Here is a 55,244-nt window from a genome sequence, read left to right as displayed (position 1 = left end):
GGCGGGCGCAATTTCGGCCACCTCGCCTATCAGGTCGACGACATCTACGCCTTCTGCGCCGAGCTCAAGGACAAGGGCGTGACCATCAACCGTCCGCCCCGCGACGGCTACATGGCCTTCGTGAAGTCGCCGGACGGGATCTCCATCGAGATCCTGCAGAAGGGCTCGGCCAAGGAGCCGCAGGAGCCGTGGGCGTCGATGGAGAACACCGGCAGCTGGTAAAGACCCCGGCGCCCTTGACCCGGACGGCGGTGCGGGCCCATCTGCCTGCGGATCAGCCGGCCGGGCGGCCGCTCCGGACGCATCAGCGTCCGGGGAGGAAAGTCCGGGCTCCATGGAGAGACGGTGCCGGATAACGTCCGGCGGGGGCGACCCCAGGGACAGTGCCACAGAAAGCAGACCGCCCCGGATGCGTCCGGGGTCAGGGTGAAAGGGTGCGGTAAGAGCGCACCGCGGACGCGGCAACGCGGACGGCACGGCAAACCCCACCGGGAGCAAGACCGAATAGGGGCGGCGCGCCCTTCGCGAGAAGGGCAGGCCCGCTCTCCAGGCCAGTCGCCCGGGTTGGTTGCTCGAGGCGGTCGGCAACGACCGTCCCAGAGGAATGGCCGCCACGTCGGCGCGCGCGAGCGCTCCGGCCTTACAGAACCCGGCTTATAGGCCGGCTGATCCCACTGCCCCCGGAACCCCGCCGCGACGCGCGTGCCCGCGCTTTGCCGGGCGGCGCAAGGCGCGGATTTCGCGCGCGGCAAAAACCTTCGGTTAACCGTACCGGGGTCAGATCGGTCGGCTCGCCAGCGCCAGGCTCGCGCGTTGACGATCCTCCGAGGCCCATGATACCCGGCATCCTCCCGTCAACGGCGTGTATCGGATCGCCGGGCGTAACCTGCACTGGTGCAGGTCCCGTCCGTGCGCGGCGTTTCGCGCGCTCTGCATCCGGTGCCGTTCCCGTCACGCGCGCCGCGCTCGCGCGGCCCGGCACAGGGCACCATGAGACGCACGAGCCGCATCCGCGCCGGAATTCCCGGATCGCGTCGAAACACCGATTTTCCCGGCGCCGGCCCGGCGAGGCGCGCATGATTCGGCGCCGCCCCCCGGCCGAGATCGCGGCCGCCGCGCGCTGCGATGGCCCGGTCTCCACCCAGCCCCACGTGCCGGTGCTGCTCGACGAGGTCGTCGAGTCGCTCAAGCTCGACGGCGGCCTGGCCGTCGACGGCACCTTCGGGGCCGGCGGCTACACCCGTGCGCTGCTGGCCGCCGACCCGACGCTGCAGGTGATCGCCATCGACCGCGACCCGCAGGCGATCGCGAACGGCCAGACCCTGGTCGGCGAGGCGGGCGGGCGCCTGCGCCTCGTGCCCGGCCGGTTCGGCGACCTCGACGCGCTGCTCGGCGAGGCCGGCGAGGCCAAGGCCGACCGGGTCGTGCTCGATATCGGCGTCTCGTCGATGCAGCTCGACGCGCCGGAGCGCGGCTTCTCGTTCCGCAACGACGGCCCCCTCGACATGCGCATGGGCAATGACGGCCCGAGCGCCGCCGACATCGTCAACGAGGCCGACGAGACCGTGCTCGCCGACATCATCTACCATTACGGCGAGGAGCGGCGCTCGCGCGCCGTGGCCCGGACCATTCACGAGGCCCGCCGCCGCGGCCGGATCGAGACCACCGCCCAGCTCGCCGAGCTCGTGGCCAGCGTGGTCTGGAGCGAGCCCGGCAGCCACATCCACCCGGCGACCCGGACCTTCCAGGGCCTGCGGATCGCCGTCAACGACGAGCTCGGCGAGCTGGTGCGCGCGCTCCACGCCGCCGAGCGGGTCCTGGCGCCCGGCGGGCGGCTCGCCGTGGTGACGTTCCATTCGCTGGAAGACCGGATCGTCAAGCAGTTCTTCGCCGCCCGCAGCGGCCGCTCCGCCCAGGGCTCGCGCCACCTGCCGGGCGGCCAGACCGAGACGATCCGGAGCTTCCGGCTCGTCACCAAGGGGCCGGTCCTGCCGGGCGAGGCCGAGACCGCGCGCAACCCGCGCGCCCGCTCGGCCAAGCTCCGGGCCGCCGAACGCACCGAATCCGAGACGCCCGAACCGCTCGCCGCGCTCCACGCGCTGGCCAGCCTGCCCGAAGCCGCCCGCGGGGGCCATCGCCGATGATCCGCCTGCTGAACCTCCTGGCGGTCGCCGGCCTCGTGGCCTCGGCGATCTACGCCTACTCGATCAAGTACGATACGCTCTACCAGGGCGGTCAGGTCTCCAAGCTGCAGACGGCGCTCCACAAGGAGCGGCAGGCGATCGCGGTGCTGCGCGCGGAGTGGCAGCTCCTGACCCGGCCGGACCGGCTGCAGGCGGCGGTGGACAAGCACCTCGCCCTGGAGCCGATCGGGACCAGCCACCTGGCCCGCCTGTCGGACCTGCCCGCCCGCCCGGAGCGCGGCGACGAGATCGGCCGGCTGCTCGCCGCGACCGCGACGCCCAAGGACAAGGGCAGCATCGAGCCGCGCACCACCGGCTCGATCACCCGCACCGTCACCACGACCCGCACCCCGAATACCGCTTCGAGGTAATCACCCGTGTCCGAAGACGCCGACCAGATCAGACACGCGGCCGCCGAGGTGCAGATCTCGGAGCACGACGCACCGGCTCACGACGCGGCGCATTATGCCGTGTCCGAGCATGAGGCCGCCGCGCTCGAGGCCGCCGCCCGGGCCCTGACGCCGGACCTGCGCGCCGCCCGCGCCAAGGCGTTCGTGCGGAGCATGTTCCGGCTCGCCATCGAGCGCTCGCATATGCGCGTCGCCCTGGTCGGGCTGGTCTTCGTCATGGTGTTCGGGACGATCTCGGCCAAGCTCCTGATGATGGCCGTGTTCGGCGATCCGCCCAGCCAGGAGCACCGGGTCGCGGCCGCCTCCTCGACGGCGTTCCGGCCCGACATCGTCGACCGCAACGGCGAGATCCTGGCCACCGACATCCGCACCGTCTCGGTCTTCGCCGAGCCCGGCAACATCTACGACAAGGACGAGGCGGTAGAGCTGCTCACCGCGGTGCTGCCGGAGCTCAACGCCTCGGAGCTGCGCGCCAAACTGTCCTCCCGCAAGGACAAGAAGGGTGCCGGCTTCGTTTGGGTGAAGCGCGAGCTGACCCCGAAGCAGCAGGCCGAGGTCCACCGGCTCGGCATCCCGGGCATCGGCTTCCTGCCCGACCACAAGCGGGTCTATCCGAACGGCACCGCCGCCGCCCACATCCTGGGCGCGACCAACCTCGACGGCGTCGGCATCGCCGGCATCGAGAAGTACATCGATTCGACCGGGCTCCAGGCGCTCAACAGCTTCGGGCTGGTCAGCAAGCAGGCCGACCTCAAGCCGGTGCAGCTCTCCATCGACCTGCGCGCCCAGTTCGCGGTGCGCGACGAGCTGGCCTGGGGCATCGACCACTTCAAGGCCAAGGCCGGCGCCTCGATGATCCTCGACGTCAAGACCGGCGAGGTGATCGCCCTGGTCTCGATGCCGGACTTCGACCCGAACGACCCGAAGGACGCGCTGTCGCCCGACCGCATCAACCGCATGAATGTCGGCGTCTACGAGATGGGCTCGACCTTCAAGGCGATGACCCTCGCCATGGCGCTCGATTCCGGCAAGTACAACGTCAACTCGACCTTCGACACCCGCGGCGGCGTGCTGAACTGGGGCCGGCAGAAGATCCACGAGTATCACGGCACCAACCGGGTCATCACCATGCCGGAGGTGTTCACCCATTCCTCCAACATCGGCTCGGCCAAGATGGCGCTCGGCGTCGGCGTCGCCGGCCACAAGGCGTTCCTGAAGAAGATGGGCCTGCTCGACCGGCTGCGGACCGAGCTGCCCGAGAGCGCGGCCCCGATCGTCCCGTCCCGCTGGAGCGAGATCAACACGATCACCATCGCGTTCGGCCACGGCATCGCGGTGGCGCCGATCCAGGCAGCGGCCGCGGTGGCGGCGATCGCCAATGGCGGCGACCTGATCACCCCGACCTTCCTCAAGGCCGCGCCCGACGACAAGGCGCGCGCCACGCACGTCCTGTCCGGCCTGACCTCCGAGGCGATGCGCTACATCATGCGCCTGAATGCCGCCGAGGGCTCGGCCAAGAAGGCGTCGGTCCCGTACTACTTCGTCGGCGGCAAGACCGGCACGGCCGAGAAGGTGATCGGCGGCCGCTACATCCACAACCGCCTGTTCACCACCTTCATGGCGGCGGCGCCGATGAACGATCCGAAATACCTGTTCGTCACGATCATGGACGAGCCGCAGGGCCTGCCGGAATCGGGCGGCTACGCCACCGCGGCCTGGAACTCGGGCGTGGTGACCGGCAAGGTGATCGAGCGCGTGGCCCCGATCCTCGGCCTGCCGCCGCAATTCGAGCCGCCGGTGCGGCCCTTCCCCCAGATGGTCAAGCTCAACGCCTACCACGTCAACCAGCTGGGCGGCCCATGATGGTGCAGCGATGAGCGCCCGGCTCGCCGATCTCTTCCCGGAGGCTGCCGGCCCGGCCGCCGACCTGACGGTGTCGGCGCTGACCGCCGACAGCCGGAAGGTCGTGCCCGGCAGCGTGTTCGTCGCCGTGCCGGGCACGCAGGCCGACGGCCGGCTGTTCGCCGCCCAGGCCGCCGGACGCGGCGCCGTCGCGGTGGCCGGGGAGGGGGATCGTCCCGCCGACCTGCCCGAGGCGGTGGCGTGGATCGCGGTTCCGGATGCCCGCCGGGCGCTGGCGCTGGCCGCCGCACGGCTCGCGGGCGCGCAGCCCGGGACCGTGGTGGCGGTCACCGGCACGGCCGGAAAGAGTTCGGTCGCCGATTTCGTCCGCCAGATCCTGGCCCGGCTCGGCCGCGACGCCGCGAGCCTCGGCACTGTCGGGATCATCACCAATCGCGGCGCGGAATACGGCTCGCTCACCACCCCCGACCCGGTGACGCTGCACCAGACCCTGGCGCGTCTCGCCCGGGAGGGCGTCACGGAACTCGCCATGGAGGCGTCCTCGCACGGGATCGAGCAGCGGCGCCTCGACGGCGTGCGGCTCACGGCTGCGGGCTTCACCAATCTCGGCCGGGACCACCTCGACTACCACGCGAGCATCGAGGAGTACCTCACGGCCAAGCTGCGCCTGTTCACCGACCTTCTGCCGGACGGCTGCCCGGCGATCGTCAACGCCGACGGCGCCTTTGCCGACCGGGTGATCGCCGCGTCCGAGGGCGCCGGGCGGCCGGTGCGCACGGTCGGGCGCGGGGGCCGGCATATTCGCCTGGTCTCGGCGACGACGGAGGGCTTCGCCCAGGCCGTGACGCTCGCGCATGACGGCGCGACCCGGACGGTGCGCCTGCCCCTGGTCGGCGAGTTCCAGATCGAGAACGCCCTGGTGGCGGCGGCCCTGGTGCTCGCCACCCCGGCGGGGGCCGCCGATCCGGACGGCGTGTTCGCGGCCCTCGACCACCTCACCGGCGTGCCGGGCCGGATGGAGCGGGTCGGCGAGGCGCGTGGCGGCCTGTGCCTGGTCGATTACGCGCACAAGCCCGAGGCCCTGGAGAGCGTGCTGGGCGCGTTGCGGCCGTTCGCGTCCGGCCGCCTGATGGTGGTGTTCGGCTGCGGCGGCGACCGCGACCGGGGCAAGCGGCCGATCATGGGGGCGATCGCCGCGCGGCTGGCCGACGTCGTGATCGTCACCGACGACAACCCGCGCTCCGAAGATCCGTCGGCGATCCGCCGGGCGATCCGCGAAGCCGCTCCGAAGGCCGAGGAAATCGGCGACCGCGCCGCGGCGATTCACGACGCGGTGCGCCGCCTCGGACCCGGCGACGTGCTGGTCGTGGCCGGCAAAGGCCATGAAACCGGCCAGATCGTGGGAGATCGGACCCTGCCGTTCTCGGACCACGAGGTCCTGCGCGCCGCAATCGCCGAGGCCGCACGCTGATGGCGCGGCCGGATGGGGGACGGGGGCTGACCATGACTGCACTCTGGACCCGAGACGACCTCGAAGCCGCCACCGGCGGCCGGCTGATCGGCGAGGACCGCCCGATCGGCGGCGCGTCGATCGACACCCGCACGCTGGAGCCCGGCGACCTGTTCTTCGCCATCCGGGGCGAGGCGCGGGACGGCCACGACTTCGTCGCCGACGCGCTCAAGCGCGGAGCCGGCGCCGCGGTGGTCAGCGAGGCCCGCGCCGCCGACCTCTCGGCCCACGGCCCGGTGCTGGCGGTCCCGGATGCGGGCGCCGACCCGGTCCTGACCGCGATGACCCGCCTGGGCGAGGCCGCACGGGCGCGCACCGATGCCCAGGTGGTGGCGGTGACCGGCTCCGTCGGCAAGACCGGGACCAAGGAGGCCCTGCGCCACGTGCTGGCCGGGCAGGGCGAGACCCACGCCTCGGCGGCCTCCTACAACAACCATTGGGGCGTGCCCCTGACGCTCGCCCGGATGCCGCGCACCACCCGCTACGGCGTGTTCGAGATCGGCATGAACCACCCGGCCGAGATCGTGCCGCTGACCGCCCAGGTCCGGCCCGACATCGCGCTGATCACCACGGTGGAGCCGGTCCATATCGAGCATTTCGCCTCGGTCTCGGCGATCGCGGACGCCAAGGGCGAGATCTTTTCCGGGCTCGAGCCCGGGGGCGTGGCGATCATCAACCGCGACACCGCGACGTTCGAGCGGCTGCTCGCCCATGCGCGGGCGTCGCGCGCCGGCCGGGTGGTGAGCTTCGGCGAGCATCCGGAGGCGGATGTGCGCGCCCAGACGATCGTGCTCCGCCCCGACCTGTCGGTGGTCGACGCCGTCGTGATGGGCCAGCCGGTCACCTACAAGCTCGGCACCGCCGGACGGCACACGGCGCTGAACTCCCTCGGCGTGATGGCGGTCATCCACGCGCTCGGCGCCGACCTCGCCGAGGCGGCCCTGTCGCTCGCCGGGCTGGCCCCGCCGGTCGGGCGCGGCGAGCGCACCGCCCTCGAGATCGACGGCGGCACCGCCTACCTGGTCGACGAGAGCTACAACGCCAACCCGGCCTCGGTCCGGGCCGCGATCGCCACGCTCGCCGGCATCGAGACCGGGCCGCGCGGTCGCCGCATCGCGGTGCTGGGCGACATGCTGGAACTCGGCGCGGCCTCGCCCGACCTGCATCGCGGCCTCGCCGAGGCGATCGAGGCCGCCCGGATCGATCTGGTCTTCGCCTCCGGTCCGCTGATGCGCAACCTGTTCGAGGCGTTGCCGGTGAGCCGCCGCGGCGGCGTCGCCGACACCGCCGCCGACCTGATCGAGCCGCTGACCCGCAACCTCCGCTCCGGCGACGCCGTGATGGTCAAGGGATCGAACGGCAGCCGCATGGGGCGGATTGTCGAGGTCCTGAAAGCCCGCTACGCGGTCGACCCGGCCCGGCGCGGTCTCGCCGCCGCGCCGTGACCCACCCGATGATCGGCACGCCCGAGCGTTCGCGACGATCGGTGCCGCCCCCCGAAACCCGCGCCTGAACAAAAGGGGCCGAGCGCCCGGATGCTGTACCTTCTCTCGGAACTGAGCGGCACGTTCACGCCGTTCAACGTCTTCCGCTACATCACCTTCCGCACCGGCGGCGCGCTGTTCACGGCGGGCCTGTTCGTGTTCTGGTTCGGGCCGTGGATCATCTCCCTGCTGCGCCTGCGCCAGGGCAAGGGCCAGCCGATCCGCGAGGACGGGCCGCAGACCCATCTGCTGACCAAGCGGGGCACGCCGACCATGGGCGGCCTGATGATCCTGGCGGGCGCCGTCGTGGCGATCCTGCTCTGGGCCAATCCGCGCAATCACTACGTGTGGGTGACCCTGACCGTGACCCTCGGCTTCGGGGCGATCGGCTTCTACGACGACTATCTCAAGGTGACGAAGCAGTCGCACAAGGGCTTTTCCGGCAAGTTCCGGCTCTCGCTCGAGGCGCTGATCGCCATCGCGGCCTGCACGACCATCTCGATCTACTCGCCCGCCGCCCTCCAGAACCAGCTCGCCTTCCCGGTCTTCAAGGACGCGCTGCTGAACCTCGGCTGGTTCTACGCCCTGTTCGGGGCCTTCGTGATCGTCGGCGCCGGCAACGCCGTGAACATGACCGACGGCCTCGACGGCCTGGCGATCGTGCCGGTGATGATCGCCTGCGGCACCTTCGGGATCATCGCGTATCTCGTCGGCAACTCGTTCACCGCGAGCTACCTGCAGGTGAACTACGTCCGCGACACCGGCGAGCTCGCCGTCGTCTGCGGCGCGGTGATCGGAGCCGGCCTCGGCTTCCTCTGGTTCAACGCGCCGCCGGCGCAGATCTTCATGGGCGATACCGGCTCGCTGGCGCTGGGCGGCCTGCTCGGCGCGGTGGCGGTGGCGACCAAGCACGAGATCGTCCTGGCGATCGTCGGCGGCCTGTTCGTCCTCGAGATGATGTCGGTGATCATCCAGGTCGCGTCGTTCAAGCTCACCGGCAAGCGCGTCTTCCGGATGGCGCCGATCCACCACCATTTCGAGCAGAAGGGCTGGAAGGAGCCGCAGGTCGTGATCCGGTTCTGGATCATCGCGGTGATCCTGGCGCTCGCCGGCCTGGCGACCCTGAAGCTGCGCTGAGAAGATGTGTTAGAAGTATCCCACGAAGGCCGATCCCAACCAGGCCCTCTTCCTGAGGTGCGGCCGCGAAGGAGCCCTCCAGAAGGCCGCGTGATCCTGGGGGCCTCCTTCGAGGCCCGCTGGCGCGGGCACCTCAGGATGAGGAGGTTGGGTGGGATCGGCGATGTTGCCACGTTGAATTGAGTTTCCCATGACACCCGTCACCGTCTTCGCGGGCCAGAAGGTCGCCCTGTTCGGGCTCGGCGGCTCGGGGCTGGCCACCGCCAACGCGCTGAAGGCCGGCGGTGCCGAGGTGATCGCCTGGGACGACAATGCCGACAGCGTCGCGCGGGCGCGGGAAGCGGGGATCGGCACGCAGGATCTGCGCGAGGCCGACTGGTCCGGCTTCGCGGCCCTGGTGCTCAGCCCCGGCGTGCCCCTGACCCATCCCGAGCCGCACTGGACCGTCCGGCTGGCGCGCGAGGCCGGGATCGAGATCATCGGCGATATCGAGCTGTTCTGCCGGGAGCGCCGGGCGCGGGCGCCCGAGGCGCCGTTCGTGGCGATCACCGGCACCAACGGCAAGTCGACCACCACGGCGCTGATCGCCCACGTGCTGGCCCAGGCCGGGCGCGACGTGCAGATGGGCGGCAATATCGGCACCGCCATCCTGTCGCTGGAGCCGCCGGATGCGAGTCGCGTCCACGTGATCGAGATGTCCTCGTTCCAGATCGACCTGACCCCGGGCCTCGACCCCACGATCGGCGTGCTGATGAACATCACGCCGGATCATCTCGACCGCCACGGCACCATGGAGCAATACGCCGCCATCAAGGAGCGCCTGATCGCCGGCGCCGGCCTGGCGGTGGTCGGCATCGATGACGGCCCGAGCCGGGCGATCGCCGAGCGGCGCGCGGGCGGCCTCGTGCGGGTCCACGTGCCCACCGGCGACGCCCTCTGCACCGACGCCCTGACGGTGCGCGACGGCATCGTCCGCGATCCCGACGGCACGGCGCTCGCCGACGTCAACGGCATCGGCTCGCTGCGCGGGGCGCACAATTGGCAGAACGCCGCCGTCGCGGTGGCGGTGGCCCGGGCCCTCGGCCTCACCGGCGAGGCGATCCAGGCCGGCCTGTCCTCGTTCCCGGGGCTGCCGCACCGGATGGAGGAGGTCGGACGGCGCGGCGCCGTGCTGTTCGTCAACGATTCGAAGGCGACCAACGCAGATTCCACCGAGAAGGCGCTGACCGCCTTCCGGGACATCCACTGGATCCTCGGCGGCAAGGCCAAGGAGGGCGGGATCTTCCCGCTGGTGCCGTATTTCCAGCGGGTCGCCCATGCCTACCTGATCGGCGCGGCCTCGGACGCCTTCGCGGCGACCCTCGAAGGCGTCGTGCCCTACACCCGCTGCGAGACCCTCGAGGTCGCTGTCCCCAAGGCCGCCGAGAACGCCGCCGCTTCGGGCGCCCCGGAGCCGGTGGTGCTGCTCTCGCCGGCCTGCGCCTCCTACGACCAGTTCCGCAATTTCGAGATCCGCGGCGACCGGTTCCGGGAGCTGGTGCGGGCGCTGCCCTGAGGGGCGCCAAGGGCCGTCAGCGACGCCCGAACGCTGCCCGACATTCCAGGACGCCGTAGACGCGACCCGCATCCCAGAGCCGCCGACGGCGCAAGGTCCTGCTCGACCTATGTTTCCAGGGTCCGGGCTCCGCGTCGCGGCCCCGGCATGGCGGCGTGCTGGGTCCCGGCGTCACCGCAAGGACGAGCAATCACGCCATCGCGCAGCTTCGAAGACCATCGTCCAGCCTGCGATTGCCCTGAGACGGCGCCCCCGTCAGCGCGCCAGCACCTTGGCGGCGTCCCGGGTGGTGCCGACCGCCTCGGAGACGTCGGCCACCGCCTGCACGATCGCCCCGATATTGCCGGTGATCGCCGTGACCGCGCCGGCGGCGCTCTGCATGCTCTCGGCGAGGTCGCGGGTCACCGCGCTCTGCTCCTCGATCGCCGCCGCGGTGGTCACCACGGTCTCGCGCATCACCGAGACCGAGGTCCCGATCGAGCCGAGCGCCGAGACCACCTCCTGCGAGACCTGCTGCACGCTCGCGATCTCGCCGTTGATCTGCCCGGTGGCGCGGGCCGCCTGATCGGCGAGCGCCTTCACCTCGGAGGCGACCACCGCGAAGCCGCGGCCGGCCTCGCCGGCACGCGCCGCCTCGATGGTCGCGTTGAGCGCCAGCAGGTTGATCTGGCCGGCGATGCTCTGGATCAGGCCGACGATGCTCGACATCGCCGTCGCGCTGTCGGCGAGCCGCTTGGTGTGGCCGTCGGCGTCCCGCACGCAGGCATAGGCGGTATCGGTGGCACTCTGGGAGCGCACGATGCTCTGGGACATCTCGGCGACGGAGGCGGCCAGCTCCTCGGCCGCGGCCGCGACGGTCTGAACGTTGCCCGAGGTCGAATCCGCCGCCGAGGAGGCCAGCCGGGCGGCATCGGTGGAGTGCAGGACCGCGTGCTCGATCGCGCCGAAATTGGTGTCGATCAGCTTCCGGAGATCGGCGAGCAGGCGGACCTGCTCGGTGATGTCGGTGGCGAATTTCACCACCTTGTAGGGGCGGCCGGCGGCGTCGAGGATCGGGTTGTAGGAGGCCTGGATCCAGACCTCGCGCCCGTCCTTGCCGAGGCGCCGGAACTGTGCGGCCTGATAGGTGCCGTTCCGCAGCGCCGCCCAGAACACCCGGTAGGCTTCGCTGTCGCGATAGGCAGGCTCGACGAACAGGCTGTGGTGCCGGCCGACCACCTCGTCCCGCCCGTAGCCCATCGCGGCCAGGAAGTTGTCGTTGGCCTCGATCACCATCCCATCGAGGTCGAACGCGATCACCGCCTGGACCTTGTGGATCGCCGCGATCTGGCCGGCGCGGTCGGCCTCCTCGGTGCGCTGCCGGGTGATGTCGGTGGCGAACTTCACCACCTTGTAGGGCCGCCCCCGAGCGTCGAGCATCGGATTGTAGGACGCCTCGATCCAGATCGGCCGGCCGCCGCGGCCGACCCGCCGGAACTGGCCGGACTCGAAGCCGCCGGCACGCAGGCGATCCCAGAACGCCCGGTATTCCGCGGAATCCCGGTAATCCGGATCGACGAACAGGCTGTGGTGCTGGCCGACCACCTCCGGCAGGGTGTAGCCGACCGCGTCGAGGAAATTGGTATTCGCCGAGAGGATGCGGCCGTCGAGATCGAACTCGATCATCCCCTGCACGCGGTCGAGGGCGGCCAGCTTCGCGGACGTTTCACGAGCCTTCAGGGCAGCGAACATGGCGGACCGACTTCTGCTGTGGGGAGATTGGGCTTGGCGCGGCGGCGCGCGACGGGCCGCTTCCAGAACCTGATGGCGATGCACCTCAAGGTTGCGTGGTGAGGATTAACATTCGATGACATCGGCCACAGTACAGGGCGTTCAAATACGGTAGCTCCCCGCGGCAGCGGCAGCGCCGCCCGCCGCTGGGCCTCCCGGCCATAAGGCTCCGTTTACCATTCCCCCACAGGATCGGCCCGACCCACGCGGACCGGCCTCCGTGTGGCCTGGAGTCGTTGCCCGGCATGATCTCACGCGCGGAACGCACACCCCTCACCGACTGGTGGTGGACGGTGGACCGCGGGCTGCTCGCAGCGCTGTTCGCGCTGATGGTGGCCGGCCTGGTCTTCCTGATGGGCGGCGGCCCGCCGGTCGCCGAGCGCATCGGCCTGCCGACCTTCTACTTCCTCAACCGGCAGGCGCTCTACCTGGCGCCGACCATCCTGCTGATCTGCGCGGTGTCGTTCCTGTCCCTGCGCGGGGTCCGGCGGCTGGCGCTGGTCACCTGGATCTGCGGCGTCGCGCTCTGCCTGCTCGCCGGCAAGTTCGGCCCGGAGATCAAGGGCGCGCATCGCTGGATCCAGTTCGGGCCGATCGGCCTGCAGCCGTCGGAATTCGTCAAGCCGGCCTTCGTGGTCGTGGCCGCCTGGGCCTTCTCGGAGGGCGCGCAGCGCCGCGACATGCCGGGCGGCTTCCTGGCGATGCTGCTCCTGCCGGTCACCATCGTGCCGCTGCTGCTCCAGCCGGATTTCGGCCAGACCATGCTGATCACCATGGTGTGGTGCGCGCTGTTCTTCGTCGCCGGCCTGCACCTGATCTGGGTGGCGCTGCTCGGCATGCTCGGGCTCGGCGGCGTGTTCGCGGCCTACCTGTTCTTCCACCACGTCCGCGAGCGCTTCAACAAGTTCCTCGACCGCGATTCCGGCGGCGGCTTCCAGGATTTCTGGTCGCGGGAATCGTTCCGCTCCGGCGGCTGGTTCGGCACCGGCCCGGGGGAGGGGGTGGCCAAGCGGCACCTTCCGGACGCACATACCGACTTCATCTTCTCCGTCACCGGCGAGGAGTTCGGCGTGATCGTCTGCCTGTGCCTCGTGGCCCTGTTCGCCTTCATCGTGCTGCGCGGCCTCAAGCTGGCGCGGCGCACCGACGACACCTTCTCGCGCCTGGCGATCACCGGCCTGACCACCCTGTTCGGATTGCAGGCCTGCATCAACATGGCGGTGAACACGCAGCTGATGCCGGCCAAGGGCATGACCCTGCCGTTCGTCTCCTTCGGCGGCTCGTCGATGATCTCCCTGGCGCTGGGCACCGGCTTCCTGGTCGCCCTGACACGCAAGCGCCCGCGCACCGTCCTGCTCAGCCAGAAGCCCCCCGGCACCGCGTCGGCCACCGTCGCCGGAGTGATGCGGTGACCGTCTTCACCCCCACGATCCTGCTCTGTGCCGGCGGCACCGGCGGGCACCTGTTCCCGGCCGAGAGCCTCGCCCACGCCCTGCGCGCCCGGGGCATCCGGGTGGCCCTCGCCACCGACGCCCGGGTCGACGCGATCTCGGGCGAGTTCCCGGCCTCCGAGGTGGTCACGATCGCCTCGGCCACGCCGTCGGGCCGTTCGCCGCTGAAGCGGGCCGCCGCCGTGCTCACGCTGGGCCGCGGCTTCGGCGTCGCCGCCAAGGAGATCCGCCGGATCAACCCGGCCGCGATCGTCGGCTTCGGCGGCTACCCGACCGTGCCGCCGGTGCTCGCCGGCCAGATCCTGCGGGTGCCGACGGTGCTGCACGAGCAGAACGCCGTGATGGGCCGGGCCAACGCCTTCCTGGCGCGGGGTGCCCGGACCATCGCCACCGGCTTCAAGGACGTCCGCGGCGTGCCCGACAAGGCGCGTGCTCCGCGGATCCACACCGGCAACCCGCTTCGCCCCGCGGTGATCGAGGCGGCCGGGATCCCGTATCCCGCCTTCGGCCCCGGCGATGCCCTGCGGCTCCTGGTGTTCGGCGGCAGCCAGGGCGCCCGGGTCATGGGCGAGGTCGTGCCCGAGGCGATCGAGCGCCTGCCCGCCGACCTGAGAGCCCGCCTGCACCTCGTCCAGCAGGTCCGGCCCGAGGACCTGACGGCGGTGCAGAACCGCTACCTCGCCATGGGCCTCGCCGGGATCGAGGCGGCGCCGTTCTTCAAGGACCTGCCCGCCCGCATGGCCGCCAGCCACCTGGTGGTCTCGCGCTCGGGCGCCTCGACGGTGTCGGAACTCGCAGCGATCGGCCGGCCCTCGATCCTGGTGCCGCTGCCCGGCGCCCTCGACCAGGACCAGGCCGCCAACGCCGCGACCCTCGACGCGATCGGCGCGGCGCTCGCCCTGAAGCAGACCGCCTTCACCCCGGATCGCCTCGCCGCCGAGCTGGTCGCGTGCTTCGCGACGCCGGCAAAATTGACCGCGGCGGCCGATGCGGCCAGAAGCGCAGGCATTCACGATGCCGCCGAGCGGCTGGCCGAGGTCGTCATCGAGACGGCCCGCCGCTTGTAGCAAGGGGGTTTCCAAAGGGCAGAGCCCTTTGGCGGGGTGTCGGGGCGCAGCCCCTGAGACCGGCGGGCCCCGCCCGCACCCGCGAAAGGTCACGGACCTTTCGAAACCATGACGTTACGAAAGGTACGACGACAGATGAAGCTGCCCGACAAGCTCGGACCCATCCACTTCATCGGCATCGGCGGCATCGGCATGTCCGGCATCGCCGAGGTGATGAACAACCTCGGCTACACGGTCCAGGGCTCCGACGCCTCGGACAACGCCAATGTCCGCCGGCTCGCCGAGAAGGGGATCCGCACCTTCGTCGGCCATCAGGCCGAGAACGTCGACGCGGCCGCCCTGGTGGTGGTCTCGACCGCAATCCGGCGGGACAACCCGGAACTCCAGGCCGCCCGCGAGCGCCGGCTGCCCGTGGTCCGGCGCGCCGAGATGCTGGCCGAGCTGATGCGCTTCAAGTCCTGCGTCGCCATCGCGGGCACCCACGGCAAGACCACCACGACCTCGCTGGTCGCCACGCTGCTCGATGCCGGCAACCTCGACCCGACCGTGATCAATGGCGGCATCATCAACGCCTACGGCACCAACGCCCGGATGGGCGAGGGCGACTGGATGGTGGTGGAGGCCGACGAATCCGACGGCACCTTCCTCAAGCTGCCCGCCGACGTCGCCATCGTCACCAACATCGACCCCGAGCATCTCGACCATTTCGGCTCGTTCGATGCGGTGAAGGACGCGTTCCGGCGCTTCATCGACAACATCCCGTTCTACGGCTTCGCGGTGATGTGCACCGACCACCCGGTGGTGCAGGACATGGTCGGCCATATCGAGGACCGCCGGATCATCACCTACGGCGAGAATCCCCAGGCCGACGTGCGCCTGCTCGACGTGGACCTGAAGGGCGGGCAGAGCCGCTTCCGCGTCATGATCCGCGACCGGCGCCCGGGCTTCCGCATGGAGATGGAAGATCTGGTCCTGCCGATGCCGGGCAAGCACAACGCGCTCAACGCCACCGCGGCGCTGGCCGTCGCCAACGAGCTCGGCGTCTCGCACGACGCGATCCGCCGGGCCCTCGCGGGCTTCGGTGGCGTCAAGCGCCGCTTCACCCGCACCGGCGAGTGGAACGGGGCGACGATCTTCGACGATTACGGACACCATCCGGTGGAGATCAAGGCGGTGCTCAAGGCCGCCCGCGCCTCGACCGACGGCAACGTCATCGCGGTGGTCCAGCCGCACCGCTACACCCGTCTCGCCTCGCTGTTCGACGATTTCTGCACCTGCTTCAACGACGCCGACACCGTGATCGTCGCCCCGGTCTACACGGCGGGCGAGGCCCCGATCGAAGGGGTCGACCGCGACGCCCTGGTCTCCGGCCTGCGCTCCCGCGGCCACCGCGACGCCCGTCCCCTCGACCGGCCGGAGGAGCTGGCCGGGATCATCGCCGAGCTCGCCAAGCCCAGCGACTACGTCGTGTGCCTGGGCGCCGGCACGATCACCCAATGGGCCTACGCGCTGCCGGGCGAACTCGCCGCGCGGGGGAAGTGAGCGGGATGCGAGCGGCCGAGACGGAACGTACCCGGTTCCGTCGGCGTCTGCGGCAGTCCCAAACAGAGGCGGAGCGCCGTCTCTGGAACCGGCTGCGCGACCGACGCCTCGGCGGCTTCAAGTTCGTGCGTCAGGAATCGATCGGACGCTACGTCGCGGATTTCTGCTGTCGCGAGGCACGTCTGATCGTCGAGATCGATGGCAGCCAGCATGCGGACAATGCGCGCGATCGCGTCCGGGACGCATGGCTGGTCGCGCGGGGCTACCGCGTCCTCCGCTTCTGGAACCCCGAGATTGCGGACGATATCGTAGCGGTTCTGGACACGATCCTGGCCGCGCTTCCCCCCTCTCCCCGCACGCGGGGAGAGGGCCGCGACGACCTCGCCGTCGGCGCGGCAAGCCCGAAGGGCGAAGGTGAGGGGGCGGCTCCGGACGAGCCTTTGCCGGAGCCGCCCCCTCACCCTCGGCTGCCGCCTCGATGCGACGACGGGGTCGTCGCATCCCTCTCCCCGCAGGCGGGGAGAGGGGAGATCACACCATGACCGCATCGCTCCACGACCGTATCCGCGCCGCCGCGCCGGACCTGCGCGGGCGCCTGCTCGCCGACCAGCCGCTGGCCGACCTCACCTGGTTCCGGGTCGGCGGCCCGGCCGAGGTTCTGTTCACCCCGGCCGACGAGGAGGATCTCGCCCGCCTGCTCGCCGCCCTGGAGCCCGAGGTGCCGGTCACGGTGATCGGCCTCGGCTCGAACCTGATCGTCCGCGACGGCGGGGTGCCGGGCGTGGTCATCCGCCTCGGCGGCAAGGCGTTCGGCAGCATCGCGGTCGAGGGCGACACCCTGCAGGTCGGCACCGCCGTGCCGGATATGCGCCTCGCCAAGGCGGCGGCCGAGGCCGGGCTCGACGGGCTCGCCTTCTACCGCGGCATCCCCGGCTCGATCGGCGGCGCCCTGCGGATGAACGCCGGCGCCCATGGCGGCGAGACCACCGACGTGCTGGTCGAGGCCTACGGCATCGACCGGACGGGCGCGTCGCGCCGCTTCAGCCATGCCGCGATGGGCTTCTCCTATCGGCATTCTGATGCGCCCGAGGACGTGATCTTCACCCGCGCCCTGTTCCGCGGAAAGCCCGGCGACCGCACCGCCATCGAGGCTGAGATGGAGCGCGTGACCGCGGCCCGGGAGGCCGCGCAGCCGATCCGCGAGCGCACCGGCGGCTCGACCTTCGCGAACCCGGACGGCGGCAAGGCCTGGCAGCTGATCGACGCCGCCGGCTGCCGGGGCCTGACCCGGGGCGGCGCCCAGGTCTCGCCGATGCACTGCAACTTCCTGATCAACACTGGCGGCGCCACCGCCGCCGACATCGAGGGGCTGGGCGAGGAGGTCCGGCGCCGGGTGCGGGAGACCAGCGGCGTCGCGCTGCGCTGGGAGATCCGGCGGATCGGCGTGGATTCGACGATGGTAAGCCGGTAAGATGTAAGTCGAGCCGGAGGCGTATCGGCCATGCCCGAAAAACGCGCCCGCACCGCCTACTCGAAGATCTCCGTCAAGAGCCAGACGGTGCTGCCCGCGGAGGTGCGCGAGCGTCTCGCGATCGGCCCGGGCGATCGTCTGCGCTACCGGATCACGCCGGAGGGCATCCAGATCGACAAGGCTCCGCCGGAAGGGGAGGATCCGTTCGTGGCGTTCACGGAATGGGGCGGCCCCATAGACGACGAAGATTATGCCGACCTCTGATGCCTCGCCTGTTCCGGCCGGCACCATCGTGGTCGTGCCGTTCCCCTATTCGGACCGGCTGGCCGAGAAGCGGCGTCCCGCCCTCGTCGTGTCCGGAACCGCGGCCGCAGAGGCCGGCTATGTGTGGATCGCGATGATCACCAGCGCCCGCAACACCCGCTTGGCCGGCGACATCGCGATCGCGGATCTCGACGCGGCCGGCCTGGGCGTCGCCTCCGTGGTACGCCCGCTGAAGATCGCCTGCATCGAACCCAACCGGATCCTCCGCCGCCTCGGTGCCCTGCATCCCGACGCGGCGGCAGCGGTCTACGCCGCGATCCATGGCATGGTTGGCCAAGCGTGATCCGATCCCCGACCCAGCTTTCCCCGGAGCCCACCATGTCCAAGCACGTCGCCGTCCTCCTGGGCGGCTCCTCCGCCGAGCGCGAGGTCTCGCTCAGCTCCGGCGCGGCCTGCGCGGCGGCCCTCGAAGGGGAGGGGTTCCGGGTCACCCGGGTCGATGTCGGCCCCGACATCGCCTCGGTGCTCACCGCCTTGCGGCCGGACGTCGCCTTCAACGCGCTGCACGGCCCGGACGGAGAGGACGGCACGATCCAGGGGCTCCTGGAGATCCTGAAGATTCCCTACACCCATTCGGGCGTGCTCGCCTCGGCGCTCGCCATGAACAAGGAGCGGGCGAAGACCGTGATGCGCGCCGCCGGCGTCGACGTCCCGGAGGGCCGGATCGTTAACCGCTTCGAGGCCGCAAAAAACCACCCGCTGCCGCCGCCCTACGTGGTCAAGCCGATCGCCGAAGGCTCCTCGATGGGCGTCATCATCGTGCGCGACGGCCGGACGCACCCGCCCCAGATCCTCGCCTCCGAGGAATGGACCTTCGGGGAGCAAGTCCTTGCAGAACCTTACATAGCCGGTCGCGAACTCACCTGCGGGGTGATGGGCGACAAGGCCCTCGGGGTGATCGAGGTGAAGGCCGCCACGGGGGACTGGTACGACTACGACGCGAAGTACGCCCCGGGCGGCTCGGTACACGTGCTGCCGGCCGAACTTAAACCAAATGTTTACCAGCGTGTCCAAGAGTTGTCGTTAACGGCGCATCAAGCACTGGGCTGCCGGGGCGTCAGCCGTGCCGACCTTCGCTACGACGACACACCGGGTGGAACCGGTCTGCTCGTGGTTCTGGAGGTCAACACGCAACCCGGCATGACCCAGACGAGCCTTGTGCCGGAGATGGCGGCCCATGCGGGCCTTGGTTTCGGTGAGCTCGTCCGATGGATGGTGGAGGACGCTTCTCTGAATCGCTGAGCGGCGGTGACGCTGCCGGTCATGGCCTTCCCGCGCGCCTCGTCGGCGCCGCGCTGGATCGGCTGACCGGACGCGTCCCCTCCCGCTCCCTCTCGGTGCGCCGGTCCCGCAAGGGCCAGCAGCTGACCGAGCGCCTGCCGCGGGGCGTCGGCGCCGTCGGCGTCTCCCTCTCTTTCGCCGCTGTGGCGCTCGCCGGCTTCGTGGCGAGCGGGCGCTACGAGTCCTTCGTGGCCGAGCAGGGCCAGCCCCTCGATATCGCGGCGCGCGTCCTCGGCTTCGGCGTCGAGCGCGTGACCATCTCGGGCATCTCGAGGATGTACGAGCGTGAGGTGCTGGCCGCCGCCGGCATCGACTGGCGCTCCTCGGTTCCCTTCCTGGATGTCGTCGCGGTGCGCGAGAAGCTTCTGCGCGTGCCCCTGATCGCCCAGGCTTCGGTCCGGAAGATCTACCCCAACGAGATCGCGATCACCCAGGTCGAGCGCGAGCCCGCCGCCCTCTGGCAGAAGAACGGCGAGATCAACGTGATCGCCGCCGACGGCACCGTGATCGACGCCATGCGGGACGACCGCTACGCCAGTCTGCCCCTGGTCGTCGGCGACGACGCCAACAACAAGCTTCCGGAATATCTCGCCCTGATCGCCGCCGCCGGCCCGCTCTCCGAGCGGATCAAGGCCGGGACCTACGTCTCGGGCCGGCGCTGGACGCTCAAGCTCGACGGTGTCGACGTGCGGCTGCCCGAGATCGACCCGGCCGCGGCGCTCGCGCGCCTCGTCCGGTTCGAGCGCGAGGCCGGCCTGCTCGAGAAGGACATCATCGCGGTGGATCTGCGCATGCCCGACCGCCTCGTGGTGCGCCTGACCGAGGAGGCCGCCGCCGCCCGCGCGGAAGCCCAGAAGGCGAAGAAGAAGGGCGCGGCCAGCTGATGCCCTTCCTGTCGATCTCCGCCCGTCCCGCCTTCTGCGTCCGGTAGCGTCAATGCACAGCCAACACGGCCTCACGCCGCGACTGAAGCCGCTCTCCGCCCGGCGCTCGACCACCCTCTCGGTGCTCGACATCGGCACCAGCAAGGTCGTCTGCCTCATCGCCGAGCTGCAGCCGGCCGAAGCGCTCTCGACCCTGCGCGGCCGGACGCACCTCGCCCGCATCATCGGCATCGGCCATCAGCGCTCCCTGGGGCTGAAGGGCGGGGCGATCGTCGACCTCGCCGCCGCCGAGGGCGCGATCCGCCAGGCGGTGCACGCCGCCGAGCGGATGGCGAAGGTCGAGGTCCAGTCGGTCATCGTCAACATGTCCGGCGGCCGGCTCGCCTCGCAGCATTTCCAGGCCCGGGTGAACGTCCGGTCGGGCACCGTCACCGGCAGCGATGTCGAGCGTGTGCTGGAGACGGCGAGCGCCCACGGCGTCAGCCCCGGCCGGGCCGTCCTGCACGCGCTGCCCACCGGCTACGCGCTGGACGGGCAGGGCGCGGTCATCGACCCGTCGGGCATGATCGGCGAGGCGCTGGGGGTCGACCTGCACGTCGTCACCAGCGAGCTCGCCGCCGCCCGCAACGTCATGCTGGCGGTCGAGCATTGCCATCTCGGGGTCGAGGCGGTCATCGCCACGCCCTACGCCGCCGGGCTCTCGGCCCTGGTGGACGACGAGGCCGAGATGGGCGTGTGCGTCGTCGACATGGGCGGCGGCACGACCAGCGTCGGGGTGTTCTCGGGCGGCCACCTCGTCCACGTGGACGCGGTGGCGGTCGGCGGCCACCACGTCACCATGGACATCGCCCGGGGCCTCTCCACCCGCATGGCCGCGGCCGAGCGGCTGAAGACCCTCTACGGCTCGGCCCTCTCCACCCCCTCCGACGATCGCGACATGATCGCCGTGCACGGGGTCGGCGAGGACGAGGGCGAGGCCCCGGCCCACATCCCGCGCTCGCAGCTGGTGCGGATCATCAAGCCGCGGGTCGAGGAGGTGGTCGAGCTGGTGCGCGACCGGCTGCGCGACGCCGGCTTCGCCGCCCAGGCCGGGCGGCGGGTGGTGCTCACGGGCGGCGCCAGCCAGCTCGTCGGCCTACCGGAGGTCGCCCGGCGGGTCCTCCAGGGCCAGGTCCGGATCGGCCGGCCGCTCGGGATCCGCGGCCTGCCCGAGGCGGCCAAGGGTCCGGCCTTCTCGGCCGCCGTCGGCCTGCTGGTCTACCCGCAGGTGGCGCATGCCGAGCACTTCGAGCCGCGGGGCCACGGCGCCTTCGCGGCCACGGGATCGGACCGGTACATCAGCCGGGTCGGGCGCTGGATCCGGGACAGCTTCTAGGTTTCACCCCCGTCCTGTTCGGCGGGGGATCGAAAAAATATCGGCGCCGCAGCGCCGCACGGAAAGCAGAGTAAGCGAGAGGCTCGACACCATGGCCATTACCCTCCAGGCGCCGGACATCCGGGAACTCAAGCCCCGCATCACCGTCTTCGGTGTCGGCGGCGCAGGCGGCAACGCAGTCAACAACATGATCGAGTCGGGCCTGCTCGGCTGCGAGTTCGTGGTCGCCAACACCGATGCGCAGGCGCTCACCTCCTCGAAGGCGGAGCGGGTGATCCAGATGGGCCTGGGCGTCACCCAGGGCCTCGGCGCCGGCTCCCACCCGGAGGTCGGCTCCGCCGCCGCCGACGAGGTGATCGACGAGATCCGGGACCAGCTCTCGGGCGCCCATATGTGCTTCATCACCGCCGGCATGGGCGGCGGCACCGGCACCGGCGCCGCGCCGGTCATCGCCCGCACCGCCCGCGACATGGGCATCCTCACGGTCGGCGTCGTGACCAAGCCGTTCCAGTTCGAGGGCGTGCGCCGCATGCGCACCGCCGAGTCCGGCATCCAGGAGCTGCAGGCCGCGGTCGACACCCTGATCGTGATCCCGAACCAGAACCTGTTCCGGGTCGCCAACGAGAAGACCACCTTCGCCGACGCCTTCGCGATGGCCGACCAGGTGCTCTATTCCGGCGTCGCCTGCATCACCGACCTGATGGTCAAGGAAGGCCTGATCAACCTCGACTTCGCCGACGTCCGGGCGATCATGCGCGGCATGGGCAAGGCCATGATGGGCACCGGTGAGGCGTCCGGCGAGAAGCGCGCCAACCGCGCCGCCGAGGCGGCCATCGCCAACCCGCTCCTCGACGACGTCTCCATGAAGGGCGCCCGCGGCCTGCTGATCTCGATCACCGGCGGCTCCGACCTGACCCTGTACGAGCTCGACGAGGCCGCCACCCGCATCCGCGAGGAGGTCGATCAGGACGCCAACATCATCCTGGGCGCCACCTTCGACGAGAGCCTCGACGGCATCATCCGCGTGTCGGTCGTCGCCACCGGCATCGAGCCGCTGCTGATCTCCGCCAACTCGACCAACAACCCGGCCATCGCCGAGACCGAGCAGCGCATCGCCGAGGTGGCCGAGCGCCTGCGGGCCGAGGCCCGGGCCCGCGCCTCCTCGCCGGTCCCGAGCATCCGCACGGACTCGGTCGCCCAGGCCCCCGCGCAGAACCCGGCGCCGGCCGCCCCGCAGCCGGCCCCCGAGGCGCGGACCGAGACCCGGTTCGACGCCCCGGCCCCGGTCGCCCGTGACGAGGTCGTCCTCGCCCCGGCCCAGCCGCGCGCCGCCGCGCCGTTCGTCCCGGCCCCCGCCCCGCAGCAGGCCGAGCCGGCGCCGCAGTTCCAGGCCGGCCCGTTCGTGCCGCCGCGTCCGGCCGCCCCCGCGGCCGCGCCGCTCGCCCGCGCCCCGCGCATGCCGCAGATCCACGAGCTGCCGCCGATCGCCCAGAACCAGATCCTGGCGAACCGGGCCGCTGAGGAAGCGGCGCCGGAGTCCAAGCGGACCTCGCTGCTGCGTCGCCTCGCCACCGTCGGCTTCGGCGGCCGGCGCGACGAGATGGAGGGCGTGCCTGCCCCGCGGGCCGCGGCCCCGGTCGCGCCGCAGCCGCACGCCGCCCAGCCGAACGTGGCTCAGCCCCACCTGGCTCAGCCTCACGTGCCGCCGGCCCCGCGCGCTCCGCTTCCGGCGGCGCCGCAATACCGGCCGGCCCAGGGGAGCCTCGATGCCCAGGGCCGCGTCGCGCCGCAGTCGCGGATGATGGACGACGACCAGCTCGAGATCCCGGCCTTCCTCCGCCGCCAGGCGAACTGAACGGCGCAAGACCCGGGGCCAGAAGCGGGAGCCGGCGGGAAACCGCCGGCTCTTTGCGCTGCAACGAAGCAACTCTTAGTTGCGGGAAGACAGGATTGCGGTCACAGCGGGGTTAACGTTTGTGACGCTATCCCCAGGCGCGTGATGCATCGGAGCCACAGAATGGCCGTCGGTTAGCCACGCATTAACCAAGCTTTAAACCTTTGTGCCATCAGGTTTTTAGCGGCTCCAAACGGCAAGCGTGTCTGTAACAGAGCGTAAGAATCCGTGATTTGGCTGCCCTGTGCGGTGCAGCTATAGACACTCGCAGACCAATGAGACGCGTTGCAGGACACAACCTGATAGCGCGGATAGGGGCTTCAAGCAGCGGACGGATCGGACAGTTTCCTCACCATCCCGGGTCGGGATGGCGGGACCTGATCGCGGCCGGGGGCTAATGAATGCGAACGCATAAACAGACGACCCTGAAGGGTCCGGTGACGCTCTCAGGCGTAGGGGTCCATTCCGGGAACCCGGCCGAGATCACGATCCGCCCCGCTCCGGCCAATCACGGCATCGCGTTTCTCCGCACCAGCACCACCCACGGCAACGACCGCCTGATCAAGGCCCACCACGCCCTCGTCTCCGCCACCGAACTCTGCACCGTCATCGGTGACGTCGAGACCGGTGCCGTCGCCACCATCGAGCATCTGATGTCGGCCCTCTACGGACTGGGCATCGACAACGCCCTGGTCGAGATCGACGGGCCGGAGATGCCGATCCTCGACGGGTCCGCCCTCCAATTCGTTCAGGCCATCGACACGGTCGGGATCGCGACCTGCAACACGCCGCGCCGCTGGCTCAAGGTCCTGCGTCACGTCCGCATCGAGACCGGCCGCGCCTTCGCGGAGCTGCGCCCGATCGACCGGGGCTTCCGCCTCGACGTGGAGATCGATTTCGACAGCCCGGTGATCGGCCGCTCGCGCAAGGCGATGGACCTCTCGCCCGCCACCTACCGCCGGGAGATCGCCGGCGCCCGCACCTTCGGGATGATGAAGGACGTGGAGCGCTACTGGAAGGCCGGCTTCGCGCTGGGCGCCTCGCTCGAGAACACCGTCGCGGTCGGCGAGACCGCCGTGGTCAACCCCGAGGGCCTGCGCTTCCCGGACGAGTTCGTCCGCCACAAGATCCTCGATGCGGTCGGCGACCTCGCGCTGGCCGGCCTGCCGATCCAGGGCGCCTACCGCTCCTATTGTGGCGGCCACCGGATGAATGTCGGCGTGCTCTCCGCCCTGTTCGCCGACCGGTCGAACTACGCCATCGTCGAGGCGCAGGGCTCGCGCCGCGAGACCGTGCTGTCCGAGCTCGGCGTCGGCCTGGGCATCGCCGCTTTCGCGGGCGAGCTCTGACCGCAGCCCTGTGACCCGCGGGACACAGCCGGCAACGAATCCGGGCGGCCGCAGCCTTGCCGCTTTCATGCCCGAATCAAACGTCAGGGTTTAACGGTCCGTGAACGACGGGCCCGGCTCGGTCGGGCCGGATCCAATCACGCGATGGCACGACGGCGCGGGACGTGCGCCGGTCCCGGGAAAGAGCGCCAGATGCCTGTCACCATTCGTCATCGCCGGGCGGCGGTCTTCGTGGCGCCCTTCGTGGCCGTCCTCGGCCTGGGCCTCGGCGGCTGCGACTTCGACCCGACCAACCTCTTCGCCGAAAAGTACAAGCCCGAGGTCGTTCCGGATGTCCCGGCGGACAAGCTCTACAGCGAGGGCTTGGCCAAGCTGGAGGACAGCGACTACGAGGGGGCGATCAAGAAGTTCGACAACCTCGACAAGCAGTACCAGTATTCCGAATGGTCCCGGAAGGCGCTGCTGATGACCGCCTACGCGAATTACGAGGGCCAGAAGTACGACGACGCGATCAGCGCCGCGAAGCGGTACCTGCAGCGCCACCCGGCCAGCAAGGACGCCGCCTACGCGCAGTACCTGATGGCGATGTCGAACTATAAGCAGATCCCGGACGTGACCCGCGATCAGGACCGGTCCGAGAAGGCGCTCGTCGCCCTGCAGGAGCTGGTCCAGAAGTATCCGACCTCCGAATACGCCACCGACGCGCGGTCCAAGATCCAGATCACCCGGGATCAGCTCGCCGGCAAGGAGATGGAGGTGGGCCGCTTCTATCTCGAGCGGCGCAACTTCCCGGCCGCGATCAACCGCTTCCGCGACGTGGTCGCCAAGTACCAGACCACCCGCCACGCGGAAGAGGCGCTCGAGCGCCTGACCGAGGCGTACTGGGCGCTCGGCATCACCCAGGAGGCGCAGAACTCCGCGGCCGTGCTGGGCCACAACTTCCCCGACAGCCCCTGGTACAAGGACGCCCACGCGCTCCTGGCCAAGGGCGGCGTCGAGCCCCGCGAGGAGAAGAGCTCGTTCCTCTCCAAGATCTACCGGAGCGTGACCGGCAAGACCGCCTCGGCCGAGTGACGATACCGGCGGGCCGCGTCCTGCTGCAGGCGGCCTTCGGCGCGCCGTGAAACGCCCCAAGGCCCGGAGCCGCCGCTCCGGGCCTTTCTCGTCCGCGCAGCCCCGCGGCACTGCAGATGCGCCGCGGTGCATTTTTGGGGTGAATCCGCGCCGCAGCAGCCTTATGTCTGCGGTCCCATTCTCAGGAATCCCGTCGCCGCATGCTGGCGCAGCTCGCGATCCGCGACATCGTTCTGATCGACAGGCTCGAACTGAATTTCCGGACGGGGCTGAGTGTCCTGACCGGGGAGACCGGTGCGGGCAAATCGATCCTGCTCGACGCCTTTGCCCTGGCCCTGGGCGGCCGCGGCGATGGCCGCCTCGTGCGTCACGGCGAGCCGCAGGGCGGCGTCACCGCGGTGTTCGACCTGCCCCTGGACCACCCGGCGCGCCGGATCGCGGCCGAGGCGGAGATCGACACCGAGGGTGACCTGATCCTGCGCCGGACCCAGATGGCGGACGGGCGCACCCGCGCCTTCGTCAACGACCAGCCGGTGGGCGTGCAGGTCCTGCGGGCGATCGGGGCGGCGCTGGTGGAGATCCACGGCCAGCACGACGACCGGGCCCTGTCCGATCCGGCCTCGCACCGGGCGATCCTCGACGCCTTCGGGGGGCTGCAAAGCCAGCTCGCGAAGGTCGCGTCGGCCGCCAAGGCCGTGCGCACGGCGCGCGCCGAGCTCGCCGAGCATCGCGCCCGCATCGATGCGGCCCGCAAGGAGGCCGACTTCCTGCGCCACGCGGTCGAGGAACTCGCGGCCCTGGCGCCCCAGCCCGGGGAGGAGGCCCAGCTCGCCGAGCGCCGCAGCATCATGCAGCAATCCGAGAAGGTCGCCCGCGAGCTGAACGAGGCGCTGGACGCGGTCGGTGGGCCGCATTCGGGCGTGCCGCACATCTCGGCCGCCCTGCGCAAGCTGGAGCGCCGCGCCGGCCAGCTCCCGGCGCTGATCGACCCCTGCGTCAACGCCCTCGACGCCGCCATGGTCGCCCTCGACGAGGCGCGCGCGGTGCTGGACGCCGCCGTGGCCGAGACCGAGTTCGACCCCCGCGACCTAGAGCGGGCGGAGGAGCGGCTGTTCGCGCTGCGCGCCGCCTCGCGCAAATACGACGTCCCGGCCGACGACCTCGCCGCCCTGGCGGAGCGCTACGCCGGAGAGGTCGCGACCCTCGATGCCGGCGAGGCGGCCCTGGAGGGGCTGGAACAGGCCCGCGCCAAGGCCGAGGCCCACTATGCCGAGGCGGCGGACAAGCTCAGCGCCGGGCGCCGCCGGGCGGCCAAGCAGCTCGACGCGGCCGTGAAGGCCGAGCTGCCGCCGCTGAAGCTGGAGCGTGCCCGGTTCATCACCGAGATCGTGACCGATCCGGAGGCGCGCGATCCCGCGGGCATCGACCGCGTCGAGTTCTGGGCCCAGACCAATCCCGGGACGAAGCCCGGCCCGATGATGAAGGTCGCCTCCGGCGGCGAGTTGTCGCGCTTCATGCTGGCGCTGAAGGTGGTGCTGGCCGACAAGGGCTCGGCTCCGACCCTGATCTTCGACGAGATCGACACCGGCGTCGGCGGCGCGGTGGCGGACGCGATCGGCCTACGCCTGGCGCGCCTGGCCAGCACCGTGCAGGTCGTGGCGGTGACCCATGCGCCCCAGGTGGCCGCCCGCGCGAGCACGCATTTCCTGATCGCCAAGACCCCGGTCAAGGGCGCCGGACGCGTCGCGACCCGGGTGGCGAGCCTGCCGGTGGCGGAGCGCCGCGAGGAGATCGCCCGGATGCTGGCCGGCGCCACGGTGACCGACGAGGCGCGGGCAGCGGCGGCCCGGCTGCTTCAAGGCGCGGATGCGTGAACGCCGATCAACCTTAACCGTTGGTTGCGCGTAACCTTTCGTTAACCATTCTTCGCGAGACTGCTTCCATCCCGGTGCCGTGCTCAGGCGTACGCGGTTGAAGGGCGGGAGGAAAACATGAAGCCGTCTATCGTCACGTCCGAGGGAAGCCCGCATATGGGCCGGTCCCTCAAGCAGGCGATCGACACGCAACAGCTCGGGCTGACGCTCCGCACCGTCTACGAGGGCAGCGTCGACACGCAGCCGATCACGGACACCCACGTGGAACTGCTGCTTCGCCTTCGTCAGAAGGAGCGGGAACTGCGCCGGGTCGGTTAGGGGCCCCGTGCACCGAATCGGCACGCGTTCCGGTGTGGAGTTCCTCCCGGCGGAAGGCTGCTGAGCCCTACCAGCGCCGCGAGCCGGGCCGCCGACGATACTCCGCCGCCCGGATCTGCGTGAGAATTCGGTCGAGGTCCACGAGGAGTTCCGCCTCCTCGCGTCGCGCCTGCGCGACGGCCTCCGCGTCGCTGCCGAAACGCTGGCGCGCTTGAGCCAGGGTCAGGGCGCGTTCCACGGCCTCGCGGGCGGCATGCAGGGCGAGCCAGGCCGCATCCGGGCCGGCCGCGTCGGGACCTGCCCCTGCCTCGGTCCCCTGGTCATCCACGATCCGAACACCTTCTGATCACTGCGCGGCATCGCTCGCCGATCCTCGGCCGATCGTCCGGTGCCGCCACCCGGTGTGAACGCACGAGCGCCGCAAACCGTGCCGTCACGCGCGCCACGCGCTGTCATGGCGATGTCATCTCACTGTCGTAACGCCCGGCTCATCGGGCGGCCGGCGCCGGGTCTCTTGGAAGACCGGCCGCACAGCTCTGCCGCGGGCATGGGCTTGCCGGCAGAGAGGCGCAGGCTCTCGCCCGACGGCAACGGAGATACCCTTGAGACCCTTCGCTTACGCGCTCGCCGTCGGCCTCGCGACGGTTCAGCTGGCGTCCGCGGCACTCGCTGCCGATATCACGGGTGCCGGCGCAACGTTCCCGTTCCCGGTCTACTCCAAGTGGGCCGAAGCCTACCGGAAGGAGACCGGCTCGGGACTGAACTACCAGTCCATCGGCTCCGGCGGCGGCATCAAGCAGATCCAGGCCAAGACCGTCGATTTCGGCGCGACCGACGCCCCCCTGAAGGGCGAGCAGCTGGCCAAGGACGGTCTCGTCCAGTTCCCCACCGTGATGGGCGGCGTCGTGCCGGTCGTGAACATCGCCGGCCTTGAGCCCGGCAAGCTGAAGCTGACCGGCGACGTGCTGGCCGACATCTACGCCGGCAAGATCGCGAAGTGGTCGGACCCGCGGATCGCCAAGCTCAACGAGGGCGTGAAGCTCCCCGACGCGACCATCACCCCGGTCTACCGGTCCGACGCCTCGGGCACGACCAACATCTTCACCACCTACCTGTCGCAGGTCTCCGAGACCTGGAAGAAGGATTACGGCGCGGCCACCACGATCTCCTGGCCGGTCGGGCAGGGCGGCAAGGGCAACGAGGGCGTGACCGCCACCGTGAAGCAGGTGCCGAACGCGATCGGCTACGTCGAATCCGCCTACGCCAAGCAGAACAAGCTCGCTTACGCTCTGCTTCAGAACAAGGCCGGCAAGTATCCGCAGCCCGACGACAAGGCCTTCCAGGCCGCCGCCGCCAGCGCCGACTGGAAGTCGGCTCCGGGCTTCGGTATCTCGCTGACCAACCAGCCGGGCGAAGATGCCTGGCCGATCACGGCGGCGACCTTCATCCTGGTCCACAAGGATCCGGCCGACCCGGCCAAGGCCGCGGATACGCTCAAATTCTTCGATTGGGCCTACAAGAACGGCGATAAGCTTGCTTCTGACCTCGACTACGTGCCGCTTCCGGACAACGTCGTCGCCCTGATCCACGAAGAGTGGAAAAACGTGAAGGGTAAGGACGGTAAGCCCGTCTTCAACATGTGAGTGATTTAGGGGGGAGGCTTGCAGCCTCCTCCCTCGCTTCGCGGACTGCACCGCGCTACCACGCCCCCCTTCGCAGAGAATCGCGGATGCCCGCCTTGACCGAGACGATTGCCCTCGCACGACCCCGCGCAGTCGCCGCGCGTAAAGGGCCGAGCCGGAGCCTCGACAACCTGTTCCGGGCTTGCTCCTACGGCGCGGCACTGTTCGTGCTCGTCGTGCTCGCCGGAATCCTGGGGTCGATCCTCTACGGCGGCTGGCCCGCCTTCCGCGAATTCGGATTCGCCTTCCTCACATCCAGCGCCTGGAACGTCGGGACCGAGCAGTACGGCGCCCTGGTGGCCGTGATCGGCACCGTGGCCTCCGCGACCCTCGCGCTGCTGATCGGCGTGCCGGTCTCCCTGGGGATCGCCGTCTACCTCACGCAGCTCTGCCCGGGCTGGGCCCGCAAGCCGGTGGCGATGACCATCGAGCTGCTCGCCGCGGTGCCGAGCATCATCTACGGCATGTGGGGCCTGTTCGTGTTCGCGCCGCTCTTCGCGCGCTTCGTCCAGATCCCGGTCTCGAACCTGGTCGAGGGCATGCCGATCGTCGGCACGCTGTTCTACGCCCGGGTGCCCTCGGGCGTCGGCGTCTTCACCGCCGGCATCATCCTGGCGATCATGATCGTGCCGTTCATCGCCTCGATCGCCCGCGACATGCTCGACCAGATCCCCACCGTGCTGCGCGAGAGCGCCTACGGCATCGGCTGCACGACCTGGGAGGTGGTGCGCCACGTTCTGGTGCCGCAGGCCTCGGTCTCGATCATCGGGGCGATCATGCTCGGCCTCGGCCGCGCCCTGGGCGAGACGATGGCGGTGACCTTCGTGATCGGCAACGCCAACCGCCTCTCGGCCTCGATCTTCGACCCGAGCTCGACCATCGCGTCGCGCATCGCCAACGAGTTCAACGAGGCGGACGGCCTCCAGCTCAACGCGCTGATGGCGCTCGGCTGCATCCTCTTCGTCATCACCTTCGTGGTGCTCATCATCGCCCGGTTGCTGACGCGCCGCGTCAAGCCTGCCTGAGGAGGGCTCACGATGGACGCGTCAAACCCCATGACCACCGCCAACGCCACGCCGCGCCGCACCGGGCGGGTCCGCTCCAGCCGGCGGGTCGCCGACCGGGTGCTGCGCACCGCCTGCCTGATCGCCACGATCGTCGGCGCCGTGGTGCTCGGCTCGATCCTGCTGATGCTGATCGTCCAGGGCGTGCGCGGCTTCACGCCCGGCATGTTCGCGCACCCGACCCCCGGCCCCGGATCCGAGGGCGGCGGCATCGCCAACGCGATCCTGGGGAGTCTCGTGCTCACCGGGATCGGCATCACGATCGCGACGCCGATCGGCGTCATGGCCGGGACCTACCTCGCCGAATACGGCCGCTTCTCCAAGATCGCCGGGGTGATCCGCTTCCTCAACGACATCCTGCTCTCGGCGCCGTCGATCCTGATCGGCCTGTTCGTCTACACCCTGATGGTGCGGCCGATGGGGACCTATTCGGGCTGGGCCGGCGGCGTGGCGCTGGCCATCATCGCGGTCCCGGTGATCGTGCGCACCACCGAGGACATGATGCGCCTGGTGCCCGGCACCCTGCGCGAGGCCGGCGCGGCGCTCGGCGCGCCGCCCTCGACGGTGATCATCAGCGTCACCTGGCGGGCGGCCTCGGCCGGCATCGTCACCGGGATCATCCTGGCGCTGGCCCGCATCGCGGGCGAGACCGCGCCGCTCCTGTTCACGGCGCTCAACAACAATTCCTGGTTCTCGCCGGACCTGATGGGCGGCGTCGCGAACCTCCCGGTCATGATCTACCAGTTCGCCCTCTCGCCCTACCCGAACTGGCAGAGCCTCGCCTGGGCCGGGGCGCTCCTGATCACCGCGACGATCCTGGTGCTGTCGATCATCGCCCGTCTCGTCATCAAGCCGCAGATGTCGCGCTAAGACCCTTCTCGAGGACACGACGATGAACGCCGCCTCCGCGATCCCCACGGTCGATCTCACCCGCAACCACGCCAACGAGAGTGGGGCGGTCCGCATCGCCGTGAAGGGCCTGAACTTCTACTACGGCAGCTTCCACGGGCTGAAGAATGTCGACATCAACTTCCATGACCGGCAGGTCACGGCGCTGATCGGCCCGTCCGGCTGCGGCAAGTCCACCCTGCTGCGCTGCTTCAACCGGATCTACAGCCTCTACCCGGAGCAGCGGGCGGAGGGGCAGATCCTGCTCGACGGCCAGAACGTGCTCGATCCCGCGATCGATCTGAACGAGCTGCGCTCGCGCATCGGCATGGTGTTCCAGAAGCCGACGCCCTTCCCGATGTCGATCTACGACAACGTCGCCTTCGGCCTGCGCCTCTACGAGAAGCTGCCGAAATCCGAACTCGACGGGCGGGTGGAGCAGGCCTTGCGCAAGGCCGCCCTCTGGGACGAGGTGAAGGACAAGCTGCGCCAAGCCGGCACCGGCCTGTCGGGCGGGCAGCAGCAGCGCCTGTGCATCGCCCGCACCGTGGCCCAGAGCCCGGAGGTGATCCTGTTCGACGAGCCCACCTCGGCCCTCGACCCGATCTCCACCGGCCGGATCGAGGAGCTGATCGAGCAGCTGCGCGACGAGTTCACCATCGTGATCGTCACCCACAACATGCAGCAGGCGGCCCGCATCTCGCAGTTCACCGCCTTCATGTATCTCGGCGAGCTGATCGAATTCGGACCCACGAACCGCATGTTCATGAACCCGGTCGAGCAGCGCACGCAGGATTACATTACCGGCCGGTTCGGCTGAACCAAAACCCCGGAGGACGGACGTTCACCTCCGGGATGCGAAGACGTCAAACGGGATGTTTACCGCTTTCCGCAACGTTGAATACGGTTTCGGCGAGCAAAGAGCATCGCTCTAAAGACTAGGGGCCGCGCCCAAGCGTAACAAGCGCCGGCGCGTCTTCGGAACAGGCTGCTCGGTCGGGGAACATCGGCACGGCCCGGTAGTTCCGGTCGCGGGCGCGGCTCGGGATGCCGATCCTCACCGCTCCGCAGCCTGTTCTCGACAATGCAAGGGAGTGGGCACCGGGGCACGCGCCCCGGCGCCCGTGACCGCAGCGGCGGGTTTCCGCCAGACCTCGCGGATCAAGGTTTGCGGGACGCCATCGAAGGATCCACCATGCCCGGCCATATCGTCAGCTCCTACGACACCGACCTCGATGACCTGCGTCGCTCCATCTCCGAGATGGGCGGCGTGGCCGAGAAGATGGCCGCCGAGGCGACCGACGCCCTGGTCCGCCGGGACGATACGCTCGCCCAGGCGGTGATTGTCGCCGACAAGCGTCTCGACGCGCTCCAGCGCGACATCGAGGAGCGGGCCGTGCTGCTCATCGCCCGGCGGCAGCCCCTGGCGATCGACCTGCGCGAGACCATCTCGGCGATCCGCGTCTCGGGCGACCTGGAGCGGATCGGCGACCTCGCCAAGAACGTCGCCAAGCGCGTCGTGGCGATTTCCGATCAGGCGCCGGCGCAGAAGATCGTGCTCGGCGTGCGCCACATGAGCGACCTCGCCGAGGCGCAGCTCAAGGACATCCTCGACGCCTATGCGAGCCGCGACGTCAAGGCCGCCTACGACGTCTGGGAGCGCGACGGCGAGATCGACGCGCTGTACAACTCGCTGTTCCGCGAACTCCTGACCTACATGATGGAAGATCCGCGCAACATCTCGTTCTGCACGCACCTGCTGTTCTGCGCCAAGAACGTCGAGCGCATCGGCGACCACACCACCAACATCGCCGAGACGATCCACTACCTCGCCACCGGTGAGACCCTGGCGGGCGAGCGGCCGAAGAACGACGCGTCGAACTACGCGACCGTCGGCCCCGCCGCCACGGCCCCGTAACAGGCGGGTCGCGGTGCGGCCGGCCCGATCCGCACGCTGCCCTGTGGGGCAACGCCCGATTGTGGCGGCCTGCGGCTTGAGGGATGGCGGCCTCTGCCGCACCATCGGCGCGTCCGGGTCCCCCGGCGCGGGCGCGCCGGCCGGTACCGAGTACGGAACAGGTTAACGAACGTGAGCATGCAAGTCCTGATCGTCGAGGACGAGGAGGCCCTGACCACCCTGCTGCGCTACAACCTGGAGGCCGAGGGCTTCCTGGTCGATTCGGCGACGCGCGGCGACGACGCGGAACTGCTCCTGGCCGAGCGCACCCCGGATCTGGTGCTGCTCGACTGGATGCTGCCGGGCCTCTCGGGGATCGAGCTGTGCCGCCGCATCCGCGCCCGGCGCGAGACCGAGCGGCTGCCAGTGATCATGCTCACCGCCCGGGGCGAGGAGGGCGACCGGGTCCGCGGCCTCGGCACGGGCGCCGACGACTACATCGTCAAGCCGTTCTCGGTGCCGGAATTGCTGGCCCGGGTGCGGGCGCTGCTGCGCCGGGCCAAGCCCGCCCATGTCGCCGACCGGCTGGCGGCCGGCGATATCGAGCTCGACCGCACCGGGCACCGGGTCCGCCGCGCCGGCGAGGAGCTCCATCTCGGCCCCACCGAGTTCCGCCTGCTCGAATTCCTGATGCTGGCCCCCGGCCGGGTCTTCTCCCGCGAGCAGCTCCTCGACGGGGTCTGGGGCCACGACGTCTATATCGACGAGCGCACCGTCGACGTGCATGTCGGGCGCCTGCGCAAGGCGCTCAACGCGCCCCGGCAGGCCGACCCGATCCGCACGGTGCGGGGGTCTGGCTACGCCTTCGACGAGACGTTCTCGCTGGAAGCCTAGACCGCCTGTCCGGTCAGCGGGCCAGCGCCGCGCTCTTGTTCGCTGAGGCCGGCACCGTTTCCAGGGCCGCCAGCACCGTCCCCTCGGTGAGGATCTGCGGCAGCACCTGGGGTTCCCCCGTCCCGGTGTAGAGCAGGTACAGCGGCACGCCGCTGCGCCCGTGCTTCTCCAGCAGGCGCGTGATCTCCGGGTTCTGGTTGGTCCAGTCGCCCTTCAGGTAGGTGATGCCCCGATCCGCCATCGCCGCCCGCACCGCCTGGGTCGAGAGCGAGGTCGTCTCGTTGACCGCGCAGGTGATGCACCAGGCGGCGGTCATGTTCACGAAGACCGGCCGGCGCTCGTTCACCAGGGAATCCAGACGGGCCTGGGTGAACGGCTGGACGCCGTCGGCGGCGGCCTGGGCGGCGGGGGCCGCCCGGTCGCGGTCGAGGCTGAGCGTCAGGCCTGCGACTGCCAGGATCGTGAGCACCGCGAGCCCCTGGGCGACCCGCCCGAAGCCCGGCGTCGCCGCGCGCCCATGCTCCCAGGCCCAGGCGGCGAAGCCCACCAGCACGAGGCCGATCAGCCCGGCGAGCAGCCCCTGCGGCCCGACCTGCTGCGCCAGGACCCAGACCAGCCACGCCACCGTGGCGTAGACCGGGAAGGCCAGAACCTGCTTCAGGGTCTCCATCCAGACGCCCGGACGCGGCAACACCCGCAGGGCCGGCGGCCACAGGGTGAGCAGCAGGAACGGCAGGGCGAGGCCGAGCCCGAGGCTCGCGAACACCGCGAGGGCGACGCCGGCGCTCTGGGTCAGCGCGAAGCCCACCGCCGAGCCCATGAACGGCGCCGTGCAGGGGGTCGCCACCAGGGTCGCCAGCACGCCGGTGAAGAACGAGCCGCTGAGCCCCGAGCGCCGGGCGAGGCCGTCGCCGAGTCCGGCGAGCCGCCCGCCGAGATGGACCACTCCCGACAGGCTCAGGCCCATCGCGAGCAGCAGATAGGCGAGGCCGGCGACCACCGTCGGCGATTGCAGCTGGAAACCCCAGCCGATCGCCGCCCCGCCGCCCTTGAGGGCGAGCAACAGGCCGGCCAAGCCGAGGAAGCTCACGAGCACGCCCGCCGTGTAGGCGAGGCCGTGCAGCCGGACACGGGCGGCGCTCTCGCCGGCGTGCCGCACGAGGCCCAGCACCTTGATCGACAGGACCGGGAAGACGCAGGGCATCAGGTTGAGGATCAGGCCGCCGAGGAAGGCGAGCCCGACCGCGCTCACCAGCGTCAGCGCGTCGAAGGCAGGGGCCGCCTGCGGCGCGGCCGGAGCCTCGGGCACCGCCGTCGCGGCCGGCAGCACCGGCTCGTCGCCATACGCGAAGGCAAGCCGGTGGGTGCCGGCGCCGGTCGCCTCCTCGACGGTCAGCACGCCGGGCAGGGCGGCGGGCGCCGGCTCGGCGGGGCTGCTCCGGGCCAGGGTGAGATGCAGGCCGGTCTCGTCGACGGTCATCACCTGCGCGGCGGCATTGTCGATCGCGGTCTCGGAATAGGGGAAGAAGGACGCGCTCTTGATGGTCTCCGGCTTGAGACCCGCCGCGGCGAAATCGAGCTGCAGGGTGTCGCCCTGGCTGGACAGGCGCAGCGGCCAGAGCGCCGGGGCGGGCAGGGCGGTCCGGGCGCGGGCGAACAGGGCGGCCTGATCGGCATCGGGCCGAGGCTCGCCCACCGGCAGGGTCAGGGCGAGGTCGGCGGAGCCCGGAACGCATTCGGTCTCGCAGACCAGATAGGTCAGCTTGGCCTGGATCCGCACGGGATCCGCCGGGTCGAGGCTCGGCGGCGGCGTGACCGGCACGAGCAAGGTGACCTCGCCCTCGTAGCCGTAATTCATCAGCGTCGCGATCGCGATGCGCTCGGGCGCCGGCCACCGGATCGCGCCGGCGTTGAAGCCCGCCGGCAGGGTCCAGGTCACCTCGGGCGGCAGGCCGGAATCGCCCGGATTGCGCCAGTAGACGTGCCAGCCCGGCTTCACCTGCATCCGCACCGCCAGGGTGAATGGCTGCGCGCCCGCCACCGCGACGGGCTCGGCGACCAGGCTCGCCCGCACGAGATCGGGCGGCGTGCGGAAACCTTGGGCCGACGCGGCCGACAGGCTCGCGGCGAGCATCAGGACCAGGAAGGCGAGGCGGCGGATCATGCTGTCCCTTCGCGCGCGGGGCGGTCGCGGTTTCACACGGGGGTCCGCGGGACCGGCGCCGGCTTTTCTGTGACAAGGCGACTTATAGCGCGGGGGTCCGCATCCTGTCCTCCGCTCCGCGCGGTGAGACGGAGACCATGACGCCGCTGGGGTCGCTCAGCTGGGCTCGAACAGGAGGAGGTAGAGGAACGCCCGTCGCTGATCCGCCTCCAGATAGGCCAATCGGTTGACGGCCGACCGGGCCGTCTGAAGCGCTGCCCGCGCGTCCGTTTGCAGGAACGACTGGGACGGATCGTAGTCGGCAGCGTGCCGCCGGTCCTGCAATTCTGAAACGGCACCGGCAATCGTGACGATGTGACCACCAAATCCGCCGGGCGGCTCATACCGCCTGATCTTCGGCTTGAGGGTCGCTGCCTGAAGATCGTTGCACACGGTCTTCAATCGCTGGTGAGATATGGAACGATAGGCCAGCGTCCAAAGTGGATCGTTCCGCCGCGTCCTTCCAACGGCCTCATCGGCCGCGGCCGTCAGGATCGCGTGAAACAGGCCGTAATATGCGTTGGAGAAGGTGCGGCGTAGGTCAGCCTGCCGCAACGAGCCGCGGCCGGTTTGGAGAAGAAGCGCATCCGCCTGGCTGAACAGATGCTCGGAATTAATGAGCGCCAAGTTCGTCGAGCTCACGCTGCTCGGCATACTCGACGACCACGCGCAGCGTCTCGCCGGCCTTCTGCAGGGCTTTGCGGATCGCCAAGCCGGCATCGAGCAGCTTGTCGCCGTCGAGCTGGTCGATGGCGTCGTCGGAGACGATCAGCTGCACGCGCCGGACATCATCGCCATCAGACCCTTCCATGTCGCCGAGGCGGACGGCCTGCACCAGGGGGCTGCCGAAGGACGCGTTGGCGGCCTTCTTGGCGACTTCGGCGAGATCCGGAGAACGTCGGGGCACGATCGATCACTCTCGATGATCCGAATCGGCCAGCCCATGGCGCGAACGAACGGAGGCCGACTCGGAGGTCCGCTCACTCTGTCGTGCCGCCTGCGCCCGCACAAGGGCAAGCCTTGAGCGACAGCCCGCCCTCACTCCGCCAGCGGCGCCGTCGCGCGGTCCAGCCAGCCGCGGGTTTCCGCATCGAGGAGCGGCGCGAGGGTGTCGCGCACCCGGGCGTGATAGGCGTCGATCCAGGCCCGCTCCTCCGGTGCGAGAAGATCCGGGTGGATCAGCCGCCGGTCGTAGGGGGCGAGCGTCAGGGTCTCGAAGCCGAGCATCGGGCGCTCACCGCCCAGGATGGCGCGCGGCTCAACCAGGACGAGGTTCTCGATCCGGATGCCGTAGGCGCCGGGCGCGTAGTAGCCGGGCTCGTTCGACAGGATCATGCCGGGTTCCAGGGCGACGGTCCCGGTCTTGGCGATGCGCTGCGGGCCCTCGTGCACCGACAGGAACGAGCCGACGCCGTGGCCGGTGCCATGGTCGAAATCGAGCCCCGCCTGCCAGAGCGGCGCGCGGGCGAAGGCATCGATCTGGGCGCCGGTGGTGCCTTTGGGGAAGACCGCCCGGGCGATGGCGATGTGGCCCTTCAGGACCCGGGTGAACCGGTCGCGCATCGCCTCGGTGGGCTCGCCGACCGCGACCGTGCGGGTGATGTCGGTGGTGCCGTCCGGGTATTGCGCCCCGGAATCGATCAGGAACAGCTCGCCCGGCCGCACGATCCGGTCGCTGGCGCGGGTCACCCGATAATGGACGATCGCCCCGTTCGGGCCGGAACCCGAGATCGTCGGGAACGACACGTCGCGCAGGTCGCCGCCGGCCGCGCGGAAATCCTCCAGGGCCTCCACCGCGGCGATCTCGCTCAAGCCCCCAGCTTCGGCGGCGCCGTCGAGCCAGGCCAGGAAGCGCACGACGCTCGCGCCGTCGCGGGTATGGGCGGCGCGGGTGCCGGCGATCTCGGCGGCGTTCTTGACCGCCTTCATGCCGGTGATCGGATCCTTGCCGATATCGGCGGTCCCGCCCGCAGCCTCGATCTTCTCCTTCAGGGCGACGGCGCCCGTGGCGGAATCGACCCGGACGCGCACGCCGCTGAACGAGCCGAGCCCGTCATCGAGATCGGCGCGCGACAGGATCTCGGCCACCGGCGCCAGGGCCGTCCGCAGCGCCGGATCGACCTTGGGTGAGGACAGGAACAGCCGGGCCCGTCCCTCGCGCGGCAGGATCGCGTAGCCGAGCGCCAGCGGCGTGTGGCCGACATCGAAGCCGCGCAGGTTGAACGCCCAGGCGAGATTGTGCGGGTCCGAGATCACCAGGGCGTCGCAGCCGCCCTCGGCCAGGGCGTCGCGAACCCGCGTGAGCTTCTCGGCGACCGTCTCGCCCGCGAGGGCCTCGGGATGGACGACGACAGGCCCGGCGGGGGGCTTCGGGCGCCCGGCCCAGACGGCATCGACCAGGTTCGGAACGGGGCGCACCGAACCGCCGGCCTTCACCGCAGCCCGCTCCAGGCGTGCAACACCATCCGAGGTGTGCAGCCAGGGATCGTAGCCGAGCACCTGATCGCGCTTCAGGTTGTCGGCGATCCAGGCTTCGGCGGTCGATTCGGCCAGCGGCACCACGGTGATCACGCCGGTATCGACCTGCTCGGGCGCCTGCAGGGTGTAGCGGCCGTCGACGATCAGCGCCGCCGACTCCATCAGCACCACCGCGGTTCCGGCCGAGCCCGTGAAGCCGGTCAGCCAGGCGAGCCGCTCCGCGTCGGCCGGCACGTATTCCGATTGGTGCTCATCGGCCCGGGGCACGACAAAGCCGTCCAGCGCGCTCTCGCGCAGGGCCGCGCGCAGCGCCTCGATCCGCTCCGCCCCCTTGCGGTGGCTCGGATCGTCGAAGGTCTGGAAACGGGGTCGGGGCGGACATGGCTCTGTCATCGGGGGAGCCTATCGCCGGGTGGTCCCTGGTCGCAACCGCGTGGGATCCGGAAGCGCGCTGCTCGGTTCGGCATCAGGGCTCCCGGACGCCGACAGTTCCTTCGCTGAACCCCTCCGCTGAACGCAGCCCGACGCTGTAACCTATGGTTTAGTGTCGTGCGCAATCTTATCACGCCAGTTCTTTGCCCTATCTCCCGCTCATGCCACGCCGCGTCTTCTACCGGATCAGCGACAGACCCGACGGCCTCTTCGACGCCATCACCACGATCGAGCCCGATACGGTGATCCGGCGCGACGGTTTCGGCTCGCTGGCCGAGGCCGAGGAATGGGTGGAGGGCCTGCGCGTGCTGATGGCCGCGTTGGGCGCTCCGGTGGCGCAAGCGGACGCGGCGGGCAGCCCGGACGCCGAGACAGCCCCGGAGGATGCGGCCCGACCGGGGACGCTCCGAACCGCGCGATAGCGCGGCCGTCGGTCAGGCGCTCGCCGACGGCAGGTCCCGGGCACGGCCGGTCGGCACACCGTCATAGCCTTCGAGCCAGGCGATGCGGGCGGGCGAGTTAGCCGGATAGGGACAAGCATCCTTGGGCCGGCCCCGGGCCCGTGCATACGCGCCCTCGGTGATCGGATCGGCAAGGGGATCGTGGTGCAGCGTCTGGCTCATGCCCGGGCAATGCGCGGGCCGGTCGCGGGTTCAGCGGCGCGGCCGCTTCGCCGCACCGCCCCGCGCCAGCACCAGGGCGACCCAGCCCTCGATCAGGCCGTGGCGCACGAGGTGGAACTCCTGGTGGCGATAGGTCGAGAGCACGCCCGGCACGTCGCGCTCGATCAGCCCGGAAAGCACGAGCACGCCCGCGGGGGCGACCACCCGGGACAGGGTCGGGGCCAGCCGCCGCAGGGGACGAGCCAGGATGTTGGCGAAGACGAGGTCGAAGTGCCGCGGCCGGTCCGCGAGCCGGTGGCGCACCCCGGGCCCCTCGTAGAGCTTGAGGTAGGGCCCCAGGCCGTTGAGACGGGCGTTCTCCCGGGCGGTGCGCACCGCCACGCCGTCGAGGTCGCCGGCCACCACCGGCTGCCGCAACGCCTTGGCGGCCGCGAAGGCCAGGATCCCGGTCCCGGTGCCCACGTCGAGGACATGCGCCGGGCGCCGCCGCTTCAGCTCCGAGACCAGCGCCCGCAGGCAACCGAGGGTCGTGCCGTGATGGCCGGTGCCGAAGGCCAGGGCAGCCTCGATCTCGATCGGCAGGTCGTTGCCGCGCACGGCGTCGCGGTCATGCGAGCCGTGCACGAGGAAGCGGCCGGCACGGACCGGCTTCAGCCCCTCCAGGGAGGTGCGGACCCAATCCTGCTGATCGATGGTGCGGAACTCGGCGATATCGGCCTCGTCCCCGATCACCGGGCGGATCAGGTCGCGGACGTAGTCCTCGTCCGGCGCGTCGGCGAAGTAGGCCTCCAGCCGCCAGGTGCGGCCATCCTCGTCCTCGAACGCCGCAACGGCGGTCTCGGTGGGATCGAACATCTCGCCCAGCAGATCCGTCATCGCCCGGGCCGACCGCTCGTCGGTCGTGAGGCGCAGGATGTGAGTCGGGCGGTGGGGCGGCAGACCTTCGAGCATGATGCCCGGCTGTAGCGCCCGGGCGCGCCGCATCACAGGGGCAGGGGCGAAAAAAACGCATTTCCGGCCGCTCGCGGGAGCCGGCCCGGCACGGCCGGGCGGATCGAGGCCGGCCCGTCGATCGGCCACGGTGGTTTGTTGCTGCTCAGACACATCTGACAATACACGTGCTAGAAACCATCTAAATCAGTTTCCGCTCGCGACATCGCAGATTACAACAGTCTCGGCTTCCCCAAGGCCAGACCCTCAACTCTGGCGCGCCGCTCTTCGGGGTCCGGCGCGCCCGTTTTGATCTGATGACAGCGCAGCCATGAACTCGCCTCTTCTCGTCAGCCTTGCCGTCACGCTCACGACCACGCTGGCGGCCACGCTCTGGGCCGCGCTGGTCGCGACCGGCATGTCGCCGGCGCCGGACGGCGACGCGAAGGACCAGCGCGACATCCGGACCTGGTGACCGGGCGACGGCTTCCGCGATTCGCAGCGGATGGCGCCCAGGAATGCGGCAGCGTGTCTGCGCGTTAACCACAGAATCCACCGATTGCCTGCGGAACCGGCTGCGCGAGGCGGCGTTTTTGCCGGCTTTCTCGAGAGGCATCATCGAGCAGGGTGCGTACAGCGTGATCAAGTCCAAGCGTTCCGGACCGCGCGGGCCCGTCGTCGTGAATGACGGTGCCGTCCTTCCGCCCCCCCGCGAGCGGCTCTTCGGCGGGCCTGCCCCGGACGGTCCGCTGCCGGGCCATCTCCTGGTCCTGCTGAGCCGGCTCCACCGGGCGGAAGCCACGCCGAAGGAGCGCCGGGAGCCGCCGCACGCCTGAACATGTCGGAATGCCCGCCAGCCCCTGCGCCGCGCTTGGCCCGCGGGGGCGGCGGTCTTATGGTCCCCGGGCACCCGACCGGATGACGGGTCGCGATGAGGGGATTCCCGAGCCGATGCGCGTCTCCCGACGGATCTGGATCCTGCTCGCCGCGCTGGCGCTCGTCCCGGCGGACCGGGGTCACGCGGCCGAGCCCGTCGTCGTCTTCGCGGCCGCCAGCCTGAAGAACGCGGTCGACGACGCGACGGCCAATTGGACCAAGGAGACCGGCAAGACGGCCCGGATCTCGTATGCGGGCTCGAACGCCCTCGCCAAGCAGATCGAGGCCGGGGCGCCGGCGGACCTGTTCATCTCGGCCGATCAGGCCTGGATGGACTATGCCGAGAAGGCCGGCAGCCTGAAGCCAGGCTCCCGCATCGACCTCTTGCGCAACGCGCTGGTGCTGATCGCGACGGGCCCGAAGACTGTCGGCTCGGATCCGCAGGTGGCGCTCGCGCCGGATCTCGGCGCGACGCTCACCCGGATGCTCGGGGGCGGCAAGCTGGCGATGGCCACGATCGATGCCGTCCCGGCCGGGAAATACGGCAAGGCCGCCCTGGAGAAGCTCGGCGCCTGGGATTCGGTGAAGGGCCAGGTCGCCCAGGCCGAGAACGTCCGGGCCGCCCTGCTGCTGGTCGCCCGGGGCGAGGCGCCGCTCGGCATCGTCTACGCCACGGATGCGGCAGCCGAGCCGAACGTCCATGTGGTCGCGACCTTCCCGTCCGACAGCCACCCGCCGATCATCTACCCGGCGGCCCTCATCAAGGAGTCGCGCAATCCCGACGCCGCCGCCCTGCTGACCTATCTGCGCAGCCCGGCAGCCCGGGGCGCCTTCGAGCGCCAGGGCTTTACACTGGTCGGGACGCCCGGCGCCGGCCACTAGACCCGCGACCTTGTTCGGCCTGCCCCCCGACGCCTGGAACGCCGTCGCCCTGAGCCTGCAGGTGGCGAGCGTCGCCACGCTGGCGAGCCTGCTTCCGGGCCTCGCCGTGGCGTGGCTGCTGGCGCGACGCCGTTTCCCGGGCCGCGCGCTCCTCGACGGGCTGGTTCACCTGCCGCTGATCCTGCCCCCGGTGGTGACCGGCTACCTGCTGCTGCTCGCGCTCGGGCGGCGCGGCGTTCTGGGCGGGGCGCTCGCGGAGATCGGCATCGTCTTCGCCTTCCGGTGGACCGGGGCGGCCCTGGCCTGCGCGGTGATGGGATTCCCGCTCATGGTCCGGGCGATGCGGCTGTCGATCGAGGCGGTCGATCCCAGGCTCGAACAGGCGGCCGGCACCCTCGGGGCGAGCCCGCTCGCGGTCTTCCTGACCGTGACGCTGCCGCTCAGCCTGCCCGGCTGCATCGCGGGCGCCGTGCTCGCCTTCGCCAAGGCGATGGGCGAGTTCGGCGCGACGATCACCTTCGTGTCGAACATCCCCGGGGAGACCCAGACCCTGCCCTCGGCGATCTACACGCTGACCCAGTTCCCCGGCGGTGAGGGGCCGGCTCTGCGCCTGACCCTGATCTCGGTCGCCCTGTCGGTGGCGGCCCTGCTGGTTTCGGAATTCCTGGCCTCGCGCGCCGCGCGACGTCTGCGAGCCGGCTGAATGGCGGGACGAGCCAGAAGGCCGGCCGGCCGGCCGCGATCAGGCGTAGGCGTAAGGTCCGCCCCGCTCCAGCGCCTGCCGGTAGGCCGGGCGGGCATGAATGCGCGCGAGCCAGGCGGTGACCCGCGGCCCGGCGCCGGTCCCGCGCGCCGCGAAGGCTTCGAGCGGGAAGCTCATCATGATGTCGGCCGCGGTGAAGTCGGCCCCGCAGAAATACGGCCGGTCGGCGAGCTCGCCTTCCCAGAAGGCCGCGTGCCGGCGCAGGTCCGGATCGACGAAGCTCTGCAGCACCGTGTCGGCGATCCGGCGAACCAGGGGTCGCAGGGCCCAAGGGCTGCCCGGGGCGAGACGCGCGAAGACCAGCTTGAGCAGCAGCGGCGGCATGGCCGAGCCCTCGGCGTAGTGCAGCCAGTAGGTGTAGCGCGCCCGCTCGGGCGTTCCCGGCGCGGGCACCAGGCCACCCCCGGCCCGGTCGGTCAGGTAGGTGACGATGGCGCCGGTCTCGGCCACGACGATCCCGTCCTCGGTGATGACCGGCGACTTGCCGAGCGGGTGGATCGCCGTGAGGTCCGGCGGCGCCCGCATGGTCTTGGGATCCCGGGCGTAGCGCTTGACCGTGTAAGGCAGGCCGAGTTCCTCGAGCAGCCAGAGCACGCGCTGCGAGCGGCTGTTCTCGAGATGGTGGACGGTGATCATCGTAGGCGCTCCGTGGCGTTGTCCAACGCGTCGCGCCGCCGCCCGTGCCGCCAGGGACGCAACCCGTGAGCATCCAGGTCGATGTCCATCTCCGGCGCGGCGCCTTCGCCCTGGAGGCGGCGTTCGCGGCGGGGCCGGGTCTGACCGCCCTGTTCGGCCGCTCGGGCTCCGGCAAGACGACGCTGATCGACCTCATCGCCGGGCTGGCCCGGCCGGATCATGGCCGGATCGTCACTGACGGCGCGACGCTGGTCGACAGCGCGGCGGGGATCTTCCTTCCGCCGCATCGCCGTCGGGTCGGGGTGGTGTTCCAGGATGCGCGGCTGTTCCCGCATCTCAGCGTGCGGACCAATCTCGGCTACGGCCGCGTCTTCGGGCGCCAGCAAGCCGACCCGGCCGGCTTCAGCGCAGTGACCGAGATGCTCGGGATCGGCCACCTCCTCGACCGGAGGCCCGCGGGCCTCTCCGGCGGCGAGCGCCAGCGGGTGGCGATCGGGCGGGCGCTGCTCGCCAAGCCGCGCCTGCTGCTGATGGACGAGCCGCTGGCGGCCCTGGACGAGGCCCGGAAGGCCGAGATCCTCCCCTATATCGAGCGCCTGCGCGACGAGGCGGGCGTGCCCATCGTCTATGTCAGCCACGCGGTCGCCGAGGTGGCGCGGCTCGCCACGACGGTGATCGTGCTGGAAGCGGGGCGCGTCGCCGCGTCGGGCCCCGCCGAAGCGATCCTGCGCCGGGCCGATCTCGTGCCGATCCACGAGGCGGAAGCCGGGGCGCTCCTCGACATGGTCGTCGCGGGAGCCGATCCCGAGACCGGGCTCACCCGGCTAACCGGCCAGGCCGGGCAGCTGCTGGTGCCGGGCCTGGCGGCCCGCGCGATCGGGACGCGGCTGCGCGTGCGGATCCCGGCCCGCGACGTGCTGGTGGCGACCGAGCGTCCCCGGGGCTTGAGCGCGCGCAACATCCTGCCCGGCCGGGTCGCGACGCTGACTCCGAGCGGCGCCGAGGTCTCGGTGGAGATCGATTGCAACGGCGCGTTGATCGCCGCGCGCGTCACCGCGGCCGCGATCCGCGAGCTGGGCCTGGCGCCGGGGCGCCCGGTCCATGTCGTGATCAAGAGCGCCGCCGTCGATCCGGCGGAAATTGGGACGCTGCGACCCGCCGTGGAAATCTGAGCCGCCCGTATTCGCGCCGAAGCACTGGAATTCGGGCGATGACCACAACCTTTGATTAGAAAATCAATGCCACCATGGGTTGTGCTGCTGCAGCGGCTGCACGAGCTTTGAAGGGCGTTTCGATGAGCTGGCTCCGGGTCCTTAAGCGAAACGGTCGCGCCGGATTGGCCTGCCGCTGCGGCAGTTCCGCGGTCGAATTCGCCCTGGTCGCGCCGATCCTGCTGATGCTGTTCGCCGGCATCACCGCCTTCGGCATCTGCCTGGGTGCCGCCCACAACCTGCGTCAGATCGCGGCCGAAGCCGCCCGCGCCTCCATCGCGGGCGTCACCGACAGGGAGCGCGAGACCCTGGCCCAGACCATGGTGCTGCGCAGCCTCAGCAGCGGCGCGATGTTCCGTCCGGAGAGCGTCAAAGTTCTGGTCGGTCCCGACCCGAAGGACGCCACGATGTACACGGTCACCGTGACCCTGGACGCCAACACGCTGGGGATCAACGTCTTTTCCAAGCTGATCCCGATGCTCCCGACAGTCCTGCGCAGCACCATCAGCATCCGGAAGGGCGGCTTGTGACCGGAGGGCGGGCAGCGGTTCTGGCCCGGAGCTTCGGCCGGGCCCGCGGCGGCAACGTGGTGATCCTGGTGGCACTCGGCAGTTCCCTGCTGATGGGTGCCGGTGCGGTCGGGATCGATCTCGGCCAGGTGTTCCAGGCCCGGCGCAAGGCGCAGGGCGCGGCCGACATCGCCGCCATGCTGGCGGCCGTCGACCCGGCCAAGGCCGACGCGGTGGCGCGCCGCTCCCTCGGCGACAACGGCTACGACGCCGCGCAGGCGACGGTGGCGACCGGCGGCTACGATGCCAGCGCCCCCAACGTCGCCCCCGGGAGTCGTTTCAACCCTGGGATGAGCCCGGCCAACGCCGTGCGGGTCGGCCTCGCGACCACCGTGCCGGTGACCTTCGGCCGGGCGATCGGGCTGCCCGGCACCGTGCCGATCCGGGTCACCGGAACCGCCGCCAGCGCACAATTCGCGGCGTTCACGATCGGCTCGGGCACCGCCGGCCTGAAGGACGGCATCCCCAATGCCGTGCTCGGCGCCCTGCTCGGGGCCAAGCTGTCGCTGGGCGTCAGCGACTACGCCGCATTGGCCAGCGCCAAGATCGATGGCCTGCGCGTGCTCGATGCGCTCGCGGCGAGCCTCAACCTGCAGGCGGCCAACTACACCGAGATCGTCCAGGCCCATGCCAGCGTCGGGCAGATGCTGATGGCGATGCGGGTCGCCGCACAGGGCAATTCCGGCGCCGTCTCGGCCCTCTCCGGCATCCTCAACGCCCTGCCGAATGCCGGCAACCTCGTGCCGGTCGGGCAGGTCGACGCCTTGGGCGATGTGGCGGCGCTCGCCCCCGGACGCGGCCTGGCCGGCCCTTCGCTGAACCTGATGGACCTCGTGGCCGCCACGGCGTCGCTGGCCAACGGGCAGAACCAGGTGGCGATCGACCTCGGCGCCACCGTGCCGGGCCTGCTCTCGACCCGGCTGACCCTGGCGATCGGCGAACGCCGCCGCAGCTCCGGCTGGGTCCGCCCCGGCAGCCCCAACGCCACGGTGAAGACCGCGCAGACCCGGCTGCTGATCGAGGCCACGGTCTCGGCGCCGCTCGGGCTCGGGACCGTGTATCTGCCGATCTACGCCGAGGTCGCGCCGGCCCAGGCGACCCTGCGCACGCTCAGCTGCTCCGGTGCGAGCGGCGGGCGCCAGGCCACCATCGAGGCGCAGACAGGGCTCGCCACCCTGGCGATCGCCGCTGTGTCGCGGGCCTCGATCCAGGGTGGCAGCACGAGCCCGGACCTGTCGCAGCCCGCCGTCCTGATCGGGCTGCCGCTGGTGAACGTCTCCGGCCGGACGGTGACGAATATCGGCGCGGGCACGCAGACGCTGACCTTCACGGATGCGGACATCGCCAACCACACCGTGCGGACGGTATCGTCGGGGAACGTCCTGCAATCCCTGACCGGCAGCCTGCTCGGCAACCTCAGCCTCAACCTGAACGGCCTGGGGCTGAACCCGCTGCTGCAATCCGCCCTCGCCACGACGCTCGGCCTCGCCGCCGGGCCCCTGGACTTCGTGCTCGACCAGGTCTTGCGCAGCCTCGGCCTGCGGATCGGCTACGCGGATATCGAGATGGACGGCACCCTCTGCAGCCAGGCCGTGCTGGTGCAGTGAGGCCGTCGCCCGGCCCCTCAATGGCCGCGCCGTCCCCCGGCGCCGGCTGGCGCCTTGGCGATGCTCTGGCCGAGGCGCAGCAGCAGCATATCGATCAGCAATTGCAGCTCGGAATCCGCCACGCCTTCCAGCGCATCCCTGCACTCGATGGCCCGGTCGATCGCCACCGACAGCGCGTCCAGCGGCTCGATGCGCGCGGCGACATCCTGATCGGCGTCGCGCCGGCTGTCGGTCACGTCGATGATCAGGCCGTGCCCGGTACGTCGGCTCGAGGCACTCGCGGGCACGCGGCCGCGGTCGAGGATCCACCGGACCTGACCGGACGGCGACAGGGTGCGGTACTCGGCCACGAACGGGCCGCCGCGCTCACACACGGCCTGGAAATGGCGCACCAGGGCCGGGCGGTCCTCGGGATGGATGCAGGATCGGGCGATCTCCAGGGGGATCGGCCGGCCGGCCAAGCCGGGATCGCCCGCCAGTACCTCGGCGGCGCCGGCATCCAGGATGCAGCGCTCGGAGCGGGGCGACCACGACCACGCACCGATGACGCCGGAAGCGTCCAGGGCTGCCGACAGATCGACCGGCAAGCCGCGCGTGCGCTTGATCGCGTCAACAACCATGGGCGACCTCCGAAACCGGCGTGCCCCTCGCACGCATCCCTCGCAGTCATACAACCCTTGATGGAATTAAGAGGTGGTTAACTCAACAGCGCAACCCCAATTCCCTCCCGGTCATTCTACTGACGCAGCGAGACAATTTGGCGCGAGCAGCCCGCGGCTTGCGGCGTTCTCCCGGCAGCGCGAACGCCCGAGAGTTGTACGTTTCGACAACGGCCTCAGCCGATCTGCGTGATCAACGTGAACGCACCGAACAGCAGAACCGCGCCGACCACCGCCGCGAGCAGGATCAAAGCCGCCCGCGATTCCCGAACATCCGGCGTCATAGGCCTCCCCGTTTGTCCCACCCGCTCCCGCTCCGCGCGGTCTTTGCGGGCAAGAGTCGCACCGATCGGCTTGGCTGTCGACGGCGGGAAGGAGACCGAAATCGCAATTGTGCTGGCTCTTCTTGCGGCGCAGGCGAACCTGAATCGCCGATCACTTCGGGTTCGCTTGCTCAGCATGGCCTGGTCTGACGGGAGAAAGCGATCAGTTGACACGACGGAGCAGACGGCAGACAACTTTGTACCGATCGGTACAAAAATCACGAGGACACGCGCGATGTCGGACCGCCCGCCCTTTCCGCCCTTCACCGAAGAGACCGCCGCCCAGAAGGCCCGCATGGCCGAGGATGCCTGGAACGGGCGCGACCCGGAGCGGGTGTCGCTGGCCTACACGCCGGACAGCGTCTGGCGGAACCGCAGCGATTTTCTGACGGGACGCGAGGCGATCGTGGCCTTCCTCCAGCGGAAATGGGCGCACGAGCTCGATTACCGGCTGATCAAGGAGCTTTGGACCTTCGGCGGCAATCGGATCGCCGTGCGCTTCGCCTATGAGTGGCGCGATGCGGCGGGACAGTGGTTCCGCTCGTACGGCAACGAGAACTGGGAATTCGATGCGAACGGGCTGATGCGGCGCCGGATCGCGAGCATCAACGACCTGCCGATCGCGGAATCCGACCGGAAATTCCACTGGCCGCTGGGCCGGCGCCCGGACGATCACCCGGGCCTGAGCGACCTCGGCCTCTAGAAGCGGTGACGGCGCGGTCCGAGATCCTGCCGGCGCTCGCGGAGGTGTTCCGCGAGCACGGCTATGCGGGCGCCAGCCTCGCGCTGATCAGCCAAGCGACGGGCCTGGGCAAGGGCAGCCTGTATCACCTGTTCCCGGGCGGCAAGGCCGAGATGGCAGCCTGCGTCCTCGAGGAGATCGACGCCTGGTTCGAGACCAACCTGTACCGTCCGCTGCGCGAACGGGATCCGCCCGAGCGGGGGATCTCGGACATGTTCGATTCCGTCGCGAGCTATTTCCGGTCCGGGCAACGGGTCTGCCTGGTCGGCGTGCTGGCTCTGGGCACGAGCCGCGACCTGTTCGCCGAGGCGGTGCGCGGCTACTTCGCCCGCTGGGTCGCTGCCCTGGCCGACGCCCTGCGGAGGTCGGGGCAGGACGCGGCGGCGAGCACGGCGCTGGCGGAAGAGGTCGTCGCGCAGATCCAGGGAGCGATCGTGCTGGCTCGGGCGCTCGATCAGCCCGCGCTCTTCACTCGCGCCCTGGCGACGCTGCGGTCGCGGATGGCGACCGCAGCGGGTTGAGCGGCCGCCTCAGGCGGCGGTGCGGCTCTCGACCATCCGGGCCAGGAAAGCGCTGCCGATCGGGATGATCGAATCGTCGAAATTGTAGCTGGCGTTGTGCAGGCCCGGACCCGGGTTGGAGCCGAGCCAGACATAGGCGGCCGGCACCACCTGGGCCATGTCGGCGAAATCCTCGCTGCCCATTTTCGGGACGGCGTTCGGCTCGACATTCGCGGCCCCGAGCAGCTCGGTCGCGACCGCGGTGGCGGCGGCGGCCTGCTCGGGGGCGTTCTCCAGGACCGAGAACATGTCGTGGATCTCGACCTTGACCTCGGCGCCGTAGGCGGCCGCGAACCCGGCGGCGATCGCGCGCATACGGGTCCCCGCCAGCGCCCGGATCTCCTTGTCGAAGGTGCGGATCGTGCCGGCCAGGTGCGCCGTCTCCGGGATGACGTTGTAGGCGGTGCCCGCCTCGATCCGGGTGATCGACAGCACGATCGACTTCAGCGGGTCGGCGTTGCGCGACACGATCGACTGCAGCGCCTGGGCGAGGCCGGTGGCGATGATGATCGGGTCGTTGCCGCCATGGGGCTGGGCCGCGTGGGCGCCCGTGCCGCGGATGTGGATGTCGAAGAAGTCGGCCGCCGCCATGACCGGGCCGGGGCGCAGCTTGATCCGCCCGTGGCCGCCCGGCTGGTTGTGCAGGCCGTAGATCTCGTCGCAGGGGAATTTCTCGAACAGCCCGTCCTTGAGCATCGCCCGGGCGCCGCCGCGGCCCTCCTCGGCCGGCTGGAACACGAAGACCGCGGTGCCGTCGAAGTTGCGGGTCTCGGCGAGGTAACGGGCGGCGCCGACCAGCATGGTCGTGTGGCCGTCATGGCCGCAGGCGTGCATCTTGCCGGGATAGGTGGAGCGATAGGGGAGGTTGGTCTCCTCATCCATCGGCAGGGCATCCATGTCGGCGCGCAGGCCGATCCGCCGTCCGTTGTCGGTGCGGCCCTTGAGCAGCCCGACCACCCCGGTGCCGCCGATCCCGCGATGCACCTCGCAGCCGAACGTCTCCAGGAGGTCGGCGACGATGCCGGAGGTGCGGACCTCCTCGAAGCCGAGTTCCGGATGGGCGTGCAGGTCACGGCGCAGGGCCGTCAGCTCGTCGGCAAAGGTCTTGATGTGGTCGATGGGGCTCATGTGTTCGGGCTCTCGGGGGCGTGTCGTGCGGGGTCTGCCGCGGCGTCGCAGGCTCCGGGCGCGCGGACCTCGTCCGTGCGCCGGAACGGCGTCAGCGTGTCGAGGACGTCCACCGCCTCGGCGACGTGGGCGCGCTCCCGCTGCAAGTAATCGGCCACCGCGCGGCGGAAGGCCGGATCGGCGATGTCGTGGGCGGAGTGCATCAGCACCGGCTTGTAGCCGCGGGCGAGCTTGTGCTCCCCCTGCGCCCCGGCCTCGACCCGCTTGAGGCCGCGGCTGATCGCGAAATCGATCGCCTGATAGTAGCAGATCTCGAAATGCAGGAACGGGTGGTCCTCGATGCAGCCCCAGTTGCGCCCGTAGAGCGCCGTGTCGCCGATCAGGTTGATCGCGCCGGCGATATACGCGCCGTCCCGCTTGGCCATGATCAGCAGGACCCGGTCGGCCATGCGCTCCGACAGGATCGAGAAGAACCGGCGGTTGAGGTAGGGGCGCCCCCATTTGCGCGCGCCCGTGTCCATGTAGAAGGCGTAGAACGCGTCCCAATGGGCCTCGGTGATGGCGGCGCCGGTCAGGTGCTCGACGGTGATCCCGGGCGCCAGCGCGTCGCGCCGCTCCTTGCGGATGTTCTTTCGTTTGCGCGAGGCGAGGGCGTTGAGGAAATCGTCGAAGCTCGCGTAGCCGTCATTCTCCCAGTGGAACTGCTGGTCGGTCCGTTGGAGGAAACCCGCCGCCCCGGCCCGGTCCCACTCGGCCTCGCGCATGAAGGTGACGTGGACCGAGGACGCCTTGGTCTCGCCCCGCAGCGCCCGCAGGCCGGCGACGAGGCCGGCGGTGGCCTCATCGGGATCCGCGCCCGGGGCGATCAGGAAGCGCGGACCGGTCACGGGCGTGAACGGCACGCTCACCTGCAGCTTCGGGTAATAGGAGCCGCCGACCCGCTCGTAGGCGTCGGCCCAGCCGTGATCGAACACGTATTCGCCCTGGCTGTGGGACTTCAGATAGCAGGGTGCCAGGCCGAGCAGCGTGCCGTCGCGCTCCACCGACACGTGAAGCGGCAGCCAGCCGGTCTTGCGCGAGACGCAGCCGGATTCCTCCAGCGCCGACAGGAAGGCGTGCGAGACGAAGGGGTTGTGGGTCTCGTCGCCCGCCGCCAGGGTCTCGGGGGAGAACGCGCAGGCATCCCAGGCCGCCGCGCCGATCTCCTTCAAGCCGGGGATCGCCCGCACGGTGAGTGTGGGAGTCTCCGGCGCCGGCCCGGGTTCTTGCTTCATGGGCTCAATCTAACCGGGGTCGGCAGCCGGGCAAGCGGGCGGATGCGCGCGGCTGCCCGGCGGCCTTGTCAGATCGCCGACGCCGTCACGCCCTCGGGCGCGCAGCGGGGCGGCGGGCGGAAGGCGGCTCGACGATGCGATCGTCCGGGCGCGCCTGGACCGGGGCGCGGAGGCGGCCGCGCACCGAGCCCCTCGCGTTCGACCCCGGCCTACTCCTGGAATGCGCCGACGCAGTTCACGTCATCCGGCTTGCAGGCGAGATATGCCGTCAGCGCCTTGGTGCGCGCATCGGTCAGCCCCTTGAGGCAGCCGCTCAATTCCATCGGGTAGGCGGAGCCGCCCTCCAGGCCCATGGTTTCGAGGGCGCAGGTCGCATCCCGATACGAGAGCCAGGCCTTCTGCGCAGCGCGCAGCGCGTCCTTGGTCTTCGGACCGACCTTTTTCATCAACTGGACATAGACCGCGTTCAGCGCGGCGTCGGCGGTGCGATAATCGGCACGCGCGCATTCGTTGAGGTCCGACTGGACCATGCTCTCGCACGGATCGGCCGCCAGGGCAGGGATCGACGCGAGCAGGATTGCGGCGAGGCCGGCCGCCGCCCCGACGATCCGACGGCGCACCGCGATCGTCGCTGTCATGGAACGAAACCCTCGAACACCATCTGATCGGCGTGTGCGCCCGCGCGGGCGCGCTGATCCTCGCTCCGCACCGTCCAGGCCATCACCGGGATGCGGCTGAGGAGCCGGCACAGGTAGGTCGGCGCGCAGGGCAGATCATCGACCCGCCAGGACAGGAAATCCGGCCGGCTGTCGGCGAAATGGAGCAGGTTCGACAAGGCCCGGCGCGTCGCCCAGGGCATGGCGGCATAGGCCGGGTCGTCCTGGGTTGTCTCGGCGACGATCCCGCGGGGCATCGCCGGCGGGCACAGGTCGCGCAGAGCCGCGACCACCTGCGGATCGAAGGATTTGAGCGCCACGGGACCGCCATAGGCGGCGGCCAGCTCGGCCGCGCGGGCCGCCAGCCGGGGATCGCCGTCGTAGCGGGATTTGACCTCGATCACGACCGGCACCGAACCGGCGACCGCCGCCAGGAAGTCCGCCAGGGTCGGGATCGTCTCAGAAGTCCCGGCAACGGACAACGTGCCCAGCTCGGCTGCGGATTTGGCCCCGATCGCCTCGCTCGCCCCGGTGAGCCGGCCGAGCGCGGCGTCGTGGAACACCATCGCCTCGCCGTCGGCGCTCAGCTGGACGTCGCACTCGATGGCGAAACCGCCCGCCACAGCGGCGCGGGCGGCGGCCAGGGTGTTTTCCGGCCGGCCCGCCGCGCGGTCGTGCAGCCCGCGATGCGCGATCGGCCGCGCGGTGAGCCAGTCGGGAGCGGCCACGCCTAGCGGACCTCGAACATCGCCTCGACCTCGACGGCGGCGTCGAGGGGCAGTTCGGCGACGCCGACCGTCGAGCGGGCATGGCGGCCGCAATCGCCCAGCAGCTCGACCATGAGGTCCGAGGCGCCGTTCATCACGCCCGCCACCGCGGAGAAGCCGGGCGCGGCGTTGATGAAGCCGCCGAGTCGGACGCATTGCTCCAGGGCGCGATCGAGGTCGCCCACCGCGGCCTCGAGCTGGGCCAGCACGTTGAGGGCGCAGAGCCGGGCCGCCGCCTTGCCGGCCTCGGCCGAGACGTTGCCGCCGACCTTGCCCTTGTGCTCGGGGGCGATGGTCCCGTCCGGCCCGAAGCAGACCTGGCCGGAAATGACCACGAGATTGCCGGTGCGGACGAACGGCACGTAGTTCGCCACCGGTGCCGCCGCCTTCGGCAGGGTGAGGCCCAGCTTCTCGAGACGGTCCTTGATCGTGCTCATGCGATTCTCCCGCGCTGACTCGAATCTGCGGGAGCAGGAGCATGCCCGCCCCCCGCCGCGCAAGGGGATAGGCCAAGCGGACTAGCCCGTTAAGGCGTCACTGAAATCCGGTCCGCGCAAGCCTCGCGCAGAGCGGCCGGGCGAACGGCATGGTCCCTGCAACGTTGACAGGAGGCGGTTGATTCATAGTAATCGCGCGCGTGCCGCCCATGACGAGGCGGCACTTTCATTTGGAGCCGGCTAACGCTTGCTCCAAGCCTTTACAACGACGGAGACGGGATCCGTGACGTCAGCCCTTCTGCCGACCTACGTCCGCGCGCCGCTCGCTTTCGAGCGCGGCGAGGGCGCCTGGCTCGTGACGGAAGCCGGGGAGCGATACCTCGATTTCGGCGCCGGCATCGCGGTCAACGGCCTCGGCCACGCGCATCCGCACCTGGTCGGCGCGCTCACCGAGCAGGCCAGCCGGATCTGGCACACATCCAACCTGTTCGAGATCCCGGGCGGCGAGCGGTTCGGCCGGCGCCTGGTGGACGCGACCTTCGCGGACGTGGTGTTCTTCTGCAATTCGGGGGCCGAGGCCAACGAGGCGGCGATCAAGATCGCCCGGAAGTACCACGCCGCCGGCGGCAATCCGGAGCGCTACCGGATCGTGACCTTCGTGGGCGCCTTCCACGGGCGGACGCTGGCGACGCTGGCGGCCGGCGGGCAGCAGAAATACATCGAGGGCTTCGGCCCCAAGGTCGACGGATTCGACCAGGTCCCGGCCGGCGACTACGCCGCGCTGGAGGCCGCGATCGGGCCGGAAACGGCGGCCCTGATGATCGAGCCGATCCAGGGCGAGGGCGGCGTGCGTGTGATCCCGCATGCGGATCTGCGCCGCCTGCGCGAGATCTGCGACGCGAACGGCCTCCTGCTGATCATGGACGAGGTCCAGACCGGCGTCGGGCGCACCGGCAAGCTGTTCGCCCATGAATGGTCGGGCATCACCCCGGACATCATGAGCGTGGCCAAGGGCATCGGCGGCGGCTTCCCGATGGGCGCCTGCCTCGCCACCCGCGAGGCGGCCCGCGGCATGACCGCCGGCAGCCACGGCACCACCTTCGGCGGCAACCCGCTCGCCATGGCGGTGGGCAACGCCGTGCTCGACGTGGTGCTGGAGGACGGCTTCCTCGACCGCGTCGCCCATGCCGGGCTCCTGCTCAAGCAGAAGCTCGCGTCCTTGCGCGACCGCCACCCGCATGTCTTCC

56 protein-coding genes and 1 other RNA gene (2 of these 57 cut by a window edge) are annotated in these 55,244 nt (G+C 70.6%); 41 read left to right on the top strand and 16 right to left on the bottom strand.

Going from position 1 to position 55,244, the window contains the following annotated elements:
* The 9 genes from LGR69_RS22425 to murD form a co-directional block, all read left to right on the top strand.
* Positions 1-222 carry the 3' portion of a VOC family protein gene (locus LGR69_RS22425; protein WP_007562307.1) on the top strand. Its footprint begins 219 nt before the window's first position, so only the last 222 of its 441 coding nucleotides appear in the window; the start codon falls outside the window, past its left edge; its stop codon occupies positions 220-222.
* Between the two features lie 52 nt (positions 223-274).
* An RNA gene (rnpB, locus tag LGR69_RS22420) (RNase P RNA component class A) lies at positions 275-673 on the top strand.
* 403 nt (positions 674-1,076) lie between these two features.
* On the top strand, positions 1,077-2,144 hold the full coding sequence (gene rsmH / locus LGR69_RS22415; protein ID WP_230367378.1) for a 16S rRNA (cytosine(1402)-N(4))-methyltransferase RsmH: 1,068 nt from the start codon (positions 1,077-1,079) through the stop codon (positions 2,142-2,144).
* Entirely contained in the window at positions 2,141-2,554 is a 414-nt protein-coding gene (gene ftsL, locus LGR69_RS22410; protein ID WP_007562310.1) for a cell division protein FtsL, read from the top strand. Before rsmH ends, ftsL begins: the two co-directional genes overlap by 4 nt.
* A gap of 6 nt (positions 2,555-2,560) precedes the next feature.
* Positions 2,561-4,456 (top strand): peptidoglycan D,D-transpeptidase FtsI family protein, encoded by a 1,896-nt coding sequence (locus LGR69_RS22405; RefSeq protein ID WP_122159484.1) that lies wholly within the window; start codon positions 2,561-2,563, stop codon positions 4,454-4,456.
* A gap of 10 nt (positions 4,457-4,466) precedes the next feature.
* Positions 4,467-5,927 (top strand): UDP-N-acetylmuramoyl-L-alanyl-D-glutamate--2,6-diaminopimelate ligase, encoded by a 1,461-nt coding sequence (locus LGR69_RS22400; protein WP_230367377.1) that lies wholly within the window; start codon positions 4,467-4,469, stop codon positions 5,925-5,927.
* A 32-nt stretch (positions 5,928-5,959) separates the two neighbouring features.
* Complete coding sequence (locus LGR69_RS22395; RefSeq protein WP_230367376.1) at positions 5,960-7,411, top strand: UDP-N-acetylmuramoylalanyl-D-glutamyl-2,6-diaminopimelate--D-alanyl-D-alanine ligase; 1,452 nt, start codon at positions 5,960-5,962, stop codon at positions 7,409-7,411.
* A gap of 90 nt (positions 7,412-7,501) precedes the next feature.
* Entirely contained in the window at positions 7,502-8,587 is a 1,086-nt protein-coding gene (mraY, locus tag LGR69_RS22390) for a phospho-N-acetylmuramoyl-pentapeptide-transferase (RefSeq protein WP_007562319.1), read from the top strand.
* Positions 8,588-8,777: 190 nt separating this feature from the next.
* Entirely contained in the window at positions 8,778-10,142 is a 1,365-nt protein-coding gene (gene murD / locus LGR69_RS22385; protein ID WP_230367375.1) for a UDP-N-acetylmuramoyl-L-alanine--D-glutamate ligase, read from the top strand.
* A 255-nt stretch (positions 10,143-10,397) separates the two neighbouring features.
* Here murD and LGR69_RS22380 read toward each other — a convergent pair whose 3' ends face one another.
* Positions 10,398-11,873, bottom strand: a complete 1,476-nt coding sequence (locus LGR69_RS22380) for a methyl-accepting chemotaxis protein (RefSeq protein WP_091863649.1) — start codon at positions 11,871-11,873, stop codon at positions 10,398-10,400.
* Between the two features lie 284 nt (positions 11,874-12,157).
* On the opposite strand from LGR69_RS22380, the gene LGR69_RS22375 reads away from it, so the two are divergent.
* The 15 genes from LGR69_RS22375 to LGR69_RS22305 all read left to right on the top strand — a co-directional run bounded on the left by LGR69_RS22375 (position 12,158) and on the right by LGR69_RS22305 (position 27,816).
* Entirely contained in the window at positions 12,158-13,324 is a 1,167-nt protein-coding gene (locus LGR69_RS22375; RefSeq protein ID WP_230367374.1) for an FtsW/RodA/SpoVE family cell cycle protein, read from the top strand.
* Entirely contained in the window at positions 13,321-14,430 is a 1,110-nt protein-coding gene (murG, locus tag LGR69_RS22370; RefSeq protein WP_230367373.1) for an undecaprenyldiphospho-muramoylpentapeptide beta-N-acetylglucosaminyltransferase, read from the top strand. Before LGR69_RS22375 ends, murG begins: the two co-directional genes overlap by 4 nt.
* Positions 14,431-14,565: 135 nt before the next feature.
* Positions 14,566-15,972 (top strand): UDP-N-acetylmuramate--L-alanine ligase, encoded by a 1,407-nt coding sequence (murC, locus tag LGR69_RS22365; RefSeq protein ID WP_007562325.1) that lies wholly within the window; start codon positions 14,566-14,568, stop codon positions 15,970-15,972.
* 5 nt (positions 15,973-15,977) lie between these two features.
* Positions 15,978-16,514 (top strand): endonuclease domain-containing protein, encoded by a 537-nt coding sequence (locus tag LGR69_RS22360; protein ID WP_230367372.1) that lies wholly within the window; start codon positions 15,978-15,980, stop codon positions 16,512-16,514.
* Positions 16,511-17,443 (top strand): UDP-N-acetylmuramate dehydrogenase, encoded by a 933-nt coding sequence (murB, locus tag LGR69_RS22355; protein WP_230367371.1) that lies wholly within the window; start codon positions 16,511-16,513, stop codon positions 17,441-17,443. The genes LGR69_RS22360 and murB overlap by 4 nt, the downstream gene beginning before the upstream one ends.
* A gap of 30 nt (positions 17,444-17,473) precedes the next feature.
* Positions 17,474-17,707, top strand: coding sequence for an AbrB/MazE/SpoVT family DNA-binding domain-containing protein (locus tag LGR69_RS22350; RefSeq protein WP_050732816.1), 234 nt, complete (start codon positions 17,474-17,476; stop codon positions 17,705-17,707).
* Positions 17,694-18,050, top strand: coding sequence for a type II toxin-antitoxin system PemK/MazF family toxin (locus LGR69_RS22345; RefSeq protein ID WP_230367370.1), 357 nt, complete (start codon positions 17,694-17,696; stop codon positions 18,048-18,050). Before LGR69_RS22350 ends, LGR69_RS22345 begins: the two co-directional genes overlap by 14 nt.
* A gap of 35 nt (positions 18,051-18,085) precedes the next feature.
* Positions 18,086-19,009, top strand: a complete 924-nt coding sequence (locus LGR69_RS22340) for a D-alanine--D-alanine ligase (RefSeq protein WP_230367369.1) — start codon at positions 18,086-18,088, stop codon at positions 19,007-19,009.
* A complete protein-coding gene (locus LGR69_RS22335; protein WP_230367368.1) occupies positions 18,976-19,932 on the top strand; it encodes a cell division protein FtsQ/DivIB in 957 nt (318 codons plus the stop codon). The genes LGR69_RS22340 and LGR69_RS22335 overlap by 34 nt, the downstream gene beginning before the upstream one ends.
* A 52-nt stretch (positions 19,933-19,984) precedes the next feature.
* Positions 19,985-21,307, top strand: coding sequence for a cell division protein FtsA (gene ftsA, locus LGR69_RS22330; RefSeq protein WP_007562333.1), 1,323 nt, complete (start codon positions 19,985-19,987; stop codon positions 21,305-21,307).
* 91 nt (positions 21,308-21,398) lie between these two features.
* Positions 21,399-23,162 carry a cell division protein FtsZ gene (gene ftsZ / locus LGR69_RS22325; RefSeq protein ID WP_007562334.1) on the top strand — a complete coding sequence of 588 codons (1,764 nt, stop codon included), beginning with the start codon at positions 21,399-21,401 and terminating at the stop codon, positions 23,160-23,162.
* Between the two features lie 440 nt (positions 23,163-23,602).
* Positions 23,603-24,550, top strand: coding sequence for a UDP-3-O-acyl-N-acetylglucosamine deacetylase (lpxC, locus tag LGR69_RS22320; protein WP_007562335.1), 948 nt, complete (start codon positions 23,603-23,605; stop codon positions 24,548-24,550).
* Positions 24,551-24,742: 192 nt separating this feature from the next.
* The gene (locus LGR69_RS22315) at positions 24,743-25,624 is read left to right on the top strand and encodes an outer membrane protein assembly factor BamD (protein WP_230367367.1); all 882 of its coding nucleotides are present in this window, start codon (positions 24,743-24,745) and stop codon (positions 25,622-25,624) included.
* Positions 25,625-25,824: 200 nt separating this feature from the next.
* Positions 25,825-27,498 (top strand): DNA repair protein RecN, encoded by a 1,674-nt coding sequence (recN, locus tag LGR69_RS22310; protein ID WP_230367366.1) that lies wholly within the window; start codon positions 25,825-25,827, stop codon positions 27,496-27,498.
* A 117-nt stretch (positions 27,499-27,615) separates the two neighbouring features.
* Positions 27,616-27,816 (top strand): hypothetical protein, encoded by a 201-nt coding sequence (locus LGR69_RS22305; RefSeq protein ID WP_050732823.1) that lies wholly within the window; start codon positions 27,616-27,618, stop codon positions 27,814-27,816.
* A gap of 67 nt (positions 27,817-27,883) precedes the next feature.
* Here the strand turns inward: LGR69_RS22305 and LGR69_RS22300 are convergent, their stop codons facing one another.
* Positions 27,884-28,144, bottom strand: coding sequence for a hypothetical protein (locus LGR69_RS22300; protein WP_007562340.1), 261 nt, complete (start codon positions 28,142-28,144; stop codon positions 27,884-27,886).
* A 274-nt stretch (positions 28,145-28,418) separates the two neighbouring features.
* Between LGR69_RS22300 and pstS the strand changes: the two genes are divergently transcribed.
* From pstS to phoB, 6 genes are all read left to right on the top strand, one after another.
* Positions 28,419-29,459, top strand: coding sequence for a phosphate ABC transporter substrate-binding protein PstS (gene pstS, locus LGR69_RS22295; protein ID WP_007562343.1), 1,041 nt, complete (start codon positions 28,419-28,421; stop codon positions 29,457-29,459).
* Positions 29,460-29,545: 86 nt separating this feature from the next.
* Positions 29,546-30,523 (top strand): phosphate ABC transporter permease subunit PstC, encoded by a 978-nt coding sequence (pstC, locus tag LGR69_RS22290; protein WP_007562346.1) that lies wholly within the window; start codon positions 29,546-29,548, stop codon positions 30,521-30,523.
* A 12-nt stretch (positions 30,524-30,535) separates the two neighbouring features.
* Complete coding sequence (gene pstA / locus LGR69_RS22285) at positions 30,536-31,432, top strand: phosphate ABC transporter permease PstA (protein WP_007562348.1); 897 nt, start codon at positions 30,536-30,538, stop codon at positions 31,430-31,432.
* Between the two features lie 22 nt (positions 31,433-31,454).
* The gene (gene pstB, locus LGR69_RS22280; RefSeq protein ID WP_007562351.1) at positions 31,455-32,270 is read left to right on the top strand and encodes a phosphate ABC transporter ATP-binding protein PstB; all 816 of its coding nucleotides are present in this window, start codon (positions 31,455-31,457) and stop codon (positions 32,268-32,270) included.
* Between the two features lie 375 nt (positions 32,271-32,645).
* Positions 32,646-33,368 carry a phosphate signaling complex protein PhoU gene (gene phoU / locus LGR69_RS22275; RefSeq protein WP_007562352.1) on the top strand — a complete coding sequence of 241 codons (723 nt, stop codon included), beginning with the start codon at positions 32,646-32,648 and terminating at the stop codon, positions 33,366-33,368.
* A gap of 177 nt (positions 33,369-33,545) precedes the next feature.
* Entirely contained in the window at positions 33,546-34,241 is a 696-nt protein-coding gene (gene phoB / locus LGR69_RS22270; protein ID WP_007562354.1) for a phosphate regulon transcriptional regulator PhoB, read from the top strand.
* Positions 34,242-34,254: 13 nt separating this feature from the next.
* Here phoB and LGR69_RS22265 read toward each other — a convergent pair whose 3' ends face one another.
* The 4 genes from LGR69_RS22265 to LGR69_RS22250 all read right to left on the bottom strand — a co-directional run bounded on the left by LGR69_RS22265 (position 34,255) and on the right by LGR69_RS22250 (position 39,315).
* Positions 34,255-36,405: a protein-disulfide reductase DsbD family protein gene (locus tag LGR69_RS22265; RefSeq protein WP_230367365.1), complete on the bottom strand. Its 2,151-nt coding sequence runs from the start codon at positions 36,403-36,405 to the stop codon at positions 34,255-34,257.
* Positions 36,406-36,561: 156 nt separating this feature from the next.
* Entirely contained in the window at positions 36,562-37,086 is a 525-nt protein-coding gene (locus LGR69_RS22260; RefSeq protein ID WP_230367364.1) for a hypothetical protein, read from the bottom strand.
* Positions 37,058-37,351 carry a hypothetical protein gene (locus LGR69_RS22255; RefSeq protein ID WP_122159512.1) on the bottom strand — a complete coding sequence of 98 codons (294 nt, stop codon included), beginning with the start codon at positions 37,349-37,351 and terminating at the stop codon, positions 37,058-37,060. Before LGR69_RS22255 ends, LGR69_RS22260 begins: the two co-directional genes overlap by 29 nt.
* A 131-nt stretch (positions 37,352-37,482) precedes the next feature.
* Positions 37,483-39,315 (bottom strand): aminopeptidase P family protein, encoded by a 1,833-nt coding sequence (locus LGR69_RS22250; RefSeq protein ID WP_230367363.1) that lies wholly within the window; start codon positions 39,313-39,315, stop codon positions 37,483-37,485.
* A gap of 200 nt (positions 39,316-39,515) precedes the next feature.
* On the opposite strand from LGR69_RS22250, the gene LGR69_RS22245 reads away from it, so the two are divergent.
* Entirely contained in the window at positions 39,516-39,776 is a 261-nt protein-coding gene (locus LGR69_RS22245; RefSeq protein ID WP_007562364.1) for a hypothetical protein, read from the top strand.
* Between the two features lie 12 nt (positions 39,777-39,788).
* Here the strand turns inward: LGR69_RS22245 and LGR69_RS22240 are convergent, their stop codons facing one another.
* Both LGR69_RS22240 and LGR69_RS22235 read right to left on the bottom strand, forming a co-directional pair.
* A complete protein-coding gene (locus tag LGR69_RS22240) occupies positions 39,789-39,977 on the bottom strand; it encodes a ribosome modulation factor (protein WP_230367362.1) in 189 nt (62 codons plus the stop codon).
* 30 nt (positions 39,978-40,007) lie between these two features.
* Positions 40,008-40,928: a 50S ribosomal protein L11 methyltransferase gene (locus LGR69_RS22235; RefSeq protein ID WP_230367361.1), complete on the bottom strand. Its 921-nt coding sequence runs from the start codon at positions 40,926-40,928 to the stop codon at positions 40,008-40,010.
* Positions 40,929-41,238: 310 nt separating this feature from the next.
* Here LGR69_RS22235 and LGR69_RS22230 point away from each other — a divergent pair, with 310 nt between their 5' ends.
* From LGR69_RS22230 to modB, 4 genes are all read left to right on the top strand, one after another.
* Positions 41,239-41,382 carry a hypothetical protein gene (locus LGR69_RS22230; protein WP_230367360.1) on the top strand — a complete coding sequence of 48 codons (144 nt, stop codon included), beginning with the start codon at positions 41,239-41,241 and terminating at the stop codon, positions 41,380-41,382.
* 43 nt (positions 41,383-41,425) lie between these two features.
* Positions 41,426-41,743: a hypothetical protein gene (locus LGR69_RS22225; RefSeq protein WP_230367359.1), complete on the top strand. Its 318-nt coding sequence runs from the start codon at positions 41,426-41,428 to the stop codon at positions 41,741-41,743.
* A 115-nt stretch (positions 41,744-41,858) separates the two neighbouring features.
* Positions 41,859-42,665 (top strand): molybdate ABC transporter substrate-binding protein, encoded by an 807-nt coding sequence (gene modA / locus LGR69_RS22220; protein ID WP_230367358.1) that lies wholly within the window; start codon positions 41,859-41,861, stop codon positions 42,663-42,665.
* A 10-nt stretch (positions 42,666-42,675) separates the two neighbouring features.
* Positions 42,676-43,368 (top strand): molybdate ABC transporter permease subunit, encoded by a 693-nt coding sequence (modB, locus tag LGR69_RS22215; RefSeq protein ID WP_230367357.1) that lies wholly within the window; start codon positions 42,676-42,678, stop codon positions 43,366-43,368.
* A 39-nt stretch (positions 43,369-43,407) separates the two neighbouring features.
* On the opposite strand, the gene LGR69_RS22210 is transcribed toward modB, so the two are convergent.
* Positions 43,408-44,064 (bottom strand): glutathione S-transferase, encoded by a 657-nt coding sequence (locus tag LGR69_RS22210; RefSeq protein WP_230367356.1) that lies wholly within the window; start codon positions 44,062-44,064, stop codon positions 43,408-43,410.
* A gap of 65 nt (positions 44,065-44,129) precedes the next feature.
* Between LGR69_RS22210 and modC the strand changes: the two genes are divergently transcribed.
* The 3 genes from modC to LGR69_RS22195 all read left to right on the top strand — a co-directional run bounded on the left by modC (position 44,130) and on the right by LGR69_RS22195 (position 47,451).
* A complete protein-coding gene (gene modC / locus LGR69_RS22205; protein ID WP_230367355.1) occupies positions 44,130-45,236 on the top strand; it encodes a molybdenum ABC transporter ATP-binding protein in 1,107 nt (368 codons plus the stop codon).
* A 164-nt stretch (positions 45,237-45,400) separates the two neighbouring features.
* Positions 45,401-45,805, top strand: coding sequence for a TadE family protein (locus tag LGR69_RS22200; RefSeq protein ID WP_230367354.1), 405 nt, complete (start codon positions 45,401-45,403; stop codon positions 45,803-45,805).
* Positions 45,802-47,451 carry a TadG family pilus assembly protein gene (locus LGR69_RS22195; RefSeq protein ID WP_230367353.1) on the top strand — a complete coding sequence of 550 codons (1,650 nt, stop codon included), beginning with the start codon at positions 45,802-45,804 and terminating at the stop codon, positions 47,449-47,451. Before LGR69_RS22200 ends, LGR69_RS22195 begins: the two co-directional genes overlap by 4 nt.
* A gap of 17 nt (positions 47,452-47,468) precedes the next feature.
* Here the strand turns inward: LGR69_RS22195 and LGR69_RS22190 are convergent, their stop codons facing one another.
* A complete protein-coding gene (locus LGR69_RS22190) occupies positions 47,469-48,071 on the bottom strand; it encodes a PAS domain-containing protein (protein ID WP_007562389.1) in 603 nt (200 codons plus the stop codon).
* Between the two features lie 215 nt (positions 48,072-48,286).
* Positions 48,287-48,571 carry a hypothetical protein gene (locus tag LGR69_RS22185; protein WP_230367352.1) on the bottom strand — a complete coding sequence of 95 codons (285 nt, stop codon included), beginning with the start codon at positions 48,569-48,571 and terminating at the stop codon, positions 48,287-48,289.
* A 97-nt stretch (positions 48,572-48,668) separates the two neighbouring features.
* On the opposite strand from LGR69_RS22185, the gene LGR69_RS22180 reads away from it, so the two are divergent.
* Entirely contained in the window at positions 48,669-49,136 is a 468-nt protein-coding gene (locus LGR69_RS22180) for a nuclear transport factor 2 family protein (protein ID WP_230367351.1), read from the top strand.
* Between the two features lie 5 nt (positions 49,137-49,141).
* Complete coding sequence (locus tag LGR69_RS22175) at positions 49,142-49,696, top strand: TetR/AcrR family transcriptional regulator (RefSeq protein ID WP_230367350.1); 555 nt, start codon at positions 49,142-49,144, stop codon at positions 49,694-49,696.
* Positions 49,697-49,705: 9 nt separating this feature from the next.
* Here LGR69_RS22175 and LGR69_RS22170 read toward each other — a convergent pair whose 3' ends face one another.
* The 5 genes from LGR69_RS22170 to LGR69_RS22150 all read right to left on the bottom strand — a co-directional run bounded on the left by LGR69_RS22170 (position 49,706) and on the right by LGR69_RS22150 (position 53,997).
* Complete coding sequence (locus LGR69_RS22170; protein ID WP_091863674.1) at positions 49,706-50,863, bottom strand: M20 aminoacylase family protein; 1,158 nt, start codon at positions 50,861-50,863, stop codon at positions 49,706-49,708.
* Positions 50,860-52,137: a GNAT family N-acetyltransferase gene (locus LGR69_RS22165; protein WP_230367349.1), complete on the bottom strand. Its 1,278-nt coding sequence runs from the start codon at positions 52,135-52,137 to the stop codon at positions 50,860-50,862. Before LGR69_RS22165 ends, LGR69_RS22170 begins: the two co-directional genes overlap by 4 nt.
* Before the next feature lie 209 nt (positions 52,138-52,346).
* On the bottom strand, positions 52,347-52,775 hold the full coding sequence (locus tag LGR69_RS22160) for a lysozyme inhibitor LprI family protein (protein ID WP_091863676.1): 429 nt from the start codon (positions 52,773-52,775) through the stop codon (positions 52,347-52,349).
* Positions 52,772-53,521, bottom strand: coding sequence for a glycerophosphodiester phosphodiesterase family protein (locus tag LGR69_RS22155; protein WP_230367348.1), 750 nt, complete (start codon positions 53,519-53,521; stop codon positions 52,772-52,774). Before LGR69_RS22155 ends, LGR69_RS22160 begins: the two co-directional genes overlap by 4 nt.
* A 2-nt stretch (positions 53,522-53,523) precedes the next feature.
* A complete protein-coding gene (locus LGR69_RS22150; RefSeq protein WP_007562410.1) occupies positions 53,524-53,997 on the bottom strand; it encodes a RidA family protein in 474 nt (157 codons plus the stop codon).
* A gap of 283 nt (positions 53,998-54,280) precedes the next feature.
* Between LGR69_RS22150 and LGR69_RS22145 the strand changes: the two genes are divergently transcribed.
* Positions 54,281-55,244: the 5' portion of an aspartate aminotransferase family protein gene (locus LGR69_RS22145; protein WP_122159544.1), read on the top strand. 227 nt of this gene lie beyond the right edge of the window; the window shows 964 of its 1,191 coding nt (coding positions 1-964); its start codon is at positions 54,281-54,283; the stop codon falls past the right edge of the window.

The organism is Methylobacterium brachiatum (assembly GCF_020523825.1).
GTDB classification, from domain to species: Bacteria; Pseudomonadota; Alphaproteobacteria; order Rhizobiales; family Beijerinckiaceae; genus Methylobacterium; species Methylobacterium brachiatum.
The sequence above is the reverse complement of the archived record's forward strand: the minus strand, read 5'-3'. Positions and strand labels throughout refer to the sequence as shown.

Coding starts and splice junctions, on each gene's coding strand:
- LGR69_RS22240 (WP_230367362.1), bottom strand. CDS start 39,977: ATGAGCCAGACGCTGCACCACGATCCCCTTGCCGATCCGATCACCGAG.
- LGR69_RS22345 (WP_230367370.1), top strand. CDS start 17,694: ATGCCGACCTCTGATGCCTCGCCTGTTCCGGCCGGCACCATCGTGGTC.
- LGR69_RS22245 (WP_007562364.1), top strand. CDS start 39,516: ATGCCACGCCGCGTCTTCTACCGGATCAGCGACAGACCCGACGGCCTC.
- LGR69_RS22360 (WP_230367372.1), top strand. CDS start 15,978: ATGCGAGCGGCCGAGACGGAACGTACCCGGTTCCGTCGGCGTCTGCGG.
- recN (WP_230367366.1), top strand. CDS start 25,825: ATGCTGGCGCAGCTCGCGATCCGCGACATCGTTCTGATCGACAGGCTC.
- LGR69_RS22350 (WP_050732816.1), top strand. CDS start 17,474: ATGCCCGAAAAACGCGCCCGCACCGCCTACTCGAAGATCTCCGTCAAG.
- LGR69_RS22335 (WP_230367368.1), top strand. CDS start 18,976: ATGGATGGTGGAGGACGCTTCTCTGAATCGCTGAGCGGCGGTGACGCT.
- mraY (WP_007562319.1), top strand. CDS start 7,502: ATGCTGTACCTTCTCTCGGAACTGAGCGGCACGTTCACGCCGTTCAAC.
- ftsZ (WP_007562334.1), top strand. CDS start 21,399: ATGGCCATTACCCTCCAGGCGCCGGACATCCGGGAACTCAAGCCCCGC.
- LGR69_RS22180 (WP_230367351.1), top strand. CDS start 48,669: ATGTCGGACCGCCCGCCCTTTCCGCCCTTCACCGAAGAGACCGCCGCC.
- LGR69_RS22375 (WP_230367374.1), top strand. CDS start 12,158: ATGATCTCACGCGCGGAACGCACACCCCTCACCGACTGGTGGTGGACG.
- LGR69_RS22400 (WP_230367377.1), top strand. CDS start 4,467: ATGAGCGCCCGGCTCGCCGATCTCTTCCCGGAGGCTGCCGGCCCGGCC.
- murC (WP_007562325.1), top strand. CDS start 14,566: ATGAAGCTGCCCGACAAGCTCGGACCCATCCACTTCATCGGCATCGGC.
- pstC (WP_007562346.1), top strand. CDS start 29,546: ATGCCCGCCTTGACCGAGACGATTGCCCTCGCACGACCCCGCGCAGTC.
- LGR69_RS22150 (WP_007562410.1), bottom strand. CDS start 53,997: ATGAGCACGATCAAGGACCGTCTCGAGAAGCTGGGCCTCACCCTGCCG.
- LGR69_RS22185 (WP_230367352.1), bottom strand. CDS start 48,571: ATGCTGAGCAAGCGAACCCGAAGTGATCGGCGATTCAGGTTCGCCTGC.
- phoB (WP_007562354.1), top strand. CDS start 33,546: ATGCAAGTCCTGATCGTCGAGGACGAGGAGGCCCTGACCACCCTGCTG.
- ftsL (WP_007562310.1), top strand. CDS start 2,141: ATGATCCGCCTGCTGAACCTCCTGGCGGTCGCCGGCCTCGTGGCCTCG.
- LGR69_RS22230 (WP_230367360.1), top strand. CDS start 41,239: ATGAACTCGCCTCTTCTCGTCAGCCTTGCCGTCACGCTCACGACCACG.
- LGR69_RS22210 (WP_230367356.1), bottom strand. CDS start 44,064: ATGATCACCGTCCACCATCTCGAGAACAGCCGCTCGCAGCGCGTGCTC.
- lpxC (WP_007562335.1), top strand. CDS start 23,603: ATGCGAACGCATAAACAGACGACCCTGAAGGGTCCGGTGACGCTCTCA.
- LGR69_RS22380 (WP_091863649.1), bottom strand. CDS start 11,873: ATGTTCGCTGCCCTGAAGGCTCGTGAAACGTCCGCGAAGCTGGCCGCC.
- LGR69_RS22190 (WP_007562389.1), bottom strand. CDS start 48,071: ATGGTTGTTGACGCGATCAAGCGCACGCGCGGCTTGCCGGTCGATCTG.
- murB (WP_230367371.1), top strand. CDS start 16,511: ATGACCGCATCGCTCCACGACCGTATCCGCGCCGCCGCGCCGGACCTG.
- LGR69_RS22160 (WP_091863676.1), bottom strand. CDS start 52,775: ATGACAGCGACGATCGCGGTGCGCCGTCGGATCGTCGGGGCGGCGGCC.
- murD (WP_230367375.1), top strand. CDS start 8,778: ATGACACCCGTCACCGTCTTCGCGGGCCAGAAGGTCGCCCTGTTCGGG.
- LGR69_RS22165 (WP_230367349.1), bottom strand. CDS start 52,137: ATGAAGCAAGAACCCGGGCCGGCGCCGGAGACTCCCACACTCACCGTG.
- rsmH (WP_230367378.1), top strand. CDS start 1,077: ATGATTCGGCGCCGCCCCCCGGCCGAGATCGCGGCCGCCGCGCGCTGC.
- modA (WP_230367358.1), top strand. CDS start 41,859: ATGCGCGTCTCCCGACGGATCTGGATCCTGCTCGCCGCGCTGGCGCTC.
- LGR69_RS22235 (WP_230367361.1), bottom strand. CDS start 40,928: ATGCTCGAAGGTCTGCCGCCCCACCGCCCGACTCACATCCTGCGCCTC.
- LGR69_RS22395 (WP_230367376.1), top strand. CDS start 5,960: ATGACTGCACTCTGGACCCGAGACGACCTCGAAGCCGCCACCGGCGGC.
- LGR69_RS22305 (WP_050732823.1), top strand. CDS start 27,616: ATGAAGCCGTCTATCGTCACGTCCGAGGGAAGCCCGCATATGGGCCGG.
- LGR69_RS22265 (WP_230367365.1), bottom strand. CDS start 36,405: ATGATCCGCCGCCTCGCCTTCCTGGTCCTGATGCTCGCCGCGAGCCTG.
- pstA (WP_007562348.1), top strand. CDS start 30,536: ATGGACGCGTCAAACCCCATGACCACCGCCAACGCCACGCCGCGCCGC.
- ftsA (WP_007562333.1), top strand. CDS start 19,985: ATGCACAGCCAACACGGCCTCACGCCGCGACTGAAGCCGCTCTCCGCC.
- LGR69_RS22315 (WP_230367367.1), top strand. CDS start 24,743: ATGCCTGTCACCATTCGTCATCGCCGGGCGGCGGTCTTCGTGGCGCCC.
- phoU (WP_007562352.1), top strand. CDS start 32,646: ATGCCCGGCCATATCGTCAGCTCCTACGACACCGACCTCGATGACCTG.
- pstB (WP_007562351.1), top strand. CDS start 31,455: ATGAACGCCGCCTCCGCGATCCCCACGGTCGATCTCACCCGCAACCAC.
- LGR69_RS22170 (WP_091863674.1), bottom strand. CDS start 50,863: ATGAGCCCCATCGACCACATCAAGACCTTTGCCGACGAGCTGACGGCC.
- LGR69_RS22250 (WP_230367363.1), bottom strand. CDS start 39,315: ATGACAGAGCCATGTCCGCCCCGACCCCGTTTCCAGACCTTCGACGAT.
- LGR69_RS22225 (WP_230367359.1), top strand. CDS start 41,426: ATGCGGCAGCGTGTCTGCGCGTTAACCACAGAATCCACCGATTGCCTG.
- LGR69_RS22340 (WP_230367369.1), top strand. CDS start 18,086: ATGTCCAAGCACGTCGCCGTCCTCCTGGGCGGCTCCTCCGCCGAGCGC.